This window comes from Saccharopolyspora antibiotica (assembly GCF_047200635.1).
Classification (GTDB): domain Bacteria; phylum Actinomycetota; class Actinomycetes; order Mycobacteriales; family Pseudonocardiaceae; genus Saccharopolyspora_C.
Genome location: NZ_JBJZOI010000024.1, coordinates 1 through 57,671, shown reverse-complemented (window position 1 = coordinate 57,671; position 57,671 = coordinate 1). Strand labels below are relative to the sequence as shown.

At 73.9% G+C, this 57,671-nt stretch carries 47 protein-coding genes (1 of these 47 running past the window's edge); 20 read left to right on the top strand and 27 right to left on the bottom strand.

What is annotated here, in order from left to right; all coding sequences use genetic code 11:
* A protein-coding gene (locus ACL03H_RS19900; protein WP_412812784.1) for a pentapeptide repeat-containing protein crosses the window boundary here: on the bottom strand, window positions 1-447 show its 5' portion. The gene continues 171 nt to the left of window position 1, outside the view; 447 of the gene's 618 nt are visible here — the first part of the coding sequence; it begins with the start codon at window positions 445-447; the stop codon falls past the left edge of the window.
* A 34-nt stretch (window positions 448-481) separates the two neighbouring features.
* Window positions 482-943, bottom strand: coding sequence for a universal stress protein (locus ACL03H_RS19895; protein WP_412812783.1), 462 nt, complete (start codon window positions 941-943; stop codon window positions 482-484).
* Between the two features lie 58 nt (window positions 944-1,001).
* Between ACL03H_RS19895 and ACL03H_RS19890 the strand changes: the two genes are divergently transcribed.
* Window positions 1,002-2,297, top strand: coding sequence for an ArgE/DapE family deacylase (locus ACL03H_RS19890; RefSeq protein ID WP_412812782.1), 1,296 nt, complete (start codon window positions 1,002-1,004; stop codon window positions 2,295-2,297).
* 256 nt (window positions 2,298-2,553) lie between these two features.
* On the opposite strand, the gene ACL03H_RS19885 is transcribed toward ACL03H_RS19890, so the two are convergent.
* The 10 genes from ACL03H_RS19885 to ACL03H_RS19840 form a co-directional block, all read right to left on the bottom strand.
* Entirely contained in the window at window positions 2,554-5,856 is a 3,303-nt protein-coding gene (locus ACL03H_RS19885) for an error-prone DNA polymerase (protein WP_412812781.1), read from the bottom strand.
* Complete coding sequence (locus tag ACL03H_RS19880; RefSeq protein ID WP_412812805.1) at window positions 5,853-7,511, bottom strand: DNA polymerase Y family protein; 1,659 nt, start codon at window positions 7,509-7,511, stop codon at window positions 5,853-5,855. Before ACL03H_RS19880 ends, ACL03H_RS19885 begins: the two co-directional genes overlap by 4 nt.
* A 25-nt stretch (window positions 7,512-7,536) precedes the next feature.
* Window positions 7,537-8,343, bottom strand: coding sequence for a hypothetical protein (locus ACL03H_RS19875; protein ID WP_412812780.1), 807 nt, complete (start codon window positions 8,341-8,343; stop codon window positions 7,537-7,539).
* Between the two features lie 634 nt (window positions 8,344-8,977).
* On the bottom strand, window positions 8,978-10,543 hold the full coding sequence (gene purH, locus ACL03H_RS19870) for a bifunctional phosphoribosylaminoimidazolecarboxamide formyltransferase/IMP cyclohydrolase (protein WP_412812779.1): 1,566 nt from the start codon (window positions 10,541-10,543) through the stop codon (window positions 8,978-8,980).
* On the bottom strand, window positions 10,540-11,133 hold the full coding sequence (gene purN, locus ACL03H_RS19865; RefSeq protein ID WP_412812804.1) for a phosphoribosylglycinamide formyltransferase: 594 nt from the start codon (window positions 11,131-11,133) through the stop codon (window positions 10,540-10,542). The genes purH and purN overlap by 4 nt, the downstream gene beginning before the upstream one ends.
* A 185-nt stretch (window positions 11,134-11,318) precedes the next feature.
* Window positions 11,319-12,884 (bottom strand): cell division protein PerM, encoded by a 1,566-nt coding sequence (locus ACL03H_RS19860; RefSeq protein WP_412812778.1) that lies wholly within the window; start codon window positions 12,882-12,884, stop codon window positions 11,319-11,321.
* Between the two features lie 154 nt (window positions 12,885-13,038).
* Window positions 13,039-13,989, bottom strand: coding sequence for a DUF5336 domain-containing protein (locus ACL03H_RS19855; protein WP_412812777.1), 951 nt, complete (start codon window positions 13,987-13,989; stop codon window positions 13,039-13,041).
* Window positions 13,990-14,308: 319 nt separating this feature from the next.
* Window positions 14,309-15,193 carry a succinate--CoA ligase subunit alpha gene (gene sucD / locus ACL03H_RS19850; RefSeq protein ID WP_412812776.1) on the bottom strand — a complete coding sequence of 295 codons (885 nt, stop codon included), beginning with the start codon at window positions 15,191-15,193 and terminating at the stop codon, window positions 14,309-14,311.
* Window positions 15,194-15,196: 3 nt separating this feature from the next.
* Window positions 15,197-16,366, bottom strand: coding sequence for an ADP-forming succinate--CoA ligase subunit beta (sucC, locus tag ACL03H_RS19845; protein ID WP_412812775.1), 1,170 nt, complete (start codon window positions 16,364-16,366; stop codon window positions 15,197-15,199).
* Window positions 16,367-16,642: 276 nt separating this feature from the next.
* Window positions 16,643-18,424: a hypothetical protein gene (locus ACL03H_RS19840; RefSeq protein WP_412812774.1), complete on the bottom strand. Its 1,782-nt coding sequence runs from the start codon at window positions 18,422-18,424 to the stop codon at window positions 16,643-16,645.
* 541 nt (window positions 18,425-18,965) lie between these two features.
* Here ACL03H_RS19840 and ACL03H_RS19835 point away from each other — a divergent pair.
* Both ACL03H_RS19835 and ACL03H_RS19830 read left to right on the top strand, forming a co-directional pair.
* Window positions 18,966-19,787: a M23 family metallopeptidase gene (locus ACL03H_RS19835; protein ID WP_412812773.1), complete on the top strand. Its 822-nt coding sequence runs from the start codon at window positions 18,966-18,968 to the stop codon at window positions 19,785-19,787.
* Window positions 19,788-19,866: 79 nt separating this feature from the next.
* Window positions 19,867-20,688 carry a class I SAM-dependent methyltransferase gene (locus tag ACL03H_RS19830; protein WP_412812772.1) on the top strand — a complete coding sequence of 274 codons (822 nt, stop codon included), beginning with the start codon at window positions 19,867-19,869 and terminating at the stop codon, window positions 20,686-20,688.
* Between the two features lie 101 nt (window positions 20,689-20,789).
* On the opposite strand, the gene ACL03H_RS19825 is transcribed toward ACL03H_RS19830, so the two are convergent.
* A complete protein-coding gene (locus tag ACL03H_RS19825; protein ID WP_412812771.1) occupies window positions 20,790-23,246 on the bottom strand; it encodes a UvrD-helicase domain-containing protein in 2,457 nt (818 codons plus the stop codon).
* Window positions 23,247-23,557: 311 nt separating this feature from the next.
* On the opposite strand from ACL03H_RS19825, the gene ACL03H_RS19820 reads away from it, so the two are divergent.
* Window positions 23,558-23,866, top strand: coding sequence for a chorismate mutase (locus ACL03H_RS19820; protein ID WP_412812770.1), 309 nt, complete (start codon window positions 23,558-23,560; stop codon window positions 23,864-23,866).
* 53 nt (window positions 23,867-23,919) lie between these two features.
* On the opposite strand, the gene ACL03H_RS19815 is transcribed toward ACL03H_RS19820, so the two are convergent.
* A complete protein-coding gene (locus ACL03H_RS19815; RefSeq protein WP_412812769.1) occupies window positions 23,920-24,237 on the bottom strand; it encodes a hypothetical protein in 318 nt (105 codons plus the stop codon).
* 161 nt (window positions 24,238-24,398) lie between these two features.
* On the opposite strand from ACL03H_RS19815, the gene ACL03H_RS19810 reads away from it, so the two are divergent.
* From ACL03H_RS19810 to ACL03H_RS19790, 5 genes are all read left to right on the top strand, one after another.
* The gene (locus ACL03H_RS19810) at window positions 24,399-25,190 is read left to right on the top strand and encodes a 3-hydroxybutyrate dehydrogenase (RefSeq protein ID WP_412812768.1); all 792 of its coding nucleotides are present in this window, start codon (window positions 24,399-24,401) and stop codon (window positions 25,188-25,190) included.
* Window positions 25,191-25,326: 136 nt separating this feature from the next.
* Complete coding sequence (locus ACL03H_RS19805) at window positions 25,327-26,319, top strand: hypothetical protein (RefSeq protein WP_412812767.1); 993 nt, start codon at window positions 25,327-25,329, stop codon at window positions 26,317-26,319.
* A gap of 184 nt (window positions 26,320-26,503) precedes the next feature.
* Complete coding sequence (locus ACL03H_RS19800; RefSeq protein ID WP_412812766.1) at window positions 26,504-27,301, top strand: TrbL/VirB6 family protein; 798 nt, start codon at window positions 26,504-26,506, stop codon at window positions 27,299-27,301.
* A 449-nt stretch (window positions 27,302-27,750) separates the two neighbouring features.
* On the top strand, window positions 27,751-29,208 hold the full coding sequence (locus tag ACL03H_RS19795) for a serine/threonine-protein kinase (protein WP_412812765.1): 1,458 nt from the start codon (window positions 27,751-27,753) through the stop codon (window positions 29,206-29,208).
* Between the two features lie 211 nt (window positions 29,209-29,419).
* A complete protein-coding gene (locus ACL03H_RS19790; RefSeq protein ID WP_412812764.1) occupies window positions 29,420-30,991 on the top strand; it encodes a serine/threonine-protein kinase in 1,572 nt (523 codons plus the stop codon).
* A 9-nt stretch (window positions 30,992-31,000) separates the two neighbouring features.
* Here the strand turns inward: ACL03H_RS19790 and ACL03H_RS19785 are convergent, their stop codons facing one another.
* Window positions 31,001-31,897 carry a LysR family transcriptional regulator gene (locus ACL03H_RS19785; RefSeq protein ID WP_412812763.1) on the bottom strand — a complete coding sequence of 299 codons (897 nt, stop codon included), beginning with the start codon at window positions 31,895-31,897 and terminating at the stop codon, window positions 31,001-31,003.
* Between the two features lie 138 nt (window positions 31,898-32,035).
* On the opposite strand from ACL03H_RS19785, the gene ACL03H_RS19780 reads away from it, so the two are divergent.
* A complete protein-coding gene (locus ACL03H_RS19780; RefSeq protein ID WP_412812762.1) occupies window positions 32,036-32,986 on the top strand; it encodes a DMT family transporter in 951 nt (316 codons plus the stop codon).
* Here ACL03H_RS19780 and ACL03H_RS19775 read toward each other — a convergent pair whose 3' ends face one another.
* Window positions 32,987-33,655, bottom strand: coding sequence for a response regulator (locus ACL03H_RS19775; RefSeq protein ID WP_412812761.1), 669 nt, complete (start codon window positions 33,653-33,655; stop codon window positions 32,987-32,989).
* A 31-nt stretch (window positions 33,656-33,686) separates the two neighbouring features.
* On the bottom strand, window positions 33,687-34,949 hold the full coding sequence (locus ACL03H_RS19770) for an ATP-binding protein (protein ID WP_412812803.1): 1,263 nt from the start codon (window positions 34,947-34,949) through the stop codon (window positions 33,687-33,689).
* A gap of 248 nt (window positions 34,950-35,197) precedes the next feature.
* On the opposite strand from ACL03H_RS19770, the gene ACL03H_RS19765 reads away from it, so the two are divergent.
* The 4 genes from ACL03H_RS19765 (at window position 35,198) to ACL03H_RS19750 (ending at window position 38,901) form a co-directional block, all read left to right on the top strand.
* Window positions 35,198-36,346, top strand: a complete 1,149-nt coding sequence (locus ACL03H_RS19765) for a PspC domain-containing protein (protein ID WP_412812760.1) — start codon at window positions 35,198-35,200, stop codon at window positions 36,344-36,346.
* A complete protein-coding gene (locus tag ACL03H_RS19760) occupies window positions 36,339-36,533 on the top strand; it encodes a hypothetical protein (protein ID WP_412812759.1) in 195 nt (64 codons plus the stop codon). The genes ACL03H_RS19765 and ACL03H_RS19760 overlap by 8 nt, the downstream gene beginning before the upstream one ends.
* Window positions 36,534-36,704: 171 nt before the next feature.
* Window positions 36,705-37,727, top strand: a complete 1,023-nt coding sequence (locus ACL03H_RS19755) for a LacI family DNA-binding transcriptional regulator (protein WP_412812758.1) — start codon at window positions 36,705-36,707, stop codon at window positions 37,725-37,727.
* 256 nt (window positions 37,728-37,983) lie between these two features.
* Window positions 37,984-38,901 (top strand): glycoside hydrolase family 16 protein, encoded by a 918-nt coding sequence (locus ACL03H_RS19750; protein ID WP_412812757.1) that lies wholly within the window; start codon window positions 37,984-37,986, stop codon window positions 38,899-38,901.
* A gap of 182 nt (window positions 38,902-39,083) precedes the next feature.
* On the opposite strand, the gene guaA is transcribed toward ACL03H_RS19750, so the two are convergent.
* The 4 genes from guaA to guaB all read right to left on the bottom strand — a co-directional run bounded on the left by guaA (window position 39,084) and on the right by guaB (window position 45,569).
* A complete protein-coding gene (gene guaA, locus ACL03H_RS19745) occupies window positions 39,084-40,625 on the bottom strand; it encodes a glutamine-hydrolyzing GMP synthase (protein WP_412812756.1) in 1,542 nt (513 codons plus the stop codon).
* Between the two features lie 149 nt (window positions 40,626-40,774).
* Window positions 40,775-42,487, bottom strand: coding sequence for an FAD-dependent oxidoreductase (locus ACL03H_RS19740; RefSeq protein ID WP_412812755.1), 1,713 nt, complete (start codon window positions 42,485-42,487; stop codon window positions 40,775-40,777).
* Between the two features lie 116 nt (window positions 42,488-42,603).
* Window positions 42,604-43,734, bottom strand: coding sequence for a GuaB3 family IMP dehydrogenase-related protein (locus ACL03H_RS19735; protein ID WP_412812754.1), 1,131 nt, complete (start codon window positions 43,732-43,734; stop codon window positions 42,604-42,606).
* 323 nt (window positions 43,735-44,057) lie between these two features.
* Window positions 44,058-45,569 (bottom strand): IMP dehydrogenase, encoded by a 1,512-nt coding sequence (gene guaB, locus ACL03H_RS19730; RefSeq protein WP_412812753.1) that lies wholly within the window; start codon window positions 45,567-45,569, stop codon window positions 44,058-44,060.
* 237 nt (window positions 45,570-45,806) lie between these two features.
* On the opposite strand from guaB, the gene ACL03H_RS19725 reads away from it, so the two are divergent.
* Window positions 45,807-46,208 carry a DUF5319 domain-containing protein gene (locus ACL03H_RS19725; protein ID WP_412812802.1) on the top strand — a complete coding sequence of 134 codons (402 nt, stop codon included), beginning with the start codon at window positions 45,807-45,809 and terminating at the stop codon, window positions 46,206-46,208.
* A gap of 81 nt (window positions 46,209-46,289) precedes the next feature.
* Here ACL03H_RS19725 and ACL03H_RS19720 read toward each other — a convergent pair whose 3' ends face one another.
* The 4 genes from ACL03H_RS19720 to ACL03H_RS19705 all read right to left on the bottom strand — a co-directional run bounded on the left by ACL03H_RS19720 (window position 46,290) and on the right by ACL03H_RS19705 (window position 50,897).
* A complete protein-coding gene (locus ACL03H_RS19720) occupies window positions 46,290-47,570 on the bottom strand; it encodes an anti-sigma-D factor RsdA (RefSeq protein ID WP_412812752.1) in 1,281 nt (426 codons plus the stop codon).
* Window positions 47,571-48,143, bottom strand: a complete 573-nt coding sequence (locus ACL03H_RS19715; RefSeq protein ID WP_184483051.1) for a sigma-70 family RNA polymerase sigma factor — start codon at window positions 48,141-48,143, stop codon at window positions 47,571-47,573.
* A 648-nt stretch (window positions 48,144-48,791) separates the two neighbouring features.
* Window positions 48,792-49,388, bottom strand: a complete 597-nt coding sequence (locus ACL03H_RS19710) for a response regulator transcription factor (RefSeq protein WP_184483053.1) — start codon at window positions 49,386-49,388, stop codon at window positions 48,792-48,794.
* Window positions 49,389-49,685: 297 nt separating this feature from the next.
* Window positions 49,686-50,897, bottom strand: a complete 1,212-nt coding sequence (locus tag ACL03H_RS19705; RefSeq protein ID WP_412812751.1) for a MerR family transcriptional regulator — start codon at window positions 50,895-50,897, stop codon at window positions 49,686-49,688.
* Between the two features lie 199 nt (window positions 50,898-51,096).
* Between ACL03H_RS19705 and ACL03H_RS19700 the strand changes: the two genes are divergently transcribed.
* Window positions 51,097-51,399 (top strand): WhiB family transcriptional regulator, encoded by a 303-nt coding sequence (locus ACL03H_RS19700; protein ID WP_412812750.1) that lies wholly within the window; start codon window positions 51,097-51,099, stop codon window positions 51,397-51,399.
* Between the two features lie 228 nt (window positions 51,400-51,627).
* Here the strand turns inward: ACL03H_RS19700 and groL are convergent, their stop codons facing one another.
* A complete protein-coding gene (groL, locus tag ACL03H_RS19695; RefSeq protein WP_412812749.1) occupies window positions 51,628-53,247 on the bottom strand; it encodes a chaperonin GroEL in 1,620 nt (539 codons plus the stop codon).
* Between the two features lie 239 nt (window positions 53,248-53,486).
* The gene (groES, locus tag ACL03H_RS19690) at window positions 53,487-53,777 is read right to left on the bottom strand and encodes a co-chaperone GroES (protein WP_412812748.1); all 291 of its coding nucleotides are present in this window, start codon (window positions 53,775-53,777) and stop codon (window positions 53,487-53,489) included.
* A gap of 898 nt (window positions 53,778-54,675) precedes the next feature.
* Between groES and ACL03H_RS19685 the strand changes: the two genes are divergently transcribed.
* The 4 genes from ACL03H_RS19685 to ACL03H_RS19670 all read left to right on the top strand — a co-directional run.
* A complete protein-coding gene (locus tag ACL03H_RS19685; protein WP_412812747.1) occupies window positions 54,676-55,260 on the top strand; it encodes a SanA/YdcF family protein in 585 nt (194 codons plus the stop codon).
* Window positions 55,261-55,416: 156 nt separating this feature from the next.
* Window positions 55,417-56,307, top strand: a complete 891-nt coding sequence (locus ACL03H_RS19680) for a beta-keto acid cleavage family enzyme (protein ID WP_412812746.1) — start codon at window positions 55,417-55,419, stop codon at window positions 56,305-56,307.
* Window positions 56,307-57,266: a 3-hydroxyacyl-CoA dehydrogenase NAD-binding domain-containing protein gene (locus ACL03H_RS19675; RefSeq protein ID WP_412812745.1), complete on the top strand. Its 960-nt coding sequence runs from the start codon at window positions 56,307-56,309 to the stop codon at window positions 57,264-57,266. The genes ACL03H_RS19680 and ACL03H_RS19675 overlap by 1 nt, the downstream gene beginning before the upstream one ends.
* A partial coding sequence (locus ACL03H_RS19670; RefSeq protein WP_412812744.1) for a thioesterase family protein occupies window positions 57,263-57,671 on the top strand: 409 nt, incomplete at its 3' end. The genes ACL03H_RS19675 and ACL03H_RS19670, both read left to right, overlap by 4 nt.

Sequence of the window (57,671 nt, the reverse complement as noted above, 5' to 3'; positions counted from 1 at the left end):
GCGCAGGTCGCAGCCGCGCAGGTCCGCCTCGCTGAGGTTCGACTCCCGGAACCGGATCCCCCGCAGGTCAGCCCGGCGCAGGTCGGCCCGCCCCATCCCGACCAGCGTCAGATCCGTCTCGCGCACCGTCCACTGCCGCAACCGGCACTGGACGAAGGACGAGCCGAGCAGGCTGCACTCCTCCCAGGTCGAATCGCGCAGCAGCGCCCGGTCGAACCGGCAGGAGCGGAAAGCGCTGGCCCTGTGCCGGGACTCGGCGAAGTCGGTGCGGGTGAAGGTGCACTCGGTGAACACGCAGCGACGGGTGCGCAGCAGCCCGAGATCGGCATCGGTGAAGTCGCACCGCTCGAACTCGCGATCCACCCACTCCTGCCCGACCAGCACCGCGTCGCTGAAGTCCTCGCCGACGATGCGCTGGGGTTCCGCCGTGCGCCCGCTGTCCGCCATGAGCACAGCCTGCCAGCGTCCCCTCCGGGCCCGGTCAGGGGACGACGACCACCGGGCGCACCGCCTCCACCACCAGGGTCGCGGGCACCGTGCCGAGCAGTCCGCCGCGCCGCCGGGACCGCCCCACCACGATCAGGTCCGCCCGGTACTGCTCGGCGACCTGCTCCAGCCCCACCGCCGGATCACCGCGGTGGTGCACGAAGTCCCAGTCGATGTCGATGTAGCGCAGATGCGCCACGACCTCCTTCTTGAGCTCCTCGACCAGGCTCTCGGCGGCCTCGCTGGCCACCGCGACCCCCATCGGGGACCAGTAGGCGACCCCGCCGACCGCCTCGACGTACACCAGGACCAGGCGCGCGCGTTCGCGGCGGGCCAGCCCGGCCGCCCACGCGGCGGCGTGGAAGCTCGCGGGGCTGCCGTCCATGCCGACGACGATGCCGCCCAACCCGTCTTTCCCGATTTCGAACTCGCGCTCGATCTTGTCGCCTTCGGCCACGCCGGAATGGTAGTAGCAGGCCTGGAGCGCTCCGACGACCGTGCGCCACACTCGGGACGTGACCACCTCGCGCAACACCGGACCCGGCTCCCCCGCGCTCACCGGCGTGGAGCGCGCCGCGCTGGACGCGATCGATCTGGACGGGATCCTGCGGGATCTCCGGGAGCTCGTCGCCATCCCCAGCGTCGGGGGTTCCCCCGGCGAATCCGAAGCGCAGCGGTGGTGCGCCGACCGGCTCCGGAGCCTCGGGCACCGGGTCGACCACTGGCGCATCGACCTCGACGAGCTCACCGCGCGGCCCGGGTTCCCCGGACAGGAGGCGGAGCGCGAGGAGGCGCACGGCTGCGTCGGCGTCAGCGGGGACGGCGAGCCGGCGCTGGTGTTCTGCGGGCACACCGACGTGGTGCCGCCCGGGGACCTGGACCGGTGGCCGGACCGCGATCCGTACGCGCTGCGGATCGCCGACGGCCTCGCCGCCGGGCGCGGCACCTGCGACATGAAGGGCGGCATCGCGGCGTTCCTCGGCGCGCTGCGGGCGCTGCGCACCGCGGGGATCTCGCTGCGGCGGCCGGTCGGCGTGCACGCGGTGGTCGGCGAGGAGGACGGCGGCCTCGGCGCGTTCGCCACCCTGCTGCGCGGCCACCGGGCGGCGGCGTGCGTGCTCGCCGAGCCCAGCTCCGGCGACGTCGTCGCGGCCAACGGGGGCTCGCTCACGTTCCGGTTGGAGGTCGGCGGGCTCAGCACCCACGGTTCCACCCGGTTGCGCGGGGTGAACGCGGTGGAGCTGCTGGCCGGGCTGCTCCCCGCGCTGCGGGAGCTGGAGGCGCGGCGCAATGCCGAGCCGGATCCGCTGGTCGCCCACCTGGAGCTGCCCTACCCGCTGTCGGTGGGCGTGGTGCGGGCCGGGGACTGGGCCAGCACGGTGCCCGACCTCGCCGTGGCCGAAGGCCGGTACGGGGTGCGGCTGGACGAGGACCTGGACGCGGCGAGAGCCGAGTTCACCGCCGCCGTCGCCGAGGCCTGCGCCGCCGACCCGTGGCTCGCCGAGCACCCCGCTCGGGTCAGCTGGCCCGGCGGCGTGTTCGCCAGCGGACGGCTGCCGCTGGGGCACCCGCTGCTGGCGGAGACCCGCGGCGCGGTGCGCGACGCCGGGGGCGGCGATCCCGGGGTGCTCGGGGCGCCCTACGGCACCGATCTGCGGCTCTACGCCGCGGCCGGGGTGCCGACGTTGCAGTTCGGGCCCGGCGACATCCGCTACGCCCACTCCCACGACGAGCACGTCGCCCTCGCCGATCTGGAGCGGGCCGCCCGCGCCTACGCCCTCCTCGCTCTCCGCCGCTGCACCCCGGCCTGACGTCGAGGCCCACGGGCGCATCCTCCCCGCATCCGCTCGCACCACCCGACCAGCCACCCCGCGATTTCCCGCGAAATCGCGCCACCCCGGCCCCGGCGGAGGCGATTTCTCGCGAAATCGCGCCCCCTCGGGCTGGCGGAGGCGGATTTCTCACGAAATCGCGAGACGGGGCGGCCCTGGCGGAGGGAGATTTCTCGCGAAATCGCGGCCCCTCGGCCCCGGAGGAGGGTGATTTCTGGCGAAATCGCGGGGTGGGTCAGCAGAAGTCCCGGGAGGTGGAGGGGACCCGCATGTCGAGGCGCTGGAGGCGGTCCGCGCGGAGGTTGACCACTCCCTCGGTGCGCTCCAGGGTGCCGCGGATCAGCAGCGCCGCGCTGCCGCGGGCCACCGCGCGGTAGCGGGCCCAGAGCCCCGGCGAGCACACCACGTTGATCATGCCGGTCTCGTCCTCCAGGTTCAGGAAGGTGATCCCGCTCGCGGTCGCCGGGCGCTGCCGGTGCGTCACGGCCCCGCCCACCAGCACCCGGGCCCCGTGCTCCACGTCGGACAGCCCGGAGGCGGGCACGGCGCCCAGCCCGTCCAGGCGGGCGCGCAGGAACTGCACCGGGAAGCTGTCCGGGGACACCCCGGTCGCCCACACGTCCGCCGCCGCCAGCTCCACCCCGTCCATGCCCGGCAGCACCGGCGGCTCCGCGGCCACCGTCGTGCCGGGCAGCCGGTCCGGCCGGTCCGCGGCGGCGGCCGCCGCGTTCCACAGCGCCTGCCTGCGGGACAACCCGAAGCAGCCGAACGCGCCAGCCGTCGCCAGCGCCTCCATCTGCGGGGCGCTCAGCAGGCCCCGCCGAGCCACGTCCGCCAGGTCCGCGAACGGCCCGTGCTCGGCGCGTTCGGCGACCAGCCGCTCCGCGACGCCCTCGCCCACGGTGCGCACCGAGGCCAGGCCCAACCGCACCGCCCGCCCGCCCTCCGAACGGGAGTCGGTTTCGAGGTCGGCCCGCACCCGGCTGGCGTTCACGTCCGGGCCGAACACCCGGACCCCGTGCCTGCGGGCGTCCGCGACCAGCGACTGCGGCGAGTAGAAGCCCATCGGCTGCGCCTTGAGCAGCGCCGCGCAGAACGCCGCCGGGTAGTAGTGCTTGAACCAGGCGCTGGCGAACACCAGCAGCGCGAAGCTCAGCGCGTGGCTCTCCGGGAACCCGTAGTTCGCGAACGCCAGCAGCCGCGCGTACACCCGCTCCGCCAGCTCCGCGCCGATCCCGTTCGCCGCCATGCCCGCGAACAACCGGTCCCGCAGCCGCCGCATCCGCTCCCCGGAGCGCTTCGCGCCCATCGCGCGGCGCAGCTCGTCGGCCTCCGCCGGCGAGAACCCGGCCACGTCGACCGCCAGCTGCATCAGCTGCTCCTGGAACAGCGGCACTCCCAGGGTCTTCGCCAGCGCGCCCGCCATCAGCGGGTGCTCGTAGTCCCACTCCTCCAGGCCGTTGCGGCGACGGATGTAGGGGTGCACCGAGCCGCCCTGGATCGGGCCGGGGCGGATCAGCGCCACCTCCACCACCAGGTCGTAGAACTCGCGCGGCTTCAACCTCGGCAGCGTCGCCAGCTGGGCCCGGCTCTCCACCTGGAACACACCGATCGCGTCGGCGCGGCGCAGCATCTCGTACACCGCGTCGTCGGCCAGGTCCAGCTCGCCCAGGTCGACCTGGCGGCCGTGGTGCTCGGCGACCAGGTCGATCGCGTAGTGCAGCGCCGAGAGCATCCCCAGCCCCAGCAGGTCGAACTTCACCAGCCCGGCCGAGGCGCAGTCGTCCTTGTCCCACTGCAGCACCGTGCGGCCGGGCATCCGCGCCCACTCCACCGGGCACACCTCGCTCACCGGGCGGTGGCAGAGCACCATGCCGCCGGAGTGGATCCCCAGGTGCCGGGGGAAGCCGATGAGCTCGTTCGCCAGCTCCCGCACCTGGCCGGGGAGCTCGTCGTCATCGGGCAGCTCGTGCCAGCTCTCCACCCGCTTGCTCCAGGCGTCCTGCTGCCCCGGGGAGTACCCCAGCGCCCGCGCCACGTCCCGCACCGCCGACTTCGGTCGGTAGGCGATCACGTTCGCGACCTGCGCGGCGTGCGTGCGGCCGTAGCGCTCGTAGACGTACTGGATCACCTCCTCGCGGCGGTCCGATTCGATGTCCAGGTCGATGTCCGGCGGCCCGTCCCGCTCCGGAGCCAGGAAGCGCTCGAACAGCAGCGCGTAGCGCACCGGGTCCGCGTTCGTGATCCGCAGCGCGAAGCAGACCGCCGAGTTGGCCGCCGAGCCCCGGCCCTGGCACAGCACGTCCTGCTCCTGGCAGAACCGCACGATGTCCCGCACCACCAGGAAGTAGCCGGGGAAGCCGAGCCGTTCGATCACGTCCAGCTCGTGCTCCAGCTGCCGGTACGCCGCCGGGTTCCGCTCCGGCGGGCCGTAGCGCTCGGCGGCGCCGCGCATCGTGAGTTCGCGCAGGTGCTCGGCCTCGGTCCGGCCCGACGGCACCTCGAACGGCGGCAGCCGGGGCGCCACCAGGCGCAGGTCGAAGGCGCACTCCCGGCCGAGCTCGGCCGCGGCGGCCACCACCCCCGGGTAGCGGGCGAAGCGGCGCGCCATCTCGGCCCCGGAGCGCAGGTGCGCGCCCGCCGAAGGCGGCAGCCAGCCGTCCAGCTCGTCCAGGCCGCGGCGAGCGCGGATCGCCGCGAGCACCGAAGCGATCCGCTCCCGCTCCGGAGACGCCAGGTGCGCCGCCGCGGACGCCACCGCGCGCAGGCCGCGCCGCCGCGCCAGCTCGAACAGCGCGTCGTTGCGCGCGGAGTCCTCGGGCAACCCGTGGTCGGTGAGCTCCACCACCACGTTCCCGGCCCCGAACAGCGCCACCAGCCGGTCCAGCTCCGCCTCGGCCGCGGGCGTCCCGCCGAGCTCCCAGGCCGAGCGGACCGCGCCCTTGCGGCAACCGGTGAGCACCACCCAGTGCCCGTCGGCCTCGGCCGCGAGCTCGGCGAGGTCGTAGTGCGGGCGTCCCTTCTCCCCGCCGCGCAGCTGCGCGGCGGTGATCGCCCGGCACAGCCGTCCGTAGCCCTCCGGGTCGCGAGCCAGCACCAGCAGGTGCTGGTCGGGCGGGTCCGGTTCCCCGGTGCGCGCGGTGGCGCGGGCCCCGTCGGGCCCGAGGCTCAGCTCGGAACCGAACAGGGTGCGCACGCCGTGCTCGGCGGCGGCCTCCGCGAAGCGGACCACGCCGTACATGCCGTCGTGGTCGGTCAGGGCCACCGCCTCCAGCCCGAGCCGGGCCGCTTCGGCGACCAGTTCCTCCGGATAGCTCGCGCCGTCCAGGAAGCTGAAGTGGGAGTGCGCGTGCAGCTCGGCGTAGGGCACCTCGGCGGGGGCGGGTTCCCCGCCGCCCTCGTAGGGCGCTCGGGTGCGGGTCCAGGCCGGGGCGTCGCCGCCATCGCCGGGGAAGGCGTGCTCCCCGGGCGGGGTCCCCTTGCCGGACAGCGCCTTCTCCAGCTCCGACCAGGACTGCGGCGGGTTGAACCAGTTCACCGGTACACCCCCCGCACCGACCACGCCGCCGCCTCGTGCACCAGCAGCAGCGCGATCTCGTCCTGCTCGCCGGGCGGGTCCGCGTCCTCCGGGGCGGCCAGCACCACCTGCATCCGGATCACCGCGCCCGGGTCGTCGGTCCGGTCCCACCAGCGCTCGCGCAGCGGCCACGGTCCGGCCCACCCGCTCACCTCCCGGGAGCGGCCACCGACGACCACCCGGCGCGGCGGGGCGGTGAGCTCCAGCCGGGCGGTGAGCAGCACCGGCTCACCCGCTTCGTCGAGCACCGCCGCGGGCCACGGGGAATCGGGCAGCACCGAGGGCGAGGGCGGGGGGATCCGGCCCGGCCACGGGCGGTCCGGCTCCCGCCGGGGCCTGCGCTCCGCGCCCCACGGCACCAGCGTCACGCGATCGCCCGGGTCCCGGCCGCCGGAGGGCACCGCCACCAGCACCCGGTCCGGGCCGAGCAGGCCCTGCACCCGCACGAAGGCGCGGCCCGCCCGCGCATCGGCCGCGCCGGTGGCGGAGCGCATCAGGTCGAGTTGGAGACCGCCCGCGCCCACGACCTCCTCCGGACTCAGCGTCAGCACCGCCACGCCGGAGGTGGGACGCGGTTCCCGCGAGCGGGAGCCGAGCCAGCCGTCCAGCTGCCAGCGCACCCGGTCCACGGTGTCGCCCGGGCTCAGCGGATCCGCGCAGCGCCACACCCGGTGCAGCTCCTCGCCGCTCTCGGTGCGCGCCGAGATCCCCAGTCGGGTGCAGGCGAGGCCGCGCTCGCCCAGCAACAGGTGCAGCCGCTCCGCCAGCGCCTTCGCGGCGAACGCGGCCACGTCCACCCGGTCCACCGGCGGGTCGAGCCGCTCGGTGACCGCCAGCTCCGGCGGGGGCCGCCGCCGGTCCGGCGGGCGTTCCTCCTCCCCGCGCGCGGCCCGCTGCGCCAGCAGCGCGTCGGAGCCGAAGCGGGTGGCGACGTCGGCCGGGACCAGGTCGGCGAACTCGCCGAGGGTGCGGATGCCCAGCCGACGCAGCAGGTCCACCAGCTCCGCCCGGCCCGCACCGGGCCCCGGAGCCGACGAGCGCTGCGCGGGCTGGTCGATCTCGCCGATGCCGAGCGGGGCGAGGAACTCGCGGCTGCCGCCCGGGGGCACCAGCACGCCGCGCCGGGCCGCCAGCACCCCGGCGAACAGGCCGTCCGCCACGCCCACCTGGCACTCCACCCCGGTGCGCGCCGCGACCTGGTCGATCAACCGTTCCGCCGCGGTCCGCTCCGAACCGAAGTACCGCGCCGGACCCCGTGCGGGGAGGGCCACCAATCCCGGGCGCACGACCTCCACTCCGGGGACGAGCTCCTCCACCGCGATCACGACCGGTTCGAACAGCCGGGCGTCCCGGGACGGATCGTGCTCGGAGACCGCCAGTTCCGGGCACCGCCCCTGCGCTTCGCGGCGGCGCATCCCGCGCCGGACCCCGACCGCCCGAGCCGTCGCCGAACAGGCCAGCACCCGGTTCGCGTGGAACACCGCCGCCGGGACCAGCGGATCGAGACCGTCCGCGAGCGCGGCGGCCACCACCGGCCAGTCCGGGCACCACACCAGGAAACGCCGCACCGCGGTCCCCGCCTCCGGCGCACCGCCGACGGCGTCCTCCGGGGCCACACCCTCCGCGCTGGCGGGCACGTCGTCATCCGGCACGGTCGTCACCCGCCACCGGGCGGAGCCCACCCCGCCCGCGCGCACCGGACCGGACCGGGCCGGGCATCACCCGGTTGTCCGGCTCGTTCCCGGTCGGTTCGGGAGCGAGGTCCTGGGCCACCGCCTGCTGCGCCAGCGGCGCGACCGGGCCCCCGCGGCCCGGCAGCAACAACCGGCACGAGCGGGGCCGAGACGCCGCCCCGCGCCCACCCGCGCGGATCGTGACCTCGCGCTCCCGCAGGTGTCCGTGGCCCTGCCCGAGGCCGTGCCAGCGCGCCCGCGCGCACCGCAACCGCACCTCAGCACCCGGCCACGGGCCGAACGGCAGCAGCACCGCGCCCCGGTGCCGAGCCCGGGTGGACAGCCGCCGGGCATCTGCCTCGCGCACCAGTCCCGGTTGACCGACCACCACCAGGTCCACCCCGTCGAGCAAGGCGGTGATCACCGCGACCGGGTCGTCCCCGGGCTGCGGGACCAGGGCCAGCCGGGACAGCTCCACCCCGGCTTCGGCGGCCGCGGCGAGGCCGAGCCCCGGCAGTCCCACCACGGCCGCCCACGAGCCCGCCGCCGTCGCCTCGGACAGCAGGGCGAACAGCAGCGAGGCCGAGTCCTGCACCGCCACCGTGCTGCCGCGGCGCAGACCTGGCCACGGCAGCACGGCGGCGAATTCCGCCCGCGTGGGCAGCACCCGTCCCGCGACGGGATCGCCGTCCACCCCGGTGGCCGAGGCGGCCACGGACACCCCGCGAGCCGTGATCACCCCGTCCAACGCCACCGAGGACGTGTTCGCGGACATCCGCTGCTCCCCACCTCGTTCGCACGGATGCCCGGCCCCGTCCCGGGCATCCCCGTCCGCTGTGGGGAGACAGCGGTGAGGTCGCGTCGTCTGCGCCCGGACGACTGGACCTCGTGGAACGACCGCCCGGACGGCGATCGCTCCGATGTTCCCTGCCAGTTCTCAGCGCTCCGGCGATCCGCTGCGGACCGCCGCTGTTGGGTTCCTCCTTCGCCCGTTCCGATCACCCGTCCGCCCCGACGCCCCCGCGACGCCGGAACCCCCGGCCGACGGCTCGGGAACCCCGCGTCCCGAACCGCCCAGCGGACCGATACCGGCCCCACCGAGATCGAACTTGCGTTCGACTGAAACAAGTAAACCCTGGCCACGGGCTCGCAGTCAAGGCGTTGACACCAAAGAGCGAACACGAGTTCGACAACCCCAGGTGGGAGCGCCCCACGCCCCGCGGAAGATCCCGCGCCCGCCCGGACGGCCCGATCCTGCACCCTCCCACCGACAACTCCGGCCAGGCCGCGCGCGCGACGAAAACGGGGGCGGTGCGGGATCCACCCGCACCGCCCCCGATGAATCCGGAGCCGATGATCCGCGGCCGGTCGTGGTGGCCCGCCGCGCGGCGGGCCCCCGGCCGACGTCGTCAGTGCGCGAAGTGCCTGGTGCCGGTGAGGTACATCGGCACCCCGGCCGCGCGGCAGGCCTCGATCGTCTCGTCGTCCCGCACCGAGCCACCCGGCTGCACGACGGCGCGCACCCCGGCGTCGAGCAGCACCTGCGCCCCGTCCGCGAACGGGAAGAAGGCGTCCGAGGCCACGACCGAGCCCGCGGCCCGCTCGCCGGCCCTGGTCACCGCCAGGCGCGCCGAGTCGACCCGGTTGACCTGGCCCATGCCGACGCCGACCGTGGCACCGTCGTTCGCCAGCAGGATCGCGTTCGACTTCACCGCGCGGCAGGCGCGCCAGGCGAACCGCAGGTCCGCCAGCGTCGCCGCGTCCACCGGCTCCCCGGTCGCGAGCGTCCAGTTCGCCGGGTCGTCGCCCTCGGCGTCGATGGCGTCGGACTGCTGGGCCAGCACCCCGCCGGAGATCGCCCGCAGCTCGACCCGGCCCGAACGCGGCGGGCGGGCGGTCAGCACCCGCACGTTCTTCTTCCGCATCAGCACGTCGACGGCGCCCTCCGCGTAACCGGGAGCGACCACGACCTCGGTGAACACCTCCGCGATCTGCTCGGCCATAGGCACCGACACCTCGCGGTTCGCGGCGATGACCCCGCCGAACGCGCTCACCGGGTCGCACTCGTGCGCCTTGCGGTGCGCCGCCGCGATGTCCTCGCCCACCGCGATGCCGCACGGGTTGGCGTGCTTGATGATCGCCACGCAGGGGTCGTCGTGGTCGTGGGCGGACCGCCAGGCCGCGTCGGCGTCCACGTAGTTGTTGTAGGACATCTCCTTGCCGTGCAGCTGCGCCGCGGCGGCCAGGCCGGTGGCCATCCCGCCGGAGACGTACAGCGCGGCGGCCTGGTGCGGGTTCTCGCCGTAGCGCAGCGCCGAGCGCCGCTCCCAGGTCTCCCCCAGCCAGCCGGGGAACACCTCGTCGTCGCCGGTCGGCACCCGGCTCATCCAGCTCGCCACCGCCACGTCGTAGGACGCGGTGTGCCGGAACGCCTCCGCGGCCAGCTCGACCCGCTCGGGCAGCGTGAAGCCGCCCGCGCGCACCTCCTCCAGCAACCACTCGTACTTGCTCGGGTCCACGACCACGGCCACGTTCGCGTGGTTCTTCGCCGAGGCGCGCACCATCGCGGGGCCGCCGATGTCGATCTGCTCGATCACCTCGTCCGGGCCCGCACCGGAGTCGACGGTGCGCACGAACGGGTAGAGGTTCACCACGAGCAGGTCGAACGGCGGGATGCCCAGGTCCGCGAGCTGCTCGGCGTGCTCGGGGCGGCGCAGGTCCGCGAGCAGGCCCGCGTGCACCCGCGGGTGCAGCGTCTTCACCCGGCCGTCGAGCGCCTCCGGGAAGCCGGTGAGCTCCTCGACCGGGGTGACCGGCACTCCGGCGTCCGCGATGGCGCGCGCCGTGCCGCCCGTGGACACGATCTCCACCCCGGCCGCGTGCAGCCCGGTGGCCAGGTCCAGCAGACCGGACTTGTCGGACACGCCGATCAACGCCCGGCGCACCGGACGCCGTTCCTGCGAGTTCTCGGTCACGGGATCTCCACCTTCCGCTCCCGCACGGTCCAGCCGTGCCGCGCGAGCTGTTCCAGGGTCTCGACCAGCAGCCGCCGCTCGGCGGCCTTGATCCGTTCGTGCAAGCTCGCCTCGTCGTCGCCGGCGAGCACCGGCACCGCCTCCTGCGCCAGGATCGGCCCGGTGTCCACGCCCGCGTCCACCACGAACAGGGTGCAGCCGGTGACGCGCACCCCGTGCTCCAGGGCGTCGCGCACCCCGTGCATCCCCGGGAACGAGGGCAGCAGCGCCGGATGGCTGTTGAGGTAGCGGCCGCCGAAGCGGGCCAGGAAGTGCTCCCCGGCGAGCTTCATGAAGCCCGCGGAGACCACCAGGTCGGGTTCGTGCTCGGCGCAGGCCTCGGTGAGCGCCTCGTCCCAGTCCTGCCTGCTCGCGTGGTCGGCCACGCGGCGCACGAACGTCGGGATCCCGGCGCGCTCGGCGCGGGCGAGGCCTTCGATGCCGCCCCGGTCGGCGCCCACCGCCACGATCCGCACCGGGAAGTCCGGGCGCGCGGTCGCGTCGAGGAGGGCTTGCAGCAGAGTGCCGGAACCGGAGACCAGCACCAGCACCCGGGCGGGTTCGGCGGGGCGGAACCGCGTGGGTTCGCGCGGCGCGGGGTCCGGGCCGTTCGATGCGGGAGTGCTCAGCTCTGACTCCTGACAGTGCCTGGTCACGATCTCACCGAGCAGCGTAGCGGCGCTCCGGCGGCTCCCTCGGCCAGGTCCCGACGCGAGTGGTCCAGCCCTCACCGGCCTCAGCGGGCGGCGCCGCCGGAGCTGCCGTCCTCGTCGGCGGGTCCGGTGGGCTCCTCGTCGGCGTGGATCTCGCCGGACCAGGAGACCGGGGGTTCCTGGGCCTCGGCCTGCTGGGCGCGCAGGACCAGGTCGGCCCACTCCGCCTCGTCGAGGTCGAACTCCACGTCGTCCTCCGGCTGCCCGGCGTCGCCCGGCAGCCCGCTCTCCTCCGGCTCGGCGTCCTCCGGCTCGGCGTCCGCGTGGAGGTCGTCGCCGCTCGTCCCGTCCTCCTCGAAGTCCTCCTCGGTGTCCCCCGAGTCGGTGTCCCCGTTCTCCCCGGTGTCGTCGGCGTCCTCCGCGAGCCCCTCCTCCGGCGCGGGGGCCTCCGCGCTCGCGCGCGGTTCCGGCACGTCCACCGGCGCCGGAGGAGCCGGGGCCAGCCACGCCGCGGGCAGCGCGGGAACCAGCAGCCAACCGGTCGTCGCCGCCGCCAGCAGCAGCGGGTGCAGTGTGACCGGGTCGAACCGCCCGCCGCCGAGGGCACCACCGGTCAGGGCCGCGACCACCAGCACGCCGAACCCCGCGGCCAAGGCGGCCAGCGCCACCGCCGTCATCCGCCGCCGCCCGGCCAGCTCCCGGCCGCAGCGCGCGCCGAGGAGCACCCCGACCGCCACCGGCAGCACCATCGCGACCGGCCACCACCACCCGGCCGGGCCCGGCGGGAGCGCCGCCAGCAGCGGCAGCTCCGGTACCGGGGCGGGCTCGATCCCGAAGAGGCGCACCGCCAGCGCTCCGAGGTCGATCCCCGGGCCGGCGGCGAAGGACCACCCGGCCAGCGCCGCGTTCGGCAGGTACAGCAGCGAGAGCAGCACCATCCCGAAGGCGTCGCCCGCGGAGCCCGCGCGGCCCACCAGCTCCGCCACTCGCGGGGCTCCCAGGCACAGCGCGAGCACCGCCACCAGCGCGCCCGCGGCGAGCACCCCGGTCCAGCTCAGCAACGCCCCGCGCAGCCCGGCGGCCACCTCCGGGGTGATCCGCGCGCGCAGCTGCTCGACGAGCTCCTCGCTCCGGCAGGCCCCGACGCTCGCGGCGGCCGCGACGAGCAGCCCGCAACGCAGGAACGCGCCCGGCACCGAGGCGTCCACGAAACCGCCCAGCAGCCCGGCGAGCAGCGCCCCCAGCACCCCGTGCGCGCCCGCCAGCACACCCACGAGCAGGCAGGAGTCCCGCAGGCCCACCAGCCCGATGCGGCGCTGCGCGGCGGCGGTGGCGGCGGCGGTGAGCACGCCGAACAAGATGGTCGGCAGGAACGGCAGCACCGACAGGGGCGCGCCGAGGAGTTCCAGCGGCACCTGGTGGACGGCCAGCCAGCCGGGAACGGCGGCGGCGAGCAGCGCCACCGCGTCGATCTCCGGCCCGGACGCGGTGGTGGCGACGAGCGCCAGCAGGGTCGCGGCCAGCAGGTAGCCGCCGAGGGTCGTGGAGAGCACGAGCGCGCCGAGCCACCGCCACCCGGTCCTCCGGTGGTGCTCGGCCTCGGGGTCCGGCACCAGGTCCGCGTCGGGCAGCGATTCGATCAGCGGCATGCGGCCGAATCTCGCACCGGCGCCGCCGCCGGTCGCCCAGGACTCGCCGCAGCGTCAGCCCATCTAGCGATCACGGTCACGCAGAGTCCCGGGCCTGGAACGCGCGGAGGGCGCCGACCGAGGTGGTCGACGCCCTCCGCGAGCGGTCAGGTTCTCAGGGAGAACCGGGGTACTGCATCTGCCGGGTGCCCTCGGGGCCGTCCGGGGTGGACGGCTGCGGGCCGGAGGCCGGGCCGGGGTCGCCGGCCGGCGAACCGCCCGCCGGGCTGTCCGGTCCCTGCTGCGGACCGGGGCCGTAGCCGCCGGGCGCGCCGGGGCCGCCGTAGCCGGGGCCGGGCTGACCCGCGCCGTGCGGGCCGGGGCCGCCCTGCTGGCCGTACTGGGGACCGGGGCCGGGCTGTCCGTGCCCACCGGGCTGCGGGTGGCCGGGGCCGCCCTGCGGACCACCAGGACCGGGAGGGCCCCAGCCGGGCTGGGGTCCGGGGGCGCCTGGCTGCTGCCCGTAGGGCTGCTGGCCGCCCGGAGCACCCGGGCCACCGGGACCGTGCTGACCTGGGCCGTGCGGACCGGGGCCGTGCTGACCCGGGCCGCCCAGCGGCGGGAACGGACCGGTGCCCGGGCCCTGCTGGCGGCCGCGCGGCTCGGCGGCCTTCCCGGCACCTGCGGGCAGCTCGACGACACCGGCCTCGGCCAGCGCGAGCACGACGACGACCGCGGCCTGCACCAACGCCAGCAGCAGCTGGACGATGCCGATGCCGCCGACGCCACCGCCGAGCACCGCCTGCAACAGCACGAGCGCGCCGTAGATCGCGAGCGGAGCCGCCGCGACCAGCGTGTTCGGGGACTTCGGCAGCGCGCGGAGGCCGAGCAGCACGCCGCTGCCGATGATCGCGAGACCGGCGGTGCCCGCGATCAGCCCGGCGGCCGCGGGGTCGAAGAACCCGAGCACGTAGGCGACGAGCCCGGCCCCGGCGGCCACCAGGGAGAGGATCTTGGGGAGTTCGGAGTTGCCCGGGCCACCGGACTTCGGCGTCTCCGCACGAGGAGGCCCTGCGTGCGGAGGTGCCTGCTGGTGGGGCGGGGGCGCACCGTAGGGCGTGGACATGGGTGAGAGGACTCCTCCTCGCCGAGGGTCAGGAGAACGCGCTGCCACTCACGGAAGAGTGACACTCGAAACGGTATCGGACTGTGATTGAGTTGCCGAACGGGTACGACCTGTGTCCGAGCGGCGCGTCGCGGCCGCCCGCGGCGCGTTCACCTCGGCCGCCACCCGCGAACCGCCCCCGGACCGGCCACGACGCGCGGCGGCGAGCCCACCCGGTTGGCGGCTGTGGAGAAGGTCACCGAGACCGGCCCCGCACGCGAAACGACCGGGGCCGGGCACCCGCGCTGGGTGCCCGGCCCCGGTCGTGGAGCGGAAGTGCTCAGCCCTTGACGATCTCGCGCATCAGGTTCGCGGTCTCGCTGGGGGTCTTGCCGACCTTGACTCCGGCGGCCTCCAGGGCCTCCTTCTTCGCGGCCGCGGTCCCCGAGGAGCCGGACACGATGGCGCCCGCGTGGCCCATGGTCTTGCCCTCCGGAGCGGTGAAGCCCGCGACGTAGCCGACCACCGGCTTGGTGATGTTGGCCTTGATGTAGTCGGCGGCCCGCTCTTCGGCGTCGCCACCGATCTCGCCGATCATCACGATCGCCTCGGTCTCCGGGTCGTCCTGGAACGCCTGGAGCGCGTCGATGTGCGTGGTGCCGATGATCGGGTCACCGCCGATGCCCACGGCGGTGGAGAAGCCGATGTCGCGCAGCTCGTACATCATCTGGTACGTCAGCGTGCCCGACTTCGACACCAAGCCGATCTTGCCGGGACCGGTGATGTCCGCCGGGATGATGCCCGCGTTGGACTTGCCGGGCGAGATCACGCCGGGGCAGTTCGGCCCGACGATGCGGGTCTTGTTGCCGGTGGCGTTCGCGTGCGCCCAGAAGTAGGCGGAGTCGTGCACCGGGATGCCCTCGGTGATCACCACGGCGAGCGGGATCTCGGCGTCGATGGCCTCGACGACCGCGTCCTTGGCGAACTTCGGCGGCACGAACAGCACCGAGACGTCGGCGCCGGTCTCCTTCATCGCCTCGGCGACGGTGCCGAAGACCGTGAGCTCCTTGCCCTCGATCTCGACGGTCTGCCCGGCCTTGCGGGCGTTGACGCCGCCGACGATGTTGGTGCCCGACTTGAGCATCCGCGCGGTGTGCTTGGTGCCCTCGGAGCCGGTGATGCCCTGGACGATGACCTTGCTGTTCTCGTTGAGGAAGATGGCCATGGGTCACGCCCCCGCAGCAGCAAGTTCGGCGGCCTTGTCGGCCGCGCCGTCCATCGTGTCCACCAAGGTGACCAGCGGGTGGTTCGCCTCGGCGAGGATGCGCCGGCCTTCCTCGACGTTGTTGCCGTCGAGCCGGACGACCAGCGGCTTGGTCGCGTCGTCGCCCAGGATCTTCAGCGCCTGCACGATGCCGTTGGCCACGGCGTCGCAGGCGGTGATCCCGCCGAAGACGTTGACGAAGACCGACTTCACGTCGGTGTCCCCGAGGATGACGTCCAGTCCGGCGGCCATGACCTCGGCGGACGCTCCGCCGCCGATGTCCAGGAAGTTGGCCGGCTTGACGTTCGAGTGCGCCTCGCCCGCGTAGGCCACCACGTCCAGCGTGGACATGACCAGGCCGGCGCCGTTGCCGATGATGCCGACCTCGCCGTCGAGCTTGACGTAGTTGAGGTCCTTGGCCTTGGCCTTGGCCTCCAGCGGGTCCTCCGCCTCGGCGTCGACCAGCTCGGCCTGCTGCGGCTGCCGGAACGCGGCGTTCTCGTCCAGCGTGACCTTGCCGTCCAGCGCGATGATCTTGCCCTGCGGGTCCTTGACCAGCGGGTTGATCTCGACGAGCGTGGCGTCCTCCGCGACGAAGGTCTCCCACAGCTTGACGATCACGTCGACGACCTGGTCGGCGACCTCGGCCGGGAAGTTCGCGGCCTCGACGATCTCGCGGGCCTTGGCCGCGTCGACACCCTCGATCGGGTCGATCGCGATGCGCGCCAGCGCCTCGGGCTTCGTCGCGGCGACTTCCTCGATCTCCATCCCACCCTCGACCGAGGCCATCGCCAGGAAGTTCCGGTTGGCGCGGTCGAGCAGGAAGGAGAAGTAGTACTCGTCGGCGATGTCGGAGGCGGTCGTGATCAGCACGCGCCGCGTCACGTGGCCCTTGATGTCCAGACCGAGGATCGCCTCGGCCTTGGTCCGGGCCTCGTCCGGCGTCTCGGCCAGCTTGACGCCACCGGCCTTGCCGCGGCCCCCGGTCTTCACCTGGGCCTTGACCACCACGGGCCCGCCGAGTTCATCGGCGGCTGCCTTGGCCTCTTCGGGATTGGTGGCCACGGAACCGGGCAGCGTCGGCACTCCGTGGGAAGCGAAGAGTTCCTTCGCCTGGTACTCGTACAGGTCCACTCGACTCTCCTGCGACGTCGGTGTCGGACTCGGCGACGATAGCGACCTGCGATGACGACCGGTGCGGCGCACCTGGTGAACTGGCTCACCCCGCTGGGCCGATCGCCGCAGGTGAATGCATCCAGACCGACCATTTCGCCGTTCCGGAGCCGGGACGCGAGCGGCTGGAGTGACGAACGGAACACCGCTCGCGGCCAGGTCGAGGGGCGGCGACGTCGCGATTCCGGGAGCGGAACGCTCCGCCACCCGGTGCGGCGCCGACCAGCTCGCGGACGGTCAGCCGCGCCGCGCCGCCAGGGCCGCGGTGATCAGCAGCGCCACCGAGGCGGCGATCGCGCACCAGAGGCCCGGTCCGGGAGCGGCCCCCTCGGCGCGGTCCGCGGTGAGCGGGAACTCCAGCGCCCGCACCGCCATCACCAGCGCCGCGCCGCCGAGCAGCGCGACCGCCCGCTCCGGACGGGACCTGGTCGCGAGCACGGCGGCGATCAGCACCGCGAGACCCGCGCCGATCAGCCCCCAGGACGCGGTGCCGAAGCGGGTGAACACGCCGGGGGCGGTGTAGTCGGGAGCGGTGAGCACCGGCAGCAGCACGGCCGCCAGCCCGAGCAGCGCGGAGATCCCGGCGGGCACCGCGACCACCGGCCGCCAGTCCCGCTCGGTGAGGTCCACGTCGTCGCGCTCCACCCCGCCCGCCACGGCGGCCACGGCCGCGGCGAGCACCGCGAGCGCCATCGCCGCGCCGGACAGCCAGGCGCCCGCGCTCGCGCTGGCCCCGGCGACCTGGGTGGCGGTGAGCACGCTGTCGAGGGCTGCCGCGCCGGCGAGCGGCAGCGCCGCCCACGCCACGGTGAGCGCGGGACGCACGGCGGCCGCGACCGGGGGGACCAGCAGCCCGGCACCGAGCAGCACCAGCGCCACGCCGCCCGGCCACAGCAGCCGGGCCGGGTACAGCGAGGGGTCGTCGATCCAGCTGGGCATCTCCAGGTGCGGGGTGAGCGCGGCGGCGATGCCGGACGCCCCGGCCAGCAGGGCCAGCGCCCCGGAGGCGCGCAGCAGCCGGGTCAGCGCGGGCAGCCGCACCTCCGCCGCGTCGTGCTCGGGCGTGCGACCGCCGACGATGGCGAGCGCCACCAGCGCGAGCGCGGCCACCAGGCCGAGCACCGGCCCCCAGGCGAGTTGCAGCCGGGTCAGCGCGGCGACGCCGAGCAGCGGGGGCACCACGGCTCCGGCGAGCCCGATGGCGATGCCGAGCAGTCCGCCGCGCACGAGCTCCGGGTCGCTGGACCCGGCCGCGAACCCGGCCGCGGCGGGGACCGCGATCGCCAGCAGCAGGCTGCCCACCCCGACGGCGACGGGCGCGTCGACCGCGGACTTGGCGAGCAGGTACGGATCGGCGGAGACGAAGGGCCCCATCAGCAGGCCGACCGCGGCGACGGCGCTCGCGCACAGCACGAGCGCGAGCAGCCCCTGCCCGCGTCCGGGCGCCCCCGCCTCCGCGCCGCCGGGGGACGAGCCGCCCGAGATCGAGCCGAAGGGGTCGTCGCCGGGCGCGGAACCACCGGAGTGATCGACCAGGCGACCGGTCGCGACCAGCGCGAGCACGCCGGCGACGAGCGCGAGCACGTGCCCGGCCAGCAGCAGCCAGGTGCCCGCGGCCGGGCCGATCGGGTCGAGGGTGTCCGGCAGCAGCAGCTCGGGACGCGCGGCGAGCCCGGCGTCGGCGACCAGTTGGAAGTCCTGGGCGAAGCGTCCGGGCGCGAGCACGGCGGGGCCGAGCAGCACGGCGGCGGACAGCACGGGGCGGGCGCGCCAGAACAGCGCCGCCAGCACGGCCGGGAGCATCGCGAGGATCAGCAGCGTCGGCCAGCCGGGGTACGCGGGTGGCATGTCCGGGCTGACCATCCCGATCAGCGGCGCGGTCCCGGCGAGCAGCGCGCCGAGGGCGGCCACCGCGATCGCCGCGGCGAGCCCGGTCGGCGGGCCGGTGGGTTCGGGCGCCGCCGGGCGGCTCATCGGCGTCTCCGGGGCTTCGAACGGGAGGTCGGACCGGGCACTCACCGCGCCGACGCTAGCAATCGATCGCCCGGGAACCTCGGGGACCTGCGATCGCTACGGACCGTGGCCCGGATCGGCCCCCGGTGGCGGTTGCGTTCCGCGAGGCGGCCCGCGCGGGCGGGAATAGCGGGGCCTCGGGCGTCGTTGCGGACACTCGGACGCCCTCCGGGTTGAGTGCGTTGCGGCAATTTTAGTGTGACTTGCGCCACTTGATTGCTGCCCCGGGCCACTGAGCGGGGTGATACCCCGCCACCCCATTGGTCCAAACGGGATCGACTTCCTCGATCACGAACCGCCAGGCAGTGCCGCTCGGTAATGCCCCGAGGGCAGGCGCGCACCGAGCGCGACCGCGCCCGCACGCCCGGCGATCATCACTTTCAGTGACCTCTTGACCACTGATCGAGATTTGCCCCTAGGGGATCAGCCTGGTTACTGTCCCCCGGTCCGTTGTCACGGTCCGATCACGACCGCCGGTTCCCCGACCGGCCTCCCGGAACCCCGTCCGGGAGCGAGTGGCGGACTCCCCGAGACGGAAGGGCAGGCCTTGTCTCGACACCGCTCCCCCGGCGGCACCCCGGTCGCCGAGGAGTCGTCCCCGCACGATCTTCCGCACCAGCGCCAACGCCGGTTCTCCACTCCCCCGTCGGTCATCCGCGGCCGCCTGGTCGTCGCCGCCGTCGCGGCGGGCGCCTTCGCCGCCGCCGGTCAGTCGATGGCCAGCGGCGAACCCGGCCCCGACCAGGACGGCATCAACCCGCTGGCCTCCGGTCAGGACGCCGCGGCTTCCTTCGGCTCCGCCGTCAACGACTCCCGCAGCGGCATGGGCGGTTCCGCGCCCGCGCCGGAGATGCTGCCGGTCGCCAAGGTCAGCAGCGCCGACGCCGAGGTCGAGAAGCTGGCCAAGAGCGAGCGCATCTCCGAGCAGCGCGCCGAGGAGGAGGCCGCTCGGATCGCCGCCGAGGAGGAGGCGAAGCGGCCGAAGATCGTCGCCCCCGCCGACGGCACCTTCACCTCCGGTTTCGGCGGCCGCTGGGGCACGACCCACTACGGCATCGACATCGCCAACAGCAAGGGCACCCCGATCGTCTCCGCCGCCGACGGCGTGGTCATCGAGGCGGGCTCGGCCTCCGGCTTCGGCCTGTGGGTCCGCGTGCAGCACGACGACGGCACGATCACGGTCTACGGCCACGTCAACACCATCACCGCCAGCGAGGGCGAGAAGGTGCAGGCGGGCGACCAGATCGCCACGATGGGCAACCGCGGCTTCTCCACCGGCACCCACCTGCACTTCGAGGTGTGGAACGCGAGCGGCAAGAAGATCAACCCGCTGCCCTGGCTGAGCGCGCGCGGCGTCGACGTCAGCTGATCCGCCGCGCGGGCCCGCCGCTCCGCCACGAGCGCGCTCCCGGTCCTCCCCGGGCACACTGCTCCTGGGGAGGAGCTCGATGGCACTGGAGAAGGCCGATTTCACCGGCACCCGCGCGACCATGCTCGCGACCCTCCACGGGCGGGCGCTGCACAGCCGGACCGCGAACCCGGTGCTGCGCGACCCGTACGCCGAGGAGGCGGTGCGGCGCATCGATCACGACTTCGGCTCGACCGGGCTGCGCCGGAACGACCCGCTCGCGATCGCGGTGCGCGGCCGCGTCTTCGACGACCTGACGGCCGCGCGCCTCGCGGCGGACCCCGAGGTCACCGTGCTGCACCTCGGGTGCGGACTGGACAGCCGGGTGCAACGGCTGGACCCGCCGCCGAGCGTCGAGTGGTACGACGTCGACTTCCCCGAGGTGATCGAGCTCCGGAACCGGATCTACCCGGAGCGGGCGCACCACCACACCATCGGTTCCTCGGTGACCGCGCCGGACCTGCTGCGCGCGTTCCCCGCCGACCGGCCCGCCCTGGTGGTCGCGGAAGGGCTCACCATGTACTTGCGGCCGGCCGAGGGCGTCGCGCTGCTGCGCCGGATCACCGAGCGCTTCCCGCGCGGCCACCTGATCTTCGACGTGCAGAGCCCGCTGGCGACGCGCTGGGCGCACCTGTTCAACGGCGCGGTCCGGGCGGCGGGCGCGCGGCTCACCTGGGGCGTGCGCGGCGGGCGCGAGCTGGAGCGGGCCGTGCCCGGGCTGGTGCTCGACCAGGAGCACACCTTCTTCGACGTGCCCGAGCTGGATCGGCTCCACCCCTTCTACCGCGCCCTGGTGCGGGGCATGGGCAGGGTTCCCGCCCTCCGCGACCTGGCCCTGGTGCTCACGATGCACTTCGGCTGAGCGGCGCGGGCGCCCAGCGGAGCCCGGCGACGAGCGGGACGGCGCTCAGCGGCCCCGCCGCCGACGCCGGACCGCGGCGCGAGCCGAGCCCCGCGGCGGGCTCAGAGCTTCGTGAGGGGGACGCTGCCGATGAGCATCAGGCGGACGGTGCCCGCGCTGCCGAAGTCGATCGTGGCCGTCGCGCGGGGGCCCTCGCCCTCGGTGTTGACGACGGTGCCCAGGCCGTACTTGTCGTGCGTGACGCGGTCGCCCGCGTCCAGCTTGATCGCGACCGCGTCCTTCCAGCCCGGTGCCCCGGTGCTGCGCAGCCCGCGCGAGGCGACCCGGGCCTGCGCGGAGTCCGCGCCGCCCCGGTCGAAGCCACCACCGCGCCCGCCCCAGGTGCTGCGGACCTGCGGGGCGGCGCGCTCGGGCTCGACGCGGCGCCAGTCCATCAGCTCGTCGGGGATCTCGGTGAGGAACCGCGAGGACGGGTTCGCCATCGGCTGTCCCCACGCGGATCGCATCAGCGCGCGGGACAGGTGGAGCCGCTGGCGCGCTCGGGTGATGCCCACGTAGGCGAGCCTGCGCTCCTCCGCGAGCTCGGCGGGATCGCTCAGCGCCCGCATGTGCGGGAAGATCCCGTCCTCCCACCCGGTCGCGAACACGACCGGGAACTCCAGGCCCTTCGCGGTGTGCAGCGTCATCAGGGTGACGACGCCGTCCCCGGACTCGGGCAGCGAGTCGGCGTCGGCGACCAGCGAGACGCGTTCGAGGAACGCCGCCAGCGAATCGTCGGCGGGCAGCCCGGCGGCCTGCTCCTCGGTGTCCTCGGCGGCCGGTTCGGCCGGGAGGACCACGGCCTCGGCCGAGGGATCGGCGCCCTCGGCGGTGGGGCCGCCGTCCTGCGGGGCGCGGGTCTCGGTGAACTCGCGGGCGACCGTGACCAGCTCGATCAGGTTCTCCACCCGGCTCGCGTCCTGCGGGTCGTCGCTGGCCTCCAGCTCACCGCGGTATCCGGTGCGCTCCAGCACGGCGTCCAGCACCTCGGCGACGTCGGACTCCCGCGCGACCTCGCCGAGCTCGTCCAGCAGCGCCACGAACCCGGCGATCTGCTTCTGCGCGCGGGTGGCCAGCGCGGGGACGCGGCGTTCGGCGGCCTCCCGCAGCGCGGCGGCGAAGGAGATCCGCTGCTGGTCGGCGTGCGCGGCCACGACGGCCTCGGCGCGGTCGCCGATCCCGCGCTTGGGCACGTTGAGGACGCGCCGCAGGCTGACGGTGTCGTCCGGGTTGTCCAGCACCCGCAGGTAGGCGAGCGCGTCGCGCACCTCGCGGCGCTCGTAGAACCGCACGCCGCCCACCACCCGGTAGGGCAGCCCGAGCCGGATGAAGACCTCTTCGAAGACGCGGGACTGGTTGTTGGTCCGGTAGAACACGGCGATGTCGTTGAAGGTGACCTCGCCGTCGTCGACGAGCCGGTCGATCTCCCCCGCCACGAACGCGGCCTCGTCGTGCTCGTTGTCGGCGACGTAGCCGACGATCGGGGCGCCCTCCCCCGCGTCGCTCCACAGCCGCTTGTCGCGGCGGTTCGGGTTGCGGCGGATCACCGAGTTCGCCGCGGTGAGGATGGTCTGGGTGGAGCGGTAGTTCTGCTCCAGCAGGATCGTGCGCGCCTGCGGGTAGTCGCGCTCGAACTCCTCGATGTTGCGGATCGTGGCCCCGCGGAAGGCGTAGATCGACTGGTCCGCGTCGCCGACCACGCACAGCTCGGCGGGCGGAGTGCCCAGCTCGGTGTCCTCGGTGCCGACGAGCTCGCGGACCAGCGCGTACTGCGCGTGGTTGGTGTCCTGGTACTCGTCGACCATCACGTGCCGGAAGCGCCGCCGGTAGTGCTCGGCGATGTCCGGGTGCTCCCGAAGCAGGGCGACCGTGCGCATGATCAGGTCGTCGAAGTCCATCGCCTGCGACTCGGCCAGCCTGCGCTGGTAGGCGGCGTAGACCTGCGCGACCTTGCGCTCCAGGTCGTTGCCCGCGCGCTCGGCGGCCTCCTCCGGCGCCACCAGCTCGTTCTTCAGGTTCGACACGTGGATGGCCAACGTCTTCGGCGGGTAGCGCTTGGAGTCGAGCTCCAGCTCCCGGCCGATCATCGTGATGAGCCGCTTGGAGTCGTCGGAGTCGTAGATCGAGAAGTTCGACGACAGCCCCAGCACCTTCGCCTCGCGGCGCAGCACCCGCACGCACATCGAGTGGAAGGTGGACACCCACATCGCGTTCGCCCGGCGGCCCACCAGGTCGGCCACCCGCTCCTTCATCTCGGCGGCGGCCTTGTTGGTGAAGGTGATGGCCATGATCTGACCGGGGTGCACGCCCTGGGCCAGCAGGTGCGCGATGCGGCTGGTGAGCACCCGGGTCTTGCCGGACCCGGCGCCCGCGACGATGAGCAGCGGGCAGCCGGAGTGCACCACGGCGTCCCGCTGCTGCGAGTTCAGGCCCGCGAGCAGGGCGTCCGGCCCGCCCCCGGCGGGGTCGGAACCGGGCTCGGCGGGGCCGTCGTGCGGGAGATCGAAGAGGGTGCTCATCGCCCGTCCACGTTACCGGCAACCCCCGACAGTCCCTGCTCGCGTCCGGCCGCCCCGCGCCAGCGGGATGATCTCAGCTACCGGGAGCGCCGTCCCGGGAGCTGGCCACCGCAGCACGTGCTGTGGCAGAATCGGCGCCGTGCTGACGCGGACGCGCCTTGCAGGCGCAGAGTTTTTCTACGGGCGGACCGGGGATCCGGCGCCCGTAGGCGCGTGAGCGCACACCACTACGACGCCCCGGAGTCCCTCGGACTCGGGGCGTTTCACGTGTCCGGGCCCGGGGTGCGGGGCACGATTCGGAGGATCGCGTCATGAACGCCGCTGTGGACGGTGACCAGCACCAGCCCGAACCCGCCGACGGTGCACCACTCCCGGCCTCGGAGGCCATCTCCGGCTTCCGGGAGGAGATCGACTACCTCGACGCCGAGATCCTGCGCCTGGTCAAGCGCCGCGCGGAGGTCTCGCGCCAGGTGGGCGAGGCCCGCATGGCCGACGGCGGACCCCGCATCGTCTACAACCGCGAGATGGACGTCCTGGCCCGCTACCGCGACCTCGGCCCGGAGGGCCGCGAGCTGGCCATGATCCTGCTGCGCCTCGGCCGCGGCCGCCTCGGCAGGTAGTTCCCGGCCGCGGGGCTCCCGCCAGCGGAGCCCCGCACCGGTTCAGCTCCGGCTCAGTAGTCGTTGTTGCGGAATTTGGTCTGGGTGGTCTGGAGCGCCTTCAACGCGCCCGCGCCACCGCCGGCGCCCAGCAGCATCGCGAACACGTCCGCGCCCGCCCCGCCGCTGGCCGCGATGAGCAGCGCCAGCACCGTGACGCCCAGCGTCGCGGCGGTCACCGGCAACCGCTTGCGCGCGAAGTCGACCACCGGCTGCCCACCCGGCCGCTTCTTCGCCGCCGAGGTCAACATCCCCAGATAAGCCCCGTGCCCCGCGGCGGCCAGCAGCGCCACGAAGGTCACCAGCAGAGCGACGATCCCGATCAGTCCCATGACTCCAGTCTGCCCTCTTCCCGGCCGGTCCGGTATGGGTGGTTTCCCGGAGGCCTCCACCGGGCAACTTCAGGTCCGAGCTGGGGCGGGGCGGCCGGCCAGGGGAGCGGTTGCACCGATCCCCTGGATTGAGATCGTCATCACGCATAGGTTGTCGGGCTATGAATGATCGCCCGGCAGGTTCCCCGAACCCTGGACTCCCGGACGCGCACTCCCTGGCAGGCAAGCGGGCGGTCGTCACCGGGGCCGCCAGCGGCATCGGCTCCGCCGCCGCCCGCCGCCTCGCCGGAGCGGGCGCCACCGTGGTCGTCGTCGACCGGGAGGCCGACGCCGTCCAGCGGGTCGCCGAGGAGATCGGCGCCGAGGCCCGCATCGCGGACCTGGAGGACCTCGACGCCGCCGCCCAGCTCGGCGAGGGCGCCGACATCCTCGTCAACAACGCGGGGTTGCAGCACGTCGCCCCCGTGCACCAGTTCCCGCCGGAGATGTTCACCAAGATCCTCAAGGTCATGCTCGAAGCCCCGTTCCGGATCACCCGCGCCGCCCTGCCCGGGATGTACGAGCGGGGATGGGGCCGCGTCGTCAACATCTCCTCGGTGCACGGGCTGCGGGCATCGCCGTACAAGAGCGCCTACGTGGCCGCCAAGCACGGGCTCGAAGGGCTGTCCAAGACCATCGCCGTGGAGGCCGCCGGGTACGGGGTCACGTCCAACTGCGTGTGCCCCGGGTTCGTCCGGACCCCGCTGGTGGAGAAGCAGGTCGCCGAGCAGGCCGAGTTGCACCGGGTGCCCGAGGAGCAGGTGGTGGAGGACGTGCTGCTCTCCCGCACTCCCGTCAAGCGGCTGGTGGAGCCCGCCGAGGTGGCCGAACTCGTGCACTGGCTGTGCGGACCGGCCACCGCCTCGGTCACGGGTGCGTCGTTCCCGATGGACGGCGGGTGGACCGCGCACTGATCCCGGCGGGACGCGGCGGCGGAGGAATCGCAAGTCGAGGTCCGGAGGTCGGGTGTCACACGTTCGGGCCTTCCTCGGGTAGATCACCGGCTGGTGCGACGCGCGGAGCGGGCGGAGCTGCCTAGCCTCCCCGACCATGACCCCTTCGGCGGCGCCCCGTCCGGCCGCGAACCCGTCGTCCCCGCAGGCACCGCGCACGATCAGCTGGGGCGGGCTCATCGAGCAGCCCGCACCGGGCGCGGGCCCGCACCGGATCCGCGCGGTGAGCGCCTGCGCGGCCGAGACCGGGGGACGCTTCCCGGACGACGCGAGCAGCGACCCGCTCGGGGAACCGGCGCCCGCGGGCGGGTTGCGGGAGTTCGACCTCGGCACGGTGCCCGCCTCGGTGACGCCGCCCCCGTCGTCGCGGCGGGCGGCGTGGTTCGCGGTGGCCTCGGCCGGGGCCGCGTTCGGCGGCCTGCTGCTGGTGGCGGCGACGCTGGTGACTCCGCACACCTCGATCGACGGCCTGCGGCTGCCGGAGATGCCGCGCGCCACGCGCTTCCCGGCCCCGGAGCACGACCGGCCGCTGGCCGAGCCGCGGCCCTCCAGCCGTCCCGCCCCGTCCGCCGAGCCGCGCCCGCTGCCCGGCGAGCCGCCGCCCGGTGCGCGGCCGGACGGCCGGGAGCCGCGCCCCGGACCACCGGTGACCGCCGCCGACCTCGACGCCGCGGCCCCGGAGGCGGCCGCACCTCCCCGCTCCCCGGAAGGGCCCGCGGAACTCCCGTCGGAGCCCTCGCCCGAGCCCCGGCCCGCCCCGCCGATCACCTATCGGGGCGAGCTGCTGACGCTGGCGGATCCCGAGGTGGTGGCGGCGCGATCGAATTCGTACTTCGCCGCGATCCGGGACGGCGACCTGCGGTCGGCCTACGCGATGACGGCGGGCAGGCTGCGCGCGGACGGGTTCGCGGCGTTCGCCGCGCCGTACCGGGACGCCACCTCGATCGAGGTGCTGGCCGTCTCGGCGGCCTCGTCGAGCACGGTGACCTCGCTGCGCATCACCCGCCCCGGGGGCGTGGTGGAGGAGCGGCGACGGCTTCGGTTCAGCGCCGGTGCGCACCCGCGGATCACCGCGGACGCCCCCGCGTAGCGGCTGTTACCCGACGTGAGCGGCTGCTCCGTTCGAGAACCAGATCCGTCCGGACGGCCTCCCTTTCAGGTGAAGTCACGCGCCGAACACCCGCAACGCGCTCAGTGCGGAGTAGAGCTACAGCACGCCGCCTGAGGACAGCCGTTCAGGCGGCCGCGATGCGAAGGAGGCCCGGCGAACCGAGATGCGGCAGCACTCCCACCCCGCGCCGCGGATCAGCACCCCGGATCGGAACTCCCGACCCGGCCCGGCCGCGCGGACCACCGAACCGATCATCCGCATCCGGCCCACCGCGGACCCCGCGTTCCGGTCCCGCGCGCTCCTGCCCCGGGGCGGGCCGGTGGTGGAGCTGATCCGGGGGACGCCGAAGATCGTCCACATCGACTCGCAGCCGCCGCGGCTCAGCGCCGAGGAGACCGCGCGCACCGAGGAGCTGGTCAACGAACTGCTCGACGCCGAAACCCCGGTGGCGGCCACCCCCGCGTCGCCGGGCCTGCGGGTGTCGGTGGGGGCGCTGTGCACGGCGCTCACCTTGAGCGCGGCGGTCGCCACGGCCGCGCTCAGCGGTGCCGCCCCGGCCGACGCCCGCCTCGCCCAGGCCGGACCGGAACCGGTCGACGGGGTCGCGGCCGCGCTCGGCCCGGTCCAGGCGGTCAGCGCCCGCTCCGCGCCCGGAACCGATCCGGCCGCGGCCCGCGAGCCCTCGGTGGTGGCGTCCGCGCGGGAGTTCTACGCCCACCTCGACCGCTCCCCGGCGCAGGCGGGCCCCCGGCTCGCACCCGGCCTGCCGGCGGACTTCGCCTGGGGGGACGTCGCCTCGGTCCGGGTGCTGCGGCTGCGGGCCGAGTCACCGGAGCGGGCGAGCGCGGTCGTCGAGATCGCGCACCGGGACGGCTCCCGCTCGGTGCTGCGGCACCGGCTGGAGCTCGGCGCGGGCGGGATCGCGGCGCGGCTGCTGTCGTTGCAGCACTTCCCGCGCTGACCCGCCGTCTTCACAACGATGCGGCAACGACGTCGAACGCCGACGGCCGCCGCCGGATTCGCCCGGTCACGACCGGAACACCCGAGACGGCCCCGGCGCCCGCGAGGACACGTTCCGCCGCCCGGCCGAGCACGCCGCGTGTGGACTGCGGAAACGGATCGGACATCCGGGACGATGAACGGGACGGCACCGGTGAACCCGGTGCTGGAGGGATCGGCGCGGCGGATCTCACGACTTCGGGTCTGCGCCGAGGAGGCGTCGGCTAGGCTGCCGTACCGCGGCCAGTTGTCGGCCACCGGCCGGACCGGGCCGCGCTGAATGGAACGTGTACTTGTCGGAGGGCCGGACCGGTCCGCTAAACCGCCGATGCCCGACGGGGTGGCACCCGATCCGGAGACCGGATCGCACCCGCACCCGAGCGGGCATCGAGAGCAGTACGGGAGACGTCGGTGAGCGACGAAGGTCGCCTGGTCGCCGGACGCTACCGAGTGCAGCGACGCATCGGCAGTGGCGCGATGGGCGTGGTGTGGGAGTGTGTGGATGAACGCCTGCACCGCACTGTCGCGGTCAAGCAGTTGTTGTTGCAGCCCGGACTGGACCCGGGTGAGGCCGAGGAAGCGCGTCAGCGGGCCATGCGGGAAGGCCGCATCGCGGCACGCCTGCAGCACCAGCACGCGATCTCGGTGTACGACGTAGCTGAGGACGAAGGCCAGCCGGTGCTGGTCATGGAGTACCTGCCCTCCACCAGCCTGGCGGCGATGATGTCCGAGCACGGACCGCTGCCGCCGCGCGAGGTGGCCCGGATCGGTGCGCAAGCAGCCGCGGCGCTCGGCGCCGCGCACGCGGCGGGGGTGGTCCACCGGGACGTCAAGCCGGGCAACATCCTGCTCGGCGACAACGGGACGGTGAAGATCACCGACTTCGGCATCTCGCGCGCCCAGGGCGACGTGCAGGTGACGAAGACGGGGATGCTCGCGGGCACGCCCGCCTACCTGTCACCGGACGTCGCGATGGGCCAGGAGCCGTCCGGGGCCTCCGACGTGTTCTCCCTCGGCGCCACGCTCTACGCGGCGATCGAGGGCAGGCCGCCGTTCGGGCTGAACGAGAACACGCTGGCGCTGCTGCACGCGGTCGCCGCGGGCCGCATCGATCCGCCCCAGCAGTCGGGACCGATGTCCCAGCCGCTGATGGCGATGATGCAGGTGCGCGTCGAGGACCGGCCGGACATGGCCCAGGTCCGGGAGATGCTGCTGGCCATCGCCGACGGCGGGTCGGCCCCCTCGATCCCGGCGATGGCCGCGCCGATCCCTCCCGCGATCGGGCCGGAGCCCGGCGGCAGCAGGCCCGACCTGCAGCCGACCAGCGTCGTCGACCACGACTACGGCAACGGGACCGCCTACTACGAGGAGGACCCGTACGGTCCGCAGGGTTCCAACCCGCGCACCGCCTACCTGGGTCCGGACCGGCGCGGCGGAGCGGGTGCGATGGACGAGCCCCCGCGGCGCAGCAAGCGCCCGCTGGTGGTCTCCGGCATCGCGCTGGTCGCCGCCGCCGTGGTCGCGGTGCTGGTGACCTCGGCGTTCCTGAGCAGCAACCAGCCCGACCCGGTGGGCAACAACGAGGGCACCAGCCAGGCCCCGCCGCCCCCGCCGCCGCCCGCACCGGTCACGTCCTCCGAGAGCTCCACCTACGAGGACGAGACGACCTCCCGGGAGACCTCCAGCAGGCCGACGTCGAGCGAGCAGCCCTCGCGGCCGACGACGACGCAGCAGCAGCCGACCTCCACCGAGGAGACGGAACCGACCGAGACCTCCGACAGCGAGGAGCAGCCGACCTCCGCCGACGAGACGACGGAGTCGGAGTCGCCGCAGTCGGGCAGCGCCTCCGCCTTCCGCATCCCGGGCTGACCGTCCGGGTGCGTCGCTCCTCCGGGCCGGGGACAGGCATCTCGCGATGCGTGCCCCGGCCCGGTGCGTTTCCCCGGGTCGCGCCGCTCCCCGGACCTGGTGCGTTCCACGGGGGCCATCCCAGTAACGTGAAGCCGATGAGCACGAGCCGGTCTCGGGGGCCCGGTCAGCACCGACTTAGCCGCCACCACTGCAGCATCAGGAGATACCTGTGAGCGCCGAGGGCCGTTTGATCACGGGCCGGTACCGGTTGGAGAAGCGCATCGGCAGCGGCGCCATGGGTGTCGTGTGGCGCGCGGTCGACGAGCGCCTGCACCGCACGGTCGCGGTCAAGCAGCTGCTGCTCCAGCCCGGTTACACCGACGAGGAGACCGAGGAGGCCCGGCAGCGCTCGATGCGCGAGGGCCGGATCGCGGCCCGGTTGCAGCACCAGAACGCGATCGTGGTCTTCGACGTCGCCGAGGACGAGGGCCAGCCGGTGCTGGTCATGGAGTACCTGCCCTCGCAGAGCCTGGCGACCGTGCTCAACGAGCAGGGCGTGCTGCCGCCGCAGTCGGTGGCGCGGATCGGCGCGCAGGTCGCGGGGGCGCTCGCGGCGGCCCACATGGCCGGGATCGTGCACCGGGACCTCAAGCCGGGGAACGTCCTGCTCGGCGACAACGGCATCGCGAAGATCACCGACTTCGGCATCTCCCGCGCCATCGGCGACGTGGCCGTGACCAAGAGCGGCATCCTCGCGGGCACGCCCGCCTACCTCTCCCCGGAGGTCGCGCTGGGCCGCGATCCGGCGCCCGCCTCCGACGTGTTCTCGCTGGGCGCGACGCTCTACGCGGCGGTCGAGGGCGAGCCCCCGTTCGGCACCGACGAGAACGCGATCAGCCTGCTGCACCGGGTGGCGCGCGGTCAGGTGGACTCGCCGCGCCAGGCCGGGCCGCTGGCCCCCGCGCTGATGCAGCTGCTGCAACCGGACCCGGTGGACCGCCCGACGATGGCGCAGACGAGGGGCATGTTGCTCGCGGTCGCCGAGGGGCGGCCGCTGCCCGGCGGGTCGACCCCGGCCTCGGGCTGGCAGCGCCCGGCCGCTCCCCCGCCGAGCCGCCCGAAGCGGGAGGCGCCCACCCGGGTGGGCGCGGCCCCGGCCGGTTCCGGCAACCCGCCGACGCAGGTCGGGCAGGTCCCGGTGAGTGAGCCCGCGAGCGGCTCCGCTTCGCGGACGGCGGTGCTGCTGTGGGCGGCGGCGCTGCTGGTGGCGGTGCTGGTGGGCGTGTTGACGGCGAACGCCTTCGGCAGCGGCTCCGGTGGGCGCGACGAGTCGGCCCCCGAGCCGACCGCCCCACCGGTGACGGCCAACCCGGGGCCGACCGCGGCACCCACGACGGCGACCTCCGCGCAGACCTCCGCGGCCGAGCCGACGACGAGCAGCGCCACCAGCTCGACGACCACGGCCACCTCCTCCAGCGAGGAGGAGGAGAAGGACGAGCAGCCGTCGAAGGACGAGATCGAGGACGTGGTGAAGACCTACTTCGCCGCGGTCCCCGACGACCTGGACGCCTCCTGGAGCCTGCTCGGTCCCGGCCTGAAGGCCGGGGGCAAGGACTCCTACCAGCGGTTCTGGAACTCGATCGACGACGTGAAGATCGTCTCGGGTCCGCGTTCCGCCGGCCCGAACGTGCTGGTGGTCCTGGAGTTCGAGAAGGACGGCAAGAGCAGCAAGGAGCGCCACCTCCTCGGGATGGTGGCCAAGAACGGCAAGGCCCTGATCAACAGCGATCGGCGCGTCTAGGACCGCGCCTCACGCTCGCGCGACCCCCGCGAGGGCCGCGAGCAGGGCACGGGTGGCCGGCTGGGCGGCGACGGTCTCGCGGATCGCGACGTGCAGGCGGCGGACCGGTTCCGGGTGGCGCAGCGGGCGGACCACGACCCCCGGGTGCAGCACGCCGAGCGCGAGCCGCGGTTGCAGGCCCACTCCCAGTCCGGCGGCGACGAACCCCTGGGCCGAGTAGTCCCCGCCGGTCTCCAGCGCGACCCGGGGCGTGAACCCGGCCGCGTCGAAGGCCTCCCGCTGCGACTCCGCGCAGGGCCCGCCGCCCAGCGCCTCCCCCAGCACCCAGGATTCGGCCGCGAGTTGGACCAGGTCGAGTTCCTGCTGCTCGCACAGCGGATGACCCTGCGGCAGCACCACCTGGTACGGATCGTCGACGAGGTGCTCGACCCGCACGCCGCGCGCCCGCGGCACCTCCCGGCCGACGACGATCACCGCGAGGTCGGCCTCGCCGGTGGCGACCTCGCCCAGGATTCCCTCATCGATCATCTTGAGCTCCAGGCGCACCTCGGGGTGCTCGGCGCGGAACTTCGCCACCGCGGGCGGGATGAGACCGACACCGGCGGTGTTGAAGTACCGCAGCCGCAGCAGGCCGGTGCGCCCGGCGCGCAGGTCGGCCAGCTCGGCCTCGGCGTCGGCGAGCAGCCCGGCGAGCTCGGTGGCGCGCTCGGCGAGCAGCCGACCGGCCGGCGTGGGCCGCACCCCGCGGCCGGCCTTCTCCAGCAGCGGAGTGCCCGCCTCGCGTTCCAGGGTCGCGATCTGCTGGCTGATCGCCGAGGGCGTGTAGCCGAGGTTGGCAGCGGCGCTGCTGATCGAACCGCCGCTGACGACGGCGCGGAGGACTTGCATTCGGCGAACGTCGAGCACGACCCAACACTACAGCAAACCTGAAAGATCACTTTATTTTATTTCGCTTGTCCTTACTCGTTCCGGCGCGGATCGTGGAGCTCGCGGCCGCACCGCCACCCACTCCCCCGCCCCGGCGGGGGCTCCGAGAGGACGACGATGACTCATCCGGCCAGCTACCTGCGGCTCGGCGCGCTGGCGCTGCTGTGGGGCGCGAGCTTCCTGCTGATCAAGGTCGCGCTCGGTGCGCTGTCGCCCGTGCAAGTCGCCTTCACCCGGATCGCGCTGGGCGCGACCGTGCTGCTGCTGCTCTGCGCGCTGCGCGGTGCCCGGCCCGGCGGGGACCGGCGGCTCTGGCTGCACGTCGCGGTCGCGGGGCTGTTCGCCAGCGCGCTGCCCTGGGCGCTGCTGGGCATCGGCGAGCGCACCGTGGACTCCGGGCTGGCCGGGGCGCTGAACGCGACGACTCCGCTGTGGACGGTGCTCATCGGCTACGTCGCCGGGACGCAGCGGCGGCTGCCGCCGCGCGCGTTGGCCGGGCTGGGCCTCGGGTTCGCCGGGGCGCTGCTGATCTCAGCACCGTGGCACGGGGCCGCGGCGGGGCTCGGGGTGCTCGCCTGCCTCGGCGCCGCCGCCAGCTACGGCGTCGCCTACGTGCACATCGGCCGGAACCTGGCGGGCAGGCCCGGGGCGCCCGCGCCGCTGGCCCTGGCGGCCATGCAGCTCACGGCGGCAACCGGGATCGCCGCGCTGGCGCTGCCGCTGGACGGGCTGCCCGCCGTGCGGTTCGCACCACTGCCGCTGCTGGCGGTGGCGGTGCTCGGGGTGTTCGGCACCGGAGTGGGCTTCGCGCTGAACTACCGGCTCATCGCCGACGAGGGCCCCACGGCCGCCTCCACCGTCACCTACCTGATGCCGGTGGTCTCGGTGCTGCTCGGCACCCTGGTGCTCGACGAGCGGCTCGGCTGGCGGGTGCTGCTGGGCATGGCGCTGGTCCTGGCCGGGGTGGCCCTGAACCGCCGACGCGCCGCGTCCTCCCGGTCACCGCGCCTGGACCGGGTCGCGGCGCGCGCCTACTCCCGGGCGGCCACCGAGCACCCGATGAAGTGATCACACCAGGCGGCGGTCGGTGGCCCAGCGGGACAGCTCGTAGCGGTTCGACAGCTGCGTCTTGCGGAGCACGCTCGACACGTGGGTCTCCACCGTCTTCACCGAGATGAACAGCTCGGAGGCGATCTCCTTGTAGGCGTAACCCCGCGCGAGCAACCGCAGCACGTCCCGCTCGCGCGGGGTGAGCAGGTCCAGCTCCGGGTCCCCGACCGGCGCCGAGTTCGGCCCCTGCGCGAAGGCGTCCAGCACGAAGCCCGCCAGGCGGGGCGAGAAGACCGGATCTCCCGCCGCGACCTGGCGCACGGCGTCGGCGAGCTCCCGCCCGGAGATGGTCTTGGTGACGTAGCCCCGGGCCCCACCGCGGATCACCGCGATCACGTCCTCCGCCGCGTCCGAGACCGACAGCGCCAGGAAGACCACGTCCGGCCGCTCGGGCCGCACGCGGCGCAGCACCTCCGCACCACCGCCGTCCGGCATGTGCACGTCGAGCAGCACCACCTGCGGCTCGTGGTGCGCGATGCCCGCGACGGCCTCGCCGACCGACCCGGCCTCGCCCACCACCTCGACCTGGTCGGCCGCGGTGGCGAGCTCGGCGCGCACCCCGGAGCGGAACAGGGCGTGGTCGTCGACCAGGAACACCCGGACCGGGACCGTCGGGTCGCTGCTCATGACGCCTCCTCCACCGGCCGCGGCCGGAACATCAGCTGGTCTTCCTCGGCATGGTCATCTGCACCTCGGTGCCCGATCCAGGGGCCGTCCTGATCCGGGCGGAGCCGCCGTTGCGCTCCATCCTCCCCTTGATCGAGTCGGCGAGCCCGTGCCGGTCGCCGGGCACGCCGTCGGGATCGAATCCCGCTCCCCGGTCCCGCACGAAGACCGAGACCTGCTCGGGCTCGACCTCCGCGTAGACGCTCACCTCGGCGACCCCGGCGTGCTTGGCCGCGTTCACCACGGCTTCCCGGGCCGCGGACAGCGCGGCGCGGAGGCGCTCGTCGGACTCGCAGTCACCGACGACCACGCGCTGCACCTCGATCGCGAAGGAGTCCTCCACCTCGCCGCAGATCCGGGTGAGCTCGGCGGAGAGGGTGCGCGCCGGTTCGTCCGCCCGCGCGGACTCGTCCTCGCCGCGCCCGTAGCCGTCCCTGCCGTAGAGCCAGTTCCGCAGCTCGCGCTCCTGGCCCCGGGCCAGGCGGCGGACCTCCCGCTCGGAGCCGGCCTGCTTCTGGATCAGCGCCAGGGTCTGCAGCACCGAGTCGTGCAGGTGCGCGGCGATCTCCGCGCGCTCCTGGGAGCGGACCCGGCTGGCGCGCTCCGCGTTCAGGTCCCGCATCAGCCGCATCCACCACGGCACGGTGAGCACGGCCGCGCCGACCAGCGCGGTCGCCGTGGACAGCAGCGCGAACTGGAGGTCGTTGAGGCTGGCCGATCCGGCCAGGAACACCACGGCGCCGATCACCACGAGCGCGCTGCCGGAGATGATCCGCACCATCGCGGCCCGCCCGCCACCGCCGAGCAGCGCGCCCGCCACCCCGGAGCGGGCGCCCTCCCGCCAGCGCCGCCGCTGCGACTCGTCGGCCTCCCGCCACACCACGGCGGCGCCCACCAGGGCCACGCCGATCGGGCCGACGAACCAGGTCGGCAGCACGCCGAGCAGGCCGACGGCGACCGCCAGGCCCAGGCCCAGGACGATCAGTCCGAGCCCCTGCTGCCGCTCGCGGTCCGAGGGCGGCGGCTCGCTGCCCGCGCTCTGCGGCACGAAGACCCACAGCATCCCGTACGCCAGCACCCCGGCTCCGCCGAAGGCGGCGAGCACCGCGAACGCGGCGCGCACCCACAGCACCGAGACGCCCAGGTGCTCGGCGAGCCCGCTGCACACCCCGGCCACCAGCCGCCCGCCTCGGCGGCGGTGCAGCACGCGGGTCCCCGGCTCGGCGGCGCCGGGCCGTTGCGCGGTACCGGGGATCCGGTGCGTGCGGGTCCGCTGCTCGTCGCGCGGAGCGGGCTCGGGCGACGGAGCGGGCTCGGGCGGCGGGGCGGCGGGCCGCTCCTGGCGGAGCGCGCGGCCTCGACCGCGCTGGGTCCGGGTTCTCACGCCGTCGATGGTCACACGCGCGCGGGAACGGGGGCATCGGGGAAGCCCCAGGGCTTCCGGGGCCGGACTCAGGGGCGTCCCCGATGCGCCGCGGGCGGTGATCGGTCGACAGTGGGGGCATGAACGGGAACGACAGCGCCGGGGCGGTCCTGCGCGAGATGTGGGAGACGAGACCGGCCCGGTCTCGGGAGGGGCGCAAGCTCGCCGGGGTGTGCACCGCGATCGGGCGGCGCTACGACATCGATCCGGTGCTGGTGCGGGTGGCGTTCGTCGTGGCGACGATCCCCGGCGGCGGGGGCCTCGCGCTGTACCTGGCGCTCTGGGCGGTGCTTCCCGCGGCGGAGCCCGCCCCGGGGGACGGCGGTCTCCGCCGGGTGCTGGGGCTCTCCGCGTTGGTGCTGCTGGGGCTGTTCGTGGCGCTGCCGATGCTCTACCCGCACGGATGGCTGGTGTTCCCGGCTGCGGTGGCCGCGCTCTACCTGCTGCACCAGCGGGAGGGAGCGCCCGCCGCCCCGGCGCGAACCGAGGCGGCCCCGGTCGGCGAGAACACCTGGGTCTACCCGGGTGCCGCCCCCGCCGAACCGCCGCGCTGGGACCCGCTGGGCGCCGCGCCGTTCGCCTGGGACCTGCCGGAACCGCCGGCGGAGGCGGAGCCGGAGCCGCCGAAGCGGCCGTGGATCAGCTGGCTCGCGATCGGCGCGGCGGTGCTCGCCTGCGCGGTGGTGCTGCTGCTGAGCGGGAACGCGGCGGCCGCGCTGGCGGTGGCGCTGGGGGTGCTCGGCGCGGGAATGCTGGCGGCGGCGTTCCTGCGCGGCGGCCGGATGCTCATCGCCTGCGCGCTGCCGGTGGGAGCGCTGGCCGTGCTGCTCGGCGCGATCGGGGACGGCGAGCCCGACGGTCCCCCAACCGCGCGCGACCAGGAGGTCGTGGCCACCGCTCCCGCCGCGCTGCGGCCCGAGTACCCGTACATCTCGAACGGCACGCTCACCCTGGACCTGCGGCAGTTGCGCCTCGGCCCGGACGAGCGGGTCGAGACCAAGGCCCGCGTCGGCAACGGCCAGGTCCGGGTGCTGCTGCCGCCGGGGCTGGACACCTCCGCGCGCTGCATCACGAACAACGGGACCGCGGACTGCCTCGGCAACCGGGAGTCCGGCGGCTCCCGGACCCAGCTGGACGTCGCCGATCCCGGTGAAGACGGTCCCGGCGGTGGACAGCTGCGGCTCCACCTGGCGGTCAACAACGGCGACGTGGAGGTGCTCCGTGGCTGACGAGGTGCGCGACGAGGCGCGGCGGGGACCGGACACCCCGCTGCTGGTGTCGGGAGCGCTGGCGCTGGTGGTGTCGGGCTCGGTGCTGTTCGGCGGCTCGCACGACTTCTGGATCGAGTGGTCGCTGGCGGGGTTGGCTGTTCTGGTGGGGATCTTCCTGCTGGTCGCCTCCGCGCGGCGGCGCTGACCCGGGGGCGCGGAGCGGGGGTGGATCGGGGCGCTGGGCCCGGGGCCGCGGCTCCGGGCCCGTTCCGCGCTCGGGGTCCCCCGGGTTCCGGCATGATCGGTCGAGGACGTCTGCCGACGTCCGGGACCGGAGAGCTCCGCGCGGCCGGGCGCGGAGGAGGGGGAGCGGCGGATGAGCGTGCCCGGGGCGCGGCCCACGCTGGAGGACGTGGCGGTGCGCGCGGGGGTCTCCCGGGCGACGGTGTCCCGGGTGATCAACGATTCGCCCCGGGTGAGCCCGGAGGCCCGCGAGCTGGTCGAGGCCGCGGTGCGGGATCTCGGCTACGTGCCGAACCGGGCGGCCCGCGCCCTCGTCACCCGGCGCACCGGGGCCGTGGCGCTGGTGCTGTCGGAACCGGAGCACAAGTTCTTCGACGACCCGTTCTTCGCCTCCGCGGTGCGCACCGTCTCCCAGCACCTGTCCGCGGTGGACAGCCAGCTGGTGCTCCTCCTGGTGCACCGGCCGGACGACCACGCGCGGATCGCGCGCTACCTGGCCGCCGGGCACGTGGACGGCGCGCTGGTGCTGGCCCCGCACCGCGAGGACCCGCTGCCGGAGGCGGTGCGGCAGCTGCCGCTGCCGGTGGTGTTCGGCGGCCGCCCCTGGATCCCGGAGCGGGGGCTGCACCTGGTGGATCACGACAACGTCGGCGGCGGCAGGCTGGCGACCGAGCACCTGCTCGGGCTGGGCAGGCGCGAGCTGGTGACCGTGGCCGGCCCGCAGGACGAGCACGCCGGGCTGGAGCGGCTGGCGGGCTGGCGGGAGGCCACCGGCGCCGACGAGGCGGCGACCGCGCTGCGCGCCGAGCCGGGCGGCTTCACCGAGCCGGGCGGGGAGCGGGCGATGGCCGCGCTGCTGGAGCGGGTGCCCGGCCTGGACGCGGTGTTCGCGGCGAACGACCTGATGGCGGCGGGCGCGCTGCGGGCGTTGCGCGCGGCGGGCCGCCGGGTGCCCGAAGACGTGGCGGTGGTGGGCTTCGACGACCAGCCGACGATCGCGCCGCACACCTCTCCCCCGCTCACGACGATCAGGCAGGACCCCGCGCTGCGCACCGCGCACATGGTCGCGCTGCTGCGGCGGCTGATCGCCGGGGAGCGGGTGGCGCCGGGCCGCGAGGTGCTGCCGGTGCGACTCGTCCGGCGGGAATCGGCATGAATGCGCGTTGCCGTTTTTCCCGAATTGAATTCAAGATCGCCGGAAGCGCCGAGACCATTTCTCGCCAAAATTCTGGCAATAACGGTCAAGGAGGGTTGCCGAATAGCGCGACCGACTCCCGTTGAGCGCCGAAGAGCAGCCGATCGGCCTAATCATTTCCAGCTGCATCGATATAGCCTTTACCGGAACGTTTCAGGTGAGCAGCCTGTTCCGTTGAGAGCGCTCTCGTCTTTCGACGTCCCGAAGGAGGGATTCCGTGTCCCGAACCGGTTTCAAGGCGGCAGGCACCACGCTGGCCGCGCTCTGCCTGTTCCCGTTCGCCACCGCTTCGGCCACCACCGCGCCGGCCCAGTCCGCGCCCCAGCCGAAGGCCGAGGTGTTCTTCGACGACTTCTCCGGCCAGGAGCTCGACCAGTCCAAGTGGAAGGTCGAGGTCACCGGGGAGAACTTCACCACGGTGAACTCGGAGCAGCAGGCTTACGTCAACTCCCCCGACACGATCTACATCGACCACGACGACGCCGCGACCGGCGCCAGCAACGGCGCGCTCGCGCTGCACGCCCGCAGCACCCCGGGCTTCCAGGCCCCGGACGGGAACACGTACGACTTCCAGTCCGGGCGGGTCAACACCCAGGACAAGTTCGAGTTCACCCACGGCAGCTACTCGGCCCGGGTGAAGCTCCCCGAGGGCGGCACCAGCCAGGGCCTCTGGCCCGCCTGGTGGTCGCTGGGCGCGAACATCGACGAGGTGTCCTGGCCGCAGTGCGGCGAGGTCGACGTCATGGAGAGCGTCGGCGAGCCGTGGACCAGCGTCGCGCTGCACGGCCCCGAGTACAACGGCGACACCCCGATCGCCGGCCAGCAGCAGTTCGAGGGCATGGACCCCGGCGACTGGCACACCTACGAGGTGGACTGGCAGACCGACGGATTCACCTTCTCCGTCGACGACAAGGAGATCTACCAGATCACCCGCGCCGAAATGGAGCAGAACGGCTGGACGTGGGTCTACGACGACCCGCAGTTCATGATTCTGAACTTCGCGCTCGGCGGGCAGTTCCCGAACGGCGTCAACGGCGTGACCGAGCCCTATTTCGGTCTCCCGCAGGAATCGGTCGACAAGATCGAGTCCGGGAACGCCCGGTACCTGATCGACTGGGTCCGGGTCGAGCAGTGATTCCCGATCACGCGCCTCGTGACCCGCGCCCACGGCGCGCGTGAACCGGGTGGAGGCGTGCCCCGGTGCGCACCGGACCACCGGTCCGGTCGCACCGAGGCCACGCCCCGAGCACGACGGCCGCCCCTCCGCGAGGAGAGGCGGCCGTTCCGCTGGGCCGGGCGGCGATCACCGGGAGGCGATCACTCCCACTCGATCGTGCCCGGCGGCTTCGACGTCACGTCGAGGGTGACCCGGTTGACCTCGGCGACCTCGTTGGTGATGCGGGTGGAGATCCGCTCCAGCACGTCGTAGGGCAGCCGCGTCCAGTCCGCGGTCATCGCGTCCTCGCTGGAGACCGGCCGCAGCACCACCGGGTGCCCGTAGGTGCGCCCGTCGCCCTGCACGCCGACCGAGCGCACGTCGGCCAGCAGCACCACCGGGCACTGCCAGATGTCGCGGTCCAGCCCGGCGGCGGTGAGCTCCTCGCGGGCGATGGCGTCCGCCGCGCGCAGCGTGCTCAGCCGGTCCGCGGTGACCTCGCCGATGATCCGGATCCCGAGGCCCGGACCGGGGAACGGCTGCCGGTGCACGATCGTCTCCGGCAGGCCCAGCTCCAGGCCGACCCGGCGCACCTCGTCCTTGAACAGCGCCCGCAACGGCTCCACCAGCTCGAACTGGAGGTCGTCGGGCAGGCCGCCGACGTTGTGGTGGCTCTTGATGTTCGCCGTGCCGGTGCCGCCGCCGGACTCCACGACGTCCGGGTACAGCGTGCCCTGCACCAGGAAGTCCACGTCGCCCTCGGAGCCCCGCACCAGGTCGCGCGCCGCCTGCTCGAAGCTGCGGATGAACTCCCGGCCGATGATCTTGCGCTTCTCCTCGGGGTCGGTGACCCCGGCCAGCGCCCCGAGGAACTGCTCGGTCGCCTCGACCGTCACCAGCTTCACCCCGGTGGCGGCGACGAAGTCCCGCTCCACCTGCGCGCGCTCGCCCGCCCGCAGCAGGCCGTGATCGACGAACACGCAGGTCAGCTGCTCACCGATGGCCCGCTGCACGAGCGCGCCCGCGACCGCCGAGTCCACGCCGCCGGACAGCCCGCAGATCGCGCGCCGGTCGCCGACCTGCTCGCGGATCGCCGCCACCGTGTCGTCCACGATCGAGGCGGTGGTCCACTGCGGCTTGATCCCCGCGATGTCGTGCAGGAACCGGCGCAGCACCTCCTGGCCGTGCGGGGAGTGCGCCACCTCCGGGTGGTACTGCACGCCCGCGAGGCGGCGCTCGCGGCTCTCGTAGGCCGCGACCGGGGTGTCCTTGCTGCCCGCGGTGACGGTGAAGCCCTCGGGGGCCTTGGTCACCGAGTCGCCGTGGCTCATCCACACCGGGTGGCTCGCGGGCAGCTCCTCGTGCAGCGCGCCGCCGTCACCGCTGATCTCCAGCTCGGTGCGGCCGTACTCGCGGGTCCCGGTGCGCTCGACGGTGCCGCCCAGCGCCGCCGTCATGACCTGGAAGCCGTAGCAGATGCCGAACACCGGCACGCCCAGCTCGAACAGCGCCGGGTCGCCCTGCGGCGCGTCCTCCGCGTACACGCTGGAGGGACCACCGGAGAGCACCAGCGCCGCCGGATCGCGCCGGGCGATCTCCTCGACCGGGGTGTCGTGCGGGACGACCTCGGAGTAGATCTGCGTCTCGCGGACGCGGCGCGCGATCAGCTGCGCGTACTGGGCGCCGTAGTCGAGAACGAGCACGGGCCCCTTCCCCTCGCGCGGCGGACCCGATGCCGGGGACTGGTCAGGGCTGCTTGCGGAACCGGACACGTCGTCGAAACCTCCAGGCGGATGCGTGCGCTGCGCCCATCATCCCAGCTAGCCCGCGCCACCCGGCCATCGGCTCCGGGTCAGACGAGGGGCAACCGCAGCGCGGCGGGGGCCTCCGCCGGCACCGCCGGACGCCGCGGGGCGATCGGGTCGACCCGCCGGTACCCCTCGCCGGGGGCCGGGCGGCGGTCCGGCTCGCCCTTGTTCGGCCACATCGAGAACGCCCGCTCGGCCTGCGCGGTGATCGTCAGCGACGGGTTCACCCCCAGGTTCGCGGTGATCGCGGAGCCGTCCACGATCGAGAGCCCGGGGTGCCCGAACGCCCGGTGGTAGGGGTCGACGACTCCCTGGTCGGCGTTCTCGCCGATGGCGCAGCCGCCGATGAAGTGCGCGGTCATCGGCATGTCCGCCAGCTCGCCCCAGGTGCCGCCCGCGATGCCGCCGATCTTCTCGGCGACCCGCTCGTTGGCCTCCTCGCCCGCCGGGATGAAGCTCGGGTTGGGCGCTCCGTGGCCCTGCCGGGACGTGAGCCGGGAGCCGAACAGGCCCTTCTGCACCCGGGTCATCAGCGAGTTGTCCAGGCTCTGCATCACCAGCAGGATGATCGTGCGCTCGCTCCAGTTCCGCACCACCGCCATCCGCAGCGCCCGCCTCGGGTCCTGGCGCACGAACCGCAGCCACTGCTTCCAGCGGGGGTCCGGCTGGCCGCCCTTGGTCGGGAAGGTCTGGAGCAGCCCCATCGCGTTGCTGCCCTTGCCGTAGCGGACGGGCTCGATGTGGGTGTCCTCGTCCGGGTGGAACGACGAGGTGATCGCGACGCCGCGGGAGTAGTCCTGCTCGCCGACCTCGGGGACCTGCGCACCGATGATCGCCTCGGAGTTCGTGCGGGTGAGCTCACCGAGCCGGGCGGACAGCCGGGGCAGGTCGCCGCGGTCGCGGGCGCGGTGCAGCAGGTTCTGGGTGCCCCAGGTCCCGGCGGCCACCACGACCTGGTCCGCGGTGAACACCCTGCTGCCGAGCGCGCTCCGCGCCCCGGTGCGCCGGGTCAGGATCCGCCAGCCTCCGTCCCGGCCCTCGGCGAGCCGGTGCGCGGTGGTCATCGGGAAGACCTCGGCTCCCGCGGCCTCCGCGAGGTGCAGGTAGTTCTTGACCAGCGTGTTCTTCGCGCCGACCCGGCAGCCGGTCATGCAGGCACCGCACTCGGTGCAGCCGGTGCGCGCGGGCCCGGCGCCGCCGAAGTACGGGTCCGGCACGGTCTTGCCCGGGGCGCCGAAGTGCACGCCCACCGGGGTCGGGTGGTAGCTCGCCCCCACGCCCATGTCGGCGGCGACCTGCTTCATCACCTCGTCCGACGGCGTGGTCGTCGGGTTGGTGACGACGCCGAGCATCCGGCTCGCCTGGTCGTAGTGCGGAGCGAGCTCGGTCTCCCAGTCGGTGATGTGCGCCCACTGCGGGTCCTGGTAGAAGGGCGACAGCGGCCGGTAGAGGGTGTTCGCGTAGACCAGCGAGCCGCCGCCGACTCCGGCCCCGGCGAGGATCAGGCAGTCCCGCAGCAGGTGGATGCGCTGGATGCCGTAGCAGCCGATCTGCGGCGCCCACAGGAATCGGCGCAGGTCCCAGGAGGTCTTGGCGAACTCGTCGTCGGCGAACCGGCGGCCCGCCTCCAGCACGGCGACCCGGTAGCCCTTCTCCGTGAGCCGCAGCGCCGCGACGCTGCCGCCGAAGCCGGAACCGATCACGACGACGTCGAAGTGCTGCCGACGAGGACCCTGAGCACCGTTGCTGGAAGCCATGCCGGACACCGTAGCCGTCGTTACTCACGGGTAGCTAGTGTTTCGGCGGACTCCGCTCGGACCGGTGGCGGAGTGCGGCCCGGGGGCGCGACCGCTCGGCCGCACCCCCCGGAACGTCAGCGGCGCAGCGTCAGTCCGACCTTCTGGAACTCCTTGAGCTCGGAGTACCCGGTCTTGGCCATGGCCCGGCGCAGACCGCCGAACAGGTTGATCGCGCCGAACGGGTCGCTGCTCGGCCCGAACAGCAGCGTCTCCAGGTCCGCGCCGGAACCGGCGAAGCCGACGATCTCGCTGCGCGGCAGGTTCGGGTGCGCGGCGGCGGAGGTCCAGTAGTAGCCCTGCGCCGGGGCCTCCTCGGCCTCGGTGAGCGCCTCGCCCAGCACGACGGCATCGGCGCCGCAGGCGATGGCCTTGGCGATGTCCCCGGAGTAGGACAGCGCGCCGTCGGCGAGCACGTGCACGTAGCGACCACCGGTCTCGTCCAGGTAGTCGCGGCGGGCCGCGGCGGCGTCGGCGATCGCGGTGGCCATCGGCACGCCGATGCCGAGCACCTGCGTGGTCGTGGCGGAGCGGGACTGGCCGAACCCGACGATGACCCCGGCAGCGCCGGTGCGCATCAGGTGCATCGCGGTGCGGTAGTCGCCGACGCCACCCGCGATCACGGGCACGTCGAGGTCGGCGATGAAGCGCTTCAGGTTCAGCGGTTCGCCGTCCCGCGCGACGTGCTCGGCCGAGACGATGGTGCCGTGCACCATGAGCACCTCGACCCCGGCGGCGAGCAGGTCGGGGGTGAGCTCCTCGGCGTGCTGCGGGCTGACCCGGGCCGCGACGGTGACGCCGGAGTCCTTGATCTGCTTGATCGACTGGGTGAGCAGGTCGCGCCGGATCGGAGCCGCGTGCAGCTCCTGCAGCAGCTTGATCGCCGCCGCCGGGTCGTCGCTCTCCTCGGCGGTGCGCACGACCTCGAACAACCGCGCCTCGACGTCGGGGTGCCGCGCCCACAGCCCTTCCGCGTTGAGCACCCCGAGCCCGCCGAGCTCCCCGACGCGGATCGCCGTGGCGGGCGAGACCACGGCGTCGGTCGGATGCGTCACCAGCGGGATGCCGAACCGGTAGGCATCGATCTGCCAGGCCAGCGACACGTCCTGAGAGGACCGGGTCCGCCGGGACGGCACGATCTCGATGTCCTCCAGGTCGTACCCGCGCATGGCCGTCCGGCCCATGCCGATCTCAACCAGATCCCGCACGTCAAGTCCTCCCTACGGCCACACTCCAACGGAGCATTCTCCCCACCCGCGCCAGCCGGCCTCAGCCCACCCCCGGGAGCGATCCCGGCGCGCCCCGTCCCGACCGCGTCAGCCGCCCCGAGCCGGGCCCCACCCGGCACCGCCGCTGGCCCCCCGCGAGAACGCCGCCTCACCGCCCGAAGATCCCGCGGCGGGGGCCGCTGCGGTTCCGCCACCCGCCGCGCGGCACCAGCGCGGACGCGATGAGGACCAGGAACGACCTGGCGGAAGGAGAAGCGGGGCTCAGGACCGAAGGCCCCGAGCCCCGCGAAGAGGACCGCACCTCACCGGGTGGTGTAGTTCGGAGCCTCCACGGTCATGGTGATGTCGTGCGGGTGCGACTCCTTCAACCCGGCGGCGGTGATCCGCACCAGGTTCGCCCGCTGCAGCTCGGCCACGGTGGTGGAGCCGGTGTAGCCCATCCCGGAGCGCAACCCGCCCACGAGCTGATCGACGACCTGGGCCAGCGGACCGCGGAACGGAACGCGGCCCTCGATCCCCTCCGGCACGAGCTTGTCCTCGGAGAGCACGTCGTCCTGGAAGTAGCGGTCCTTGGAGTAGGACTTGGCCTGCCCACGGCTCTGCATGGCCCCGAGCGACCCCATGCCCCGGTACACCTTGAACTGCTTCCCGTTGACCAGCACGAGGTCGCCGGGAGACTCGGCGGTCCCCGCGAGCAAGCTGCCGAGCATGACGCTGCTGGCGCCGGCGGCGATGGCCTTGGGGATGTCGCCGGAGTACTGGATGCCGCCGTCGCCGATGATCGGCACCCCGGCGGGGCGGCAGGCCTGGTCGGCCTCGTAGATGGCGCTGATCTGCGGCACTCCGACGCCGGCGACGACTCGGGTGGTGCAGATCGAGCCGGGCCCGACGCCGACCTTGACCGCGTCCGCCCCCGCGTCCACGAGGGCCTGCGCCCCGGCCCGGGTGGCGACGTTGCCGCCGATGACGTCGACGGAGTGGCCGAGCTCCTTCTTGAGGGTGGCCACGGTGTCGACGACGGCGCGGGAGTGACCGTGCGCGGTGTCGACGACGAGCACGTCCACGCCCGCGTCGACCAGGGCCATCGCCCGCTCGTGCGAGTCGGCGCCGACGCCGACGGCCGCGCCGCAGAGCAGCCGGCCGTCCGGGTCCTTGGTGGCGTTGGGGTACTGCTCGGTCTTGACGAAGTCCTTGACGGTGATCAGGCCGCGGAGCTTGCCCGCGTTGTCCACGATCGGGAGCTTCTCGACCTTGTGCCTGCGCAGCAGGCCGAGCGCGGCCTCCGCGGTGACCCCGACCTGCGCGGTCACCAGCGGCGCGGCGGTCATGATCTCGCGGACCCGCTTGGTGTGGTCGGCCTCGAACCGCATGTCCCGGTTGGTGATGATCCCGACGAGCGTGCCGTCCGGGTCGGTGACCGGGACGCCGGAGATGCGGAACCGGGCGCACAGCGCGTCGACCTCGGCGATGGTGTCCTCGGGCGAGCAGGTCACCGGGTCGGTCACCATGCCGGCCTCGGACCGCTTGACGACCTCGGCCTGCGCGGCCTGCTCCTCGACGGACAGGTTGCGCTGCAGGATGCCGACACCGCCCTGACGGGCCATCGCGATGGCCATCCGGGCCTCGGTGACGGTGTCCATCGCCGCCGACAGCAGCGGCACGCGCAGCCGGACGTTGCGCGACAGCTGCGTAGCGGTGTCGACGGCACTGGGGATCACGTCGGACTCGTCGGGCAGCAGCAGGACGTCGTCGAAGGTCAACCCGAGCGTCGCGAACTTCGCGGGGAATCCGGGGGCGGTCAGTTCGCTGGTCATGGCGAGGCGGTGTGCCTTCCTGCAAGCAACGGTGTGGTTACCGAAGGATCCGGGCGGGGGCTCATCGGCGATACCGGGCGACCGGAGCGGCGGTTCGACGCCGTACCGGTGCGAGCGGCAGGTGCGATGCACCCATGATAGAGACCCGCTGGTCAGGAAAGGTCAGCGGTGGGGCGCGCCGCGCACCCCCGCTCACGAGCGCCCCGAGCGCCGGTGCAGGTCGCGGTGGGCGGTACCGTGCCGGGCGTGCCGCACGATCCGCTGCCCCCAGACCCGTTCGCGGGCGACCCGGACGATCCGAGCAGGGCTCTCGACGACCAGGATCCCGAGTTCGGCCCGCCGCTGGGCGAGGACGAACGAGCCGAGCTGCTCTCCGATCTCACCGACCTCGCGGTCTACCAGGCGTTGCTGGAGCCGCGCGGCGTGCGCGGCATCGTCGTCGACTGCACCGATTGCGGCGAGCCGCACTACCACGATTGGGAGCTGCTGCGCTCCAGCCTGGAGCAGCTGCTGCACGACGGGCAGATGCGCCCGCACGAACCGGCCTTCGCCCCGGACCCCAGCGACTACATGAGCTGGGAGTACTGCCGCGGCTTCGCCGACGGGGTCACCGAGACGGAGAACGAGAACACCCGCTGACCGCCACGAGAGCGGCCCCGGAACGCGCGGAGGTCCGCACCCCGGCGGGTGCGGACCTCGGTGCGGATCGCGAGCGACGGCTCAGTTCGGCCCCGGGAACCAACCACCGCCGTTGGGCGGATCGGTGGGATCGTCGCTGCTCCCGCTGGAGGGCACGTCCGTGCTGCCGCTGGTCTCGCTCGGCTGCGTCGTCGGCTCGGTCGGCTGCTGCGAGGAGCTCGGCGTGCTCGGCGACGTCGGGGTGGGCAGGTCCGTGGGCGGCAGCGGCTGGTTGGACGGGGGCGGCGGCTCCACCGTGGTCGTCGGCGCGTCCTGCGAACTCGACGTGGAGTGCGAGGTGGAGGTCTCCGGCGGGTACGGGTTCTGGAACCGCTCCCGCAGCTCGTCGTGCTGGGCTTGGAGGTCCTTGAACCGGTCACCCGCGCCCTGCATGGTCAGGCGCGCGCGCTCCAGCGAGGCGAGGGCGTCGTCGTAGCGCCCGGCGTCCCACTGGTGCTCGGCCTGGTCGAGCTGGTCCTGCGCGGCCTGCGCCGCGGTCGCTTCCCGGGCGTGGTCGGTGTAGAGCACCTGGGCCACGCCCCAGAGCATGTCGCCCGGCATCGCGTCCCGCGCCGCCAGCCCGACCCCGGTGAAGCCGATCATCAGCACGGCCGCGGCGGAGGCCACCGGCACCAGGTGTCTGCGCCGGGACTTCCGCCGGGGGCGGCTGCCCGCGGCGATCGCGGCCGCGGCGGCGTCGGTGTCCACGAGATCGCCGATCGGAGCCGCGTCCACCTCCCGGCGCCACGCGACCAGCAGCGATTCCAGCGCGGGCGCGGCGTCGGCGGATTCGGCGGGCACGCTCGGGTTGGTTCCCCCGAGCGCGTCGAGCAGCGCGTCGTCCGCCTGGAGCTCGGCGAGGTTGAGCGGCTCCGCGCCGATCTCGTCGGGATCGATCAGCCCGGCGGCGGTGGCCTGCTCGGTGTCGGCGGCGGGATCGGTGAGGACGGGCCGGGGCCGGAAGTCCAGGACCGTGGCCCCCAGGTCACCGGGCCGGGCGGGCTCGTCCTCGCGGCCGGGCCGGTCGAGGCGTTCGGCGGATTCCGCACGCGTGGCCGAATGAGCCGAACGGCCGGTAAGGTGGTCCGCGGCGTCCGGGACCGGGCCGTGGGCGACCTCGGCGGTGTTCGACCCGTCGGCCACCTGGGTGGCGGAGTCGGACTCTCGATTGTCGATCAGCTCGGCTCCCTCACCAGCGGCGGGAGCGCCCGGAGTGCTCTCCGAAGCCCCGCCCGCACGGTCGTCCTGCCGGCCGGAATCGACGGGCGCGTCCGAAGCGTGTTCTCGTTCCGGAACATGCTCGGGCTCATCCCGCTCGACCATTCAGACCACCTCCTCCGCGGACAGCGTCTTGCGCAGCCGGGCCAACGCTCGGTGCTGCGCCACTCGCACAGCACCCGGAGTCGAACCGACCGCTTCGGCCGTTTCCTCCGCGGACAACCCGACGACCACCCGGAGCAGCAGGATCTCCCGCTGCTTGGCCGGGAGGACGCGCAACAGCTGCGCCATCCTGCCCGAAAGCTCACCTTGCATGGCCCGCTGCTCCGGCCCGGCCTCGGACTCCGGGGTGTCCGGAACGTCCGCCACCGGTTCGGAGCGGTTGCGAGCCGATGCCCGGTGCGCATCAGCAACCTTGTGCGCGGCGATGCCGTACACGAACGCCAGGAAAGGACGACCCTGGTCCCGGTAGCTGGGCAGCGCCGTCAACACGGCGAGGCACACTTCCTGGGCAACGTCGTCCGCCGAAGCGAACGATCGTTCGTTTCGTCCTACCCTGGCGCGGCAGTACCGCACCACCAAAGGACGGATTTCAGCCAGCAAGCGCTCGATCGACTGACGATCGCCGTCGACGGCGGCGCCCACAAGCGCGTCCAGCCCGTCCCCCACGTTGCTCATCGCAGACAGCAGCCCTGGTGTTACGCGTTCAAGCGACTCGGATTTGCCCGGCGAACATCACGTGCACCGCACGCAGCGCCGAGGTCACCGTACCGGGCGAGGACAGCTCCCTGGACAGGGAGTCGGGGCGATCGGCGGTCGTTGTCACGTAACCATAACTACCAGATATCCACCAGGCCATCGTTCGCCCAGTGCGGGAGCCGAGCTGATCGGCAAGTGGTAGGGGGGCACGTGCGGCACGACGGCCGAAGCCCGGCCCGGCCGGATCATGAGGCGTGTCCGCCGTCACGCGCCGGTGCTGGTCGGCACCGGGACATGACGGCGGACACCGAGGTCCTGCCGACGCCGCCGAGCCCGAACGGCGGCGTCGAGGTGAACCGGGCGGCGGCCTGGGGCCGCGTTCCGGCGAGGGGCGTCACACAGCAGGAAGGAGCTCCCGCGGATCCTGCTCGGGTCGTCCGCCGAGCCCTCGTGCGCGAGGGCTCGATCGCCGGGCCGGACCGGGCACCGGAACCGTGCGGCGGGATCTCGATCCCGGCGCGCACCCGGTGCGGGGTGCGACCCGTCGCCCGCGGGCGGTCGGCGCGCGCGGCGCTGCGACCGGGGCGTCGGGGCGAGCAGGTGGGCATCCGCGGCAGCCCGCTGGGCTCAGGCGACCAATCCCCGCCGGAACCCGTGCGCCACCGCCTGCGCCCGGTCGCGCACCCCGAGCTTGCGGAAGAGGCGGCGGGCGTGGGTCTTGACGGTGTCTTCCGAGAGGTAGAGCTCGCGGCCGATCTGGCCGTTGCTCTTCCCCTGGCTCATTCCCCGGAGCACCTGGAGCTCGCGCTCGGTGAGCTGCACGCCCGGGTCGGACGGCTGCCGCGGCGCGGGGACCGAGGTGCTGGCGAGGGTGTGCGCCAGCGCGGCGACCAGCTCGGGCCGCGAGGCGTCCCAGCGCAGGTAACCGCGCGCACCGCCGGCGATGGCCGCCGCGATGCTGCCCGCGTCGTCCGGCGCACCGAAGACGATCACGTTGGCTTGGGGGTGGGCGGAGACGAGCCGCCGAGTGGCTTCGACGCCGTTCGGCACCGCGCGCTGGGTGCCGACCAGCACGACGTCCACGGCTTGCCGCGCGAAGCGCGCGAGCAGCTCGTCACCGTGGGCTACGCAATCTATCCGGCTCACTCCTGGGACAGCAGACATCACGCGAGTGAGCCCTTCCCGGACGCTGCGTCGGTCATCGCAGATCAGGACCGTCGTCACGGGAACTCCTTCCTGCAGGCGAGTGACGTTCCTCTTCCCCTATCGGACGCAGGGGCGGGAACCTTGACACGATCTAGTGCTGAATCCGTCCAGAGATCGGCTCACGCCACTCGTTCGAGGAATTCACCGGAACGGAGCAGGGGCCGACGCGGGGGCCGACGACCAGGATCGTCACCGCTCGCACAACGCCCAGACCTGCGATGTTCACTCAGTTGTGCCCCTCTCGAGCGATCTACCACCCGATCTCGCGACACCCAGAAGTCAGCTGAACTCCGGCAGGTTGTGATTTGCATCACATCAGCCGAGCATGATCCGGGTCAGCTGGTCAGCGGCCTCGTCCAGCGAGCCGAGCGCCTCCGCGTTCCCCGGCAACTCGCCCGGCGCCCATCCCGAGCCCGCGGTGAACAACCGCGCCCGCTGCCGGGTCGCCGGCAGCCCGGCGAGCAACCCGGGGGCCGCGTAGTGCGGCTGCTCGGCCCACAGCACGACGGCGGCGGGCGCCGCCCGGCGGACCGCCGCGTTCAGGCCCTCCGGCGGCAGCCCGGCGCCGAACAAGCGATGCCCCACCCCCCGCGCGGCGAGCGCGGCGGCCAGCGCGACCAGCTCCAGCGCCTGCTCCTCCCCCGGCACCGGCGCCAGCAGCACGGGGCGCGGGTTCCTCGGCTCGGGCGCGGTCGCGAGCACGCCGCGCAGCGCGGTGGCGGCGCTGTCGGTGAGCAGGCGTAATGCCTCCACCCCGGCTCCGGTGTGCTGCCAGCGCTCGGACACGGCGGTGAGCACCGGGCAGAGCACCTCGCGCCAGGTCGCGGGCACGCCCTGCTCGGCGATCGACTCCGCGAGCAGCCGCTGCTGGTGCCAGGCGTCCAGCGCGAGCACGGCGCGACCGAGCCCGCGGGCGCGCGGCCCCGCACCGGTCAGGCGCAGGCCGCGCCCGCCGGTGGCGGCGGACTCCAGCGGTGGGTCCTCGGCGGGGCCCAGCACCCCGGAGATCAGCGCGGGTTCCCCGGCGCCGACGGCGGGAGCGGGAGATCCGCCCGAGCCCCCGTCGCGGGGCAGCGGCGGGGTGGCGGCGAGCGCGTACCGGGCCGCCTCGGCCGGGGAGGCACCGCGCAGCAGGGCGCGCTGCATCTGCTCCAACCGCGCGACGTCCTCCGGCCCGTAGCGGCGGTGGCGGCCGGAGGCGTGATCGCTCGGGCCGAGACCGTAGCGGCGGTCCCAGGTGCGCAGGGTCGCGGGCGCGACGCCGAGGCGCCGGGCGACGGCGGCCACGGTCAGCCGCGGCTCCTCGGGGTCGGAACCGAGCGAGCCCGCCGCGAGCTCCGCCCTCGCCTCCTGGGCGTTCCCACCGGCGTCCGAGCCGCCGATCCCGGCCGCGCCCTCGTCGCGATCTCGGCCGGACGCCGCGGCGGCACCGGGCGCGCGCGAGCCGTCCGCCCGGTCGGCAAGTCGCGGCTCGGCCGACCGGGCAGCACCGTGCTGCCCGGACAGGGGTTCCTCCCACAAGGTCACGCGGTCATGTTCCGGATCGCGGCGGCCGGTGGCAAGCGTGCGGGACCGGATGCCACCGGTCAGAGATCACCCGTCAGTGAACAGCTTTCGGCGCGAAAGGGGTTGAACAAGCATTGGCGCGGTTCTACCTTGGATCATGCGAGGCCACGGCAGCCGCCGTGGCGGGGAGGGGATCCACCGGTGGGAGGTGGTTGTCGCAATGGCCGACACTCGACGTCTTCCAGGCCCGAACGCTGACATCTGGGACTGGCAGATCAGGGGATCGTGTCGCGGGATGGACAGCGCGTACTTCTTCCATCCCGACGGCGAACGCGGTCCTGCGCGCGCTCGGCGTGAGGCGAAGGCGAAAGAGGTGTGCCAGCACTGCCCGGTTCTCGATCAGTGCCGGAGGCACGCGCTGGCGGTGCAGGAGCCGTACGGGATCTGGGGCGGGCTCTCCGAGTCCGAACGCGAGGTGATCATCAAGACGCGCAAGCGCCGGGTGGCGGCGCTCGCCGGTTGAGACGCGGCCACCGCGCAGCGCGGTGGTGGCGGCGCCGCGCCGGGGCGAGCCGAATCGGATGACTGCGAGGGGCGTCATCCGCTGCGGCACCCGGAGCACGCGGCGCGAACGAGATCAGGGGCGGCACCCGATGCGGGTGCCGCCCCTGATTCGCGTTCACGACCGGGATCGGGCGCGCCGCTCGCGGCGGCGCGCCGGATCGTTCCGGTCAGTGCCGGATCGTCCCGGTCAGTGCGAGTGGCCGTGGCCGTGACCGGCGGCCGACTCCTCGTCGTCCTCCTGCTTCTCCACCACGGCGCTCTCGGTGGTCAGCACCATGCGCGCGATGGAAGCCGCGTTGGCGACCGCGGAGCGGGTCACCTTCAGCGGGTCGACGATGCCCGGCTGCACCAGGTCGCCGAACGTGAGGGTGGCGGCGTTGTAGCCGGCGCCCCAGTCCAGGTCCTTGACCTTGGAGACGACGACCGCGCCCTCCTGGCCCGCGTTGCTGGCGATCCAGAACAGCGGAGCCTCCAGCGCCTTGCGGACCAGCCGCACGCCGGTGGCCTCGTCACCGGAGAGACCGAGGTCGCCCTCCAGCTCCTTGGCGGCGTGGATCAGGCTGGAGCCACCGCCGGGGACGCTGCCCTCTTCGGCCGCCGCCTTGGACGCGGCGACCGCGTCCTCGATGCGGGACTTGCGCTCCTTGAGCTCGGTCTCGGTGGCCGCACCGACCTTGATCACCGCGACGCCGCCGGCCAGCTTGGCCAGCCGCTCCTGCAGCTTCTCGCGGTCCCAGTCGGAGTCGCTGGCCTCGATCTCCTTGCGGATCTGCTCGACCCGCGCCTGCACGTCGTCCTTGCTGCCGTGGCCGTCGACCAGGATGGTGTCGTCCTTGGTGACGGTGACGCGGCGGGCGCTGCCCAGGACCTCGGTGCCGACCTCGGAGAGCTTGAGCCCGACCTCGGGGGCGATGACCTGCGCTCCGGTGACGGCGGCGAGGTCGTCCAGGAACGCCTTGCGGCGGTCGCCGAAGTACGGCGCCTTGACCGCCACGACCCGGAAGGTCTTGCGGATCGCGTTGACGACCAGGGTGGACAGCGCCTCGCCCTCGACGTCCTCGGCGACGATCAGCAGCGGCTTGCCGTCCTGAGCGATCTTCTCCAGCAGCGGGAGCAGGTCCTGGATGCTGGAGATCTTGTCGCGGTGCAGCAGGATCTGGGTCTCCTCCAGCACCGCCTCCTGCCGCTCGGCGTCGGTGACGAAGTACGGGGAGACGAAGCCCTTGTCGAACTGGACGCCCTCGGTGACCTCGAGCTCGGTGGCCAGCGTCGAGGACTCCTCGATGCTGATCACGCCGTCCTCGCCGACCTTCTCCATCGCCTCGCCGACCAGCGCGCCGATGTTCTCGTCGCGGGAGGAGACGGTGGCGATCTGGGCGATGTTGTCGCGGCCCTTGACCGGGGTGGCCTTGGCCTTGAGCGCCTCGACGACCGCGTCGGTGGCGGCCTGGATGCCCTTGCCCAGCGAGGCGGGGTTGGCACCCGCGGCGAGGTTGCGCAGGCCCTCCTTGACCAGGGCCTGAGCCAGCACCGTGGCGGTGGTCGTGCCGTCGCCCGCGACGTCGTTGGTCTTGGTGGCGACGTTCTTGGCCAGCTGCGCGCCGAGGTTCTCGAACGGGTCGTCGAGCTCGATCTCGCGCGCGATGGTGACGCCGTCGTTGGTCACCTGCGGACCGCCGAACTGCTTGTCCAGCACGACGTGCCGACCGCGCGGCCCGAGGGTGACCTTGACCGCGTCGGCGAGCTGGTTGACGCCGCGTTCCAGGGCGCGGCGCGCCTGCTCGTCGAAGCTGATCTGCTTAGCCATGTTTCAACAGCCCTTCAGCATGGGTGGACGGCCGGAGTGCGTCCCGGCGCGATCTCGGCGACCCGGGCCCCTCGGCCGGGCCGTGCGGGCTCGGCCGGGCGCGCGGTCCGGGGCGGCTCTCGGAGGCCGGGTCGGCGGAGTCGCCGCGTGCGGGACGGCCGGCCGGGAGGAAAGACCACCGCCCCGGGGTCCCGGAGGCGGGACCACCGGGGCGGTGGGTGCGCATGGTGCGGAGATCGTCAGTTGACGACGGCCAGCACGTCGCGGGCGGAGAGGATCAGGTACTCCTCGCCGTTGTACTTGACCTCGGTGCCGCCGTACTTGGAGTAGATGACGACGTCACCTTCCTTCACGTCCACGGGGACGCGGTTGCCCTTGTCGTCGACGCGACCCGGGCCGACGGCCAGGACCTTGCCCTCCTGGGGCTTCTCCTTGGCCGTGTCCGGGATCACGATGCCGGACGCAGTGGTCGTCTCGGCTTCGCTCGCCTGGACAACGATCTTGTCCTCAAGCGGCTTGATGCTCGCCACGGTGTGACCTCCACCTTCTGGGGCCTGCGTAAGCGTTGGCTGTGGTTTGGGTGACGGCTCCACGTGCTCCCCGTCGTCGCGGGTGCCGGGGCGCTGCGGCGCCGTGCTGATTGGCACTCTACCCACGCGAGTGCCAAGCCTCAACAACCGGGCACCCGATCGTCCGTCACTCGAACGCGGATGGTTCCGGGAGCGGGGCGACCGCGCCGCGCGCTCGCCCGGTTCCCGCGGGCCGCCCCCCGGCCGCGCGAGCGGGAACGATCTCGCCCCGGCCCCGCCGACGATCTCCGGAGGAGCGGATCGGCGAGGTGGGGCGGGGTGAGCGGGCCGGGCGGCGACGCGGCGCGGTCGCCGCCGACCGGCCCGAGAGCCGATCTTCGCAGGTAGATCGGCATGCGGGATATGTCACCGGACCCCGATGGCGGTTCACACCATCGGGGTGTCGTGGCTTAGGTTCTGCCGCATGGCTCCGACGAAGCCCACGAATCGCCCGTGGGAACGCCGCCCTCGCCCCGCTCGTCCACCCGGCCCGTCCGGGCCTCCCGGCCGGTCCGGCTGGCGCCCCCGCTGACCTCGCTCCCTCCGGAGCGGATCGCCGACGGTGGCGCGGTGATCAACATCCCGCCAGAAGTTAACCGGACTCCCGCCGGGCGCTGACACCTTTCCACTCGTTCGAGTGAAGCCGAAAGCAAGTTCGCCCTGCTCGGAGTCCCGCGATCGGCGCCAACGGCAGCGGTCGCGGGAACGCCGAGACGCGGAAGCGGGCCGCAGGTGCCGCTTCCCCCGGGCGAGTGCCGCACCACCGCCGACATCGGCGGCCCCGGCCCCGGAGCGGGCACTTCACGGGTCGCGGGCGGTACCCGTTCGCGGGCCTCCCCGGACACGGCACACTTGCCGGATGCGCGGGCGATGGGGTGTGGCGGCGGTGGGCGGGGCGCTGGTGCTGGCGGCGCTCCCCTCGGCGTGGGTGGGGGCGAGGAGTTCCGGCCGGGTGCGGACGTTCGCCGACGTGCCCGCCGCCGAGGTGGCGCTGGTGCTGGGCGCCGGGGTGCGCCGGGACGGGCTGCCGAGCCGGATCCTGCGGGGCAGGCTGACCTTGGCGCTGGAGCTGTACCGGGCGGGCCTGGTGCGCTGGATCCTGGTCAGCGGCAGCCCGCGCTCGCGCGGGTACAGCGAGCCGGTGGTGATGCGGGACTTCCTGCTGGAGCACGGGGTCCCCGAGCGCGCGGTGGTCACGGACGAGTCCGGTGTGGACACCTGGGCGTCCTGCCGGAGCGCGGTGACGCGGTTCGGGTTGCACCGGGTCACGGTGGCGACCTCGAAGTTCCACCTGCGGCGGTCGATCGCCCTGGCCCGCCGGGCGGGCCTGGAGGCGTTCGGCGTGGGGCACGACGCCGCGGCGGACGGGCTGCGGCGGGTCTCGGCGCGGGGTTCCCGGCGGGAGCTGCTCGCGATCACCAAGGCCTTCTGGCTGAGTCGCTGACCCGACGATCAGTTCACCCCCGCGGCGCCCAGCTTCTCCGAAATAGCGCGTTACCGGACTCCTTCTCGAAGTTCCCCCTGGACGGAGCATTGCGAATATCGCAACGCCCTTGCTAGCGTCGCCGCGCCCGGACATCGGGAACGAGAGGGAGGGCGCATGAACGAGGAAGTGATCATCACCGCCGCGCTGACGGGCGCGGGCGACACCGTCGGCCGCAGCGAGCACGTGCCGGTGACGCCGGAGCAGATCGCGGAATCCGCGGTCCGGGCGGCGAACGCGGGCGCGGCCGTGGTGCACATCCACGTGCGCGACGTGGAGACCGGCCAGGGCTCCCGCGAGGTCCCGCTCTACCGGGAGGTGGTGCGCCGGGTCCGCGAGTCCGGAGTGGACGTGGTGATCAACCTGACCGCGGGCATGGGCGGCGACCTGGTGATCGATCCCGACGACCCGCTGAAGCCGGTGGACGGCACCGACCTGGTCAACGGCCTGGACCGGTTGCCGCACGTGGAGGAGCTGCTGCCGGACATCTGCACGATGGACTGCGGCTCGCTCAACTTCGGCGAGGGCAGCCAGCTCTACATCAGCACCCCCGACATGCTCCGGGCGGGCGCGAAGCGGATCCAGGAGCTCGGCGTCAAGCCCGAGCTGGAGATCTTCGACACCGGCCAGCTGTGGTTCGCGACGAAGCTCATCGAGGAAGGCCTCATCGACGCCCCGCCGCTGTTCCAGCTGTGCATGGGCATCCCGTACGGCGCCCCGGCGGACCCGGGCGTGCTGCAGGCGATGGTGAAGATGCTGCCCGAAGGCGCGAACTGGGCGAGCTTCGCGATCGGCCGCAACCAGATGCCGTGGGTGGCGCAGTCCGCGCTGCTCGGCGGGCAGGTGCGGGTGGGCTTGGAGGACAACCTCTACCTGAGCAAGGGCGTGAAGGCGACGAACGCGCAGCTCGTGGAGCGCGCGGTGACGATCGTCGAGGGCATGGGCGCGCGCATCGCGACGCCCGACCAGGCCCGCGCGAAGCTCGGCCTGAAGCGGCGGAACGCCTGATGGCGGCCCCGGTGGCACCGGAAGCGGTGCGGCGGGTCACCTGCGTCGGCGCGGGCGTGATCGGCGGTGGCTGGGTCGCGCACTTCCTGGCGCGCGGCTACCAGGTGACGGCCTGGGACCCGGCGCCGGACGCGGCGCAGCGGCTGCGGCGCCTGGTCGACGCGGCGTGGCCCGCGCTCACCGAGCTCGGCCTGGCGCCGGGCGCCTCCCGGGACTCGCTCACCGTCGCCGCCACCCTGGAGGAGGCGGTGGCCGAGGCCGAGTTCGTGCAGGAGAGCGCGCCCGAGGACCTGGAGCTCAAGCAGGACCTGCTGGCCCGGATCGACGCCGCCACCCCGGCGGAGGTGGTGATCTCGTCCTCGACCTCGGGCTACGGGATGACCGAGATGCAGCAGCGCTGCGCCACCCCGGAGCGGCTGGTCGTGGGGCACCCGTTCAACCCGCCGTACCTCATCCCCCTGGTGGAGGTCGTCGGCGGCGAGCGCACCGACGCGGCGGCGACGTCCTGGGCCGCGCGGTTCTTCGAGGCGGCGGGCAAGTCCGTGATCACGATGGACCGCGAGGTGCCGGGCTTCATCGCGAACCGGTTGCAGGAGGCGCTGTGGCGGGAGGCGCTGCACATGGTCGCCGAGGGCGAGGCGACGGTCGAGCAGATCGACGCCTCGATCACCGAGGGGCCCGGGCTGCGCTGGCCGTTCCTGGGACCGTGCCTCACCTTCCACCTCGCGGGCGGCGAGGGCGGCATGGCGCACATGCTGGACCACTTCGGGCCCTCGCTGAAGTCACCGTGGACGCGGCTGGAAGCACCGGAGCTGACCGCCGAGCTGCGGGATCGGATGGTGCGGGGCTGCGCGGACGCCTCCGGCGGGCGGGACATCGCGGAGCTCGTCGCCGAGCGGGACCGCGCGGTGATCGCGGTGCTGCGCGCGGTGCGCTCCGTCCGGGAGGGCGGGGCGTGAGCGGCGAGTTCCGGCAGCGGGTCCGGCCGGAGTGGATCGACTACAACGGGCACCTCAGCGAGGCCTACTACGTGCTGGTGTTCGGCTTCGCCACCGACGCGGTGCTGGACCGGCTGGGCCTCGACGCGGCGTACCGGACGAGCGCGGGGTGCTCGGTCTACACGGTCGAGGCGCACGTGCGGTACCTGCGGGAGGTCGGCCCGGACGCGGAGCTGGTGGTGAGCACCCTGATCACCGGCGGCGGCGCGAAGAAGCTGGTGCTGTGCCACGAGATGAGGGTGGACGGCGAGCTGGTCGCCACCGAGGAGCTGCTGGCCCTGCACGTCGACTCGGCCGCGAGCCGGTCGGCGCCGTTCCCGCCGGAAGTGGCCGAGCGGATCACCGACTGGACCGGGCCCGCACCCC

What these genes read in the sequence shown, in the direction of transcription:
- ACL03H_RS19700 (WP_412812750.1), top strand. Translation starts at nt 51,097, where the DNA reads ATGGCCGACACTCGACGTCTTCCAGGCCCGAACGCTGACATCTGGGAC.
- ACL03H_RS19780 (WP_412812762.1), top strand. Translation starts at nt 32,036, where the DNA reads ATGACTCATCCGGCCAGCTACCTGCGGCTCGGCGCGCTGGCGCTGCTG.
- ACL03H_RS19855 (WP_412812777.1), bottom strand. Translation starts at nt 13,989, where the DNA reads ATGTCCACGCCCTACGGTGCGCCCCCGCCCCACCAGCAGGCACCTCCG.
- ACL03H_RS19805 (WP_412812767.1), top strand. Translation starts at nt 25,327, where the DNA reads ATGACCCCTTCGGCGGCGCCCCGTCCGGCCGCGAACCCGTCGTCCCCG.
- guaB (WP_412812753.1), bottom strand. Translation starts at nt 45,569, where the DNA reads ATGACCAGCGAACTGACCGCCCCCGGATTCCCCGCGAAGTTCGCGACG.
- sucD (WP_412812776.1), bottom strand. Translation starts at nt 15,193, where the DNA reads ATGGCCATCTTCCTCAACGAGAACAGCAAGGTCATCGTCCAGGGCATC.
- ACL03H_RS19740 (WP_412812755.1), bottom strand. Translation starts at nt 42,487, where the DNA reads ATGGCTTCCAGCAACGGTGCTCAGGGTCCTCGTCGGCAGCACTTCGAC.
- ACL03H_RS19820 (WP_412812770.1), top strand. Translation starts at nt 23,558, where the DNA reads ATGAACGCCGCTGTGGACGGTGACCAGCACCAGCCCGAACCCGCCGAC.
- ACL03H_RS19810 (WP_412812768.1), top strand. Translation starts at nt 24,399, where the DNA reads ATGAATGATCGCCCGGCAGGTTCCCCGAACCCTGGACTCCCGGACGCG.
- ACL03H_RS19715 (WP_184483051.1), bottom strand. Translation starts at nt 48,143, where the DNA reads ATGAGCAACGTGGGGGACGGGCTGGACGCGCTTGTGGGCGCCGCCGTC.
- ACL03H_RS19875 (WP_412812780.1), bottom strand. Translation starts at nt 8,343, where the DNA reads ATGTCCGCGAACACGTCCTCGGTGGCGTTGGACGGGGTGATCACGGCT.
- ACL03H_RS19830 (WP_412812772.1), top strand. Translation starts at nt 19,867, where the DNA reads ATGGCACTGGAGAAGGCCGATTTCACCGGCACCCGCGCGACCATGCTC.
- ACL03H_RS19825 (WP_412812771.1), bottom strand. Translation starts at nt 23,246, where the DNA reads ATGAGCACCCTCTTCGATCTCCCGCACGACGGCCCCGCCGAGCCCGGT.
- ACL03H_RS19685 (WP_412812747.1), top strand. Translation starts at nt 54,676, where the DNA reads ATGCGCGGGCGATGGGGTGTGGCGGCGGTGGGCGGGGCGCTGGTGCTG.
- ACL03H_RS19775 (WP_412812761.1), bottom strand. Translation starts at nt 33,655, where the DNA reads ATGAGCAGCGACCCGACGGTCCCGGTCCGGGTGTTCCTGGTCGACGAC.
- ACL03H_RS19755 (WP_412812758.1), top strand. Translation starts at nt 36,705, where the DNA reads ATGAGCGTGCCCGGGGCGCGGCCCACGCTGGAGGACGTGGCGGTGCGC.
- ACL03H_RS19860 (WP_412812778.1), bottom strand. Translation starts at nt 12,884, where the DNA reads ATGCCGCTGATCGAATCGCTGCCCGACGCGGACCTGGTGCCGGACCCC.
- ACL03H_RS19765 (WP_412812760.1), top strand. Translation starts at nt 35,198, where the DNA reads ATGAACGGGAACGACAGCGCCGGGGCGGTCCTGCGCGAGATGTGGGAG.
- ACL03H_RS19675 (WP_412812745.1), top strand. Translation starts at nt 56,307, where the DNA reads ATGGCGGCCCCGGTGGCACCGGAAGCGGTGCGGCGGGTCACCTGCGTC.
- ACL03H_RS19720 (WP_412812752.1), bottom strand. Translation starts at nt 47,570, where the DNA reads ATGGTCGAGCGGGATGAGCCCGAGCATGTTCCGGAACGAGAACACGCT.
- groL (WP_412812749.1), bottom strand. Translation starts at nt 53,247, where the DNA reads ATGGCTAAGCAGATCAGCTTCGACGAGCAGGCGCGCCGCGCCCTGGAA.
- ACL03H_RS19800 (WP_412812766.1), top strand. Translation starts at nt 26,504, where the DNA reads ATGCGGCAGCACTCCCACCCCGCGCCGCGGATCAGCACCCCGGATCGG.
- ACL03H_RS19815 (WP_412812769.1), bottom strand. Translation starts at nt 24,237, where the DNA reads ATGGGACTGATCGGGATCGTCGCTCTGCTGGTGACCTTCGTGGCGCTG.
- ACL03H_RS19680 (WP_412812746.1), top strand. Translation starts at nt 55,417, where the DNA reads ATGAACGAGGAAGTGATCATCACCGCCGCGCTGACGGGCGCGGGCGAC.